Here is a 57,671-nt window from a genome sequence, read left to right as displayed (position 1 = left end):
CTCACGTACACGTTACCGAATTTGCCATTCGGATCGCGCGTTTCGTCATAGATGGCGAGCAGTTCCAGATTTCCCGCCTGGTACATCGCCCTGACGCCACCCGTGCGTCCCTGTGCGCCTCCAAGCTGATTCGGACCAGTACCCGATATGCCGGAGCTTGACGGGGCCGAGTTCCAGCCGTTCGGATTTCCGGTCAGGCTGTACTGTCCCTTCAGCGTCAGTGCGCCGAGATTCGGTGACCTGTACTCGAGTGCATTGCCCGCTTGCGACCAGTTTCGGCCTCGTACAAGCGTCGAGATTGCGAATTGCTGAAAGAGCTGGGGGTCGATGGCATAACTGTCTTGCATGATTTCGCCGGCACCGATGTTTCCCATCTTGAACGTGCCGAAATTGTCATGGGCCAGACCGATCCACGCGTGGCGCCCGAAGAAACTGCCATTCTGAAAGTTGCCATTCAGCGTGTTGAGACCACTCTCCAGCCTGAAGATGGCCTTGGTTCCGCCGCCAAGATCTTCAGTGCCTTTGACGCCCCACCATGATTCCCCAAAGCCGCCGCTTTGCAGTCCGATCAGTCTCCCGTCTCCTCTGCCGCTCCAGTACGTCATCCCATTGTCAATTCGGCCGTACAGCGTGACGCTGCTTTGCCCGTGTGCCCCTGCCGTCAGTACGAAAAACGAAAGGCAGGCGAACCCCTTCTTCATATGATTTCCTTTAACCGATATGTCCTGACAGTTCATCGTCGTACGCAGTGGCTTTCGATGCGGGGGTGGCATTAATGTGCGTTGCGGCCACGCCCGGATCCACCGAGCGTGTAAATCGCCGCGGCCGCGACAATCACCGTTCCTTCAATCACACCTTGGTAATTCGCGCCGAGGTTCAGGATATTGAAGCCATTAGCCAACGTGACAAGCAGCAACGCACCGGCCAGCGTCTTGACCACACTGCCCGCACCGCCGAAAAGCGACGTGCCGCCCAGGATCGCGGAGGCGATGACGGCGAGTTCTTGCCCCTGCAGCGCCGTCGGATTGATTGCACCAAGCCGGCTGCCGAACAGCACGCCTCCAACGCCCGCGATCCCGCTGCAGAGGACAAATGCGACCATCTTGTAGCGCCCAACGTTAATGCCCGACAAACGCGATGCCTCTGGGTTGCCACCGACGGCGTAGACTCGTCTGCCGGTAATCGTGAACGTCAGCACAAACCAGACCAGCGCCGTAAAGAACACCATATAAATCACTGGTTTCTGAACCGAGAGTTGTGCGCCGCCGACCCAGGAAACTGCGACAAGACTCAGGCCGCCCAGCATCGCGCCGACCAGCAATGCTCCACTTCGTTGCGCCCGCCGCGCACGGAAGGCAAGAAGCGCTCCGCCTACGACCAGCGCCGCGCCCATGATCAAGAGCGGCAATCCAATATGCACACGCCCCGATTCGAGCGCATGCATGGCCGCGAGCGCCTCAGGATCCGACACGGACAGCGATCGCCCATCGGTCACGATCTGCACGACGCCGCGTATCGCAGTCAACGTGCCCAGCGTAACAATGAACGCATTGATACCGAGCCACTGCACGATCGCCCCATTGAGCAGACCGACAAGCATTGCGACGCTGACGCCCAGTATCGCTGCGGGCCAGAATCCCACCGAGTCAGCCATGCAGATCGTCACGGCAGCCGACAGTGCCGCCACCGAAGCAACCGACAGATCGAAGTTTCCGGTGATCAGGATGACGGTCATGGCCACCGCCATCATTGCTACCAAGGAAGACTGGTAAAGGACGTTTGTAATATTGCCGAGCGTGAGATAGTTCGCGCGTCCCGTGTAGGCCGTGACTGCGGATAGGATCAGCACGAGCAGAATCAACGCGTAATAGACGCCCATCTCGCGCAGGCTCAGGTACCGATGCCAGTTCGTCTGCGATCGGTGTCCACCCGGCATCTCGGCGTCTGACGGTCGACCGTTCGCACCACCATATGACTGAGCCGAATGATTTTTGGAAGCCGAAGAATTCATGATTACTCGCTCTTTGTTGGTTGTGCCCCAAGCGGCTGCACCAGGGTGGATGTCACACTCTTGCCACTGGCAAGCAATATCAATTCATGTTCGGAAGTTGCTTCTGCTGCGCGCTCGGCAATACAGCGGCCGTCGCGCATGACCAGGATTCGCTGGCTGACTGCCAGCAACTCCTCGAACTCGGATGAAACGATAATCACGGCACTACCCGCTGCCGCCAGTTCACGCACGAGCAGGAGGATGTCGGTCCTCGCGCCGATGTCGATGCCGGCCGTTGGTTCATCCAGCAGAAAGACCTTCACGTCACTGAATAGCCATTTGGCGATCGTCACCTTCTGAGCATTTCCGCCGCTTAGTTCAGTCACGCTGGAGTTCGGCGAAGGCGCCTTTATCTTGAGGCGCCGGATAGCCTCTTCGCCACGCTCGCGCTCGCGCTCGCGCAGCGGAACCCAGCGTCTCCATGAGACGCCCTCGAGCGCCGGTAATGTGGTATTCCGCCAGATCTCGAACCCTGGCACCAAGCCCTGTGCCATGCGGTCTTCCGGGACAAGTGCCATTCCCGCGTTGACCGCTGCCATCGCGGACCGTCCGATCGCTTTGCCGTTCACCCTGACGTCGCCGATTGCATCTGCGTCAGCCCCGAAGATGGCATGCAGCAGTTCGCTGCGGCCTGATCCGAGCAGGCCTGCAATGCCGACCACGTCGCCGGCCGTTACCTTCAGGGAGACAGGCTCGAGCTTGCCGGGCGATGCGAGATTGCAGACATCGAGCAAAACAGGTGCATCGACCCCCTGGTGCTTCTGCGGGGTGCGCTCCAGTGCAACGAGTTGTCGCCCGGCGATGGCCTCCGCAATGCGCGCTTCATCAAGGTGGCTGGTGTCGGCACGGCTTACCACCTCACCGTCACGCAGGATGGTGACGCAGTCCGTCAACGCCATGACTTCATCGAGAAAATGCGAGACGAACAAAATTGCCTTGTTCTCGGCGCGCGACAGGCGCCGCACGATCCGATACACGACTTCGCGCTCTTCTGTCGCAAGCGACGCGGTAGGCTCGTCCATCACGATCAGCTCGGCGCCCGTGCCAAGCGCCTGGAAAATTGCCACCATCTGCCGCTGCCCGATGGACAGGTCGCTGACGACGCAACCCGGGTCGAGCCAATACCCGGTGCGTTCGCAAATGTCCATGAACCGCGTACGCAACGACGCGTCGCGCCGCCAGCATCCGCCATCGCCCAGAAACACATTCTCGAGTACGGACAGCGTCGGGATTAGCGGAATATGTTGATGGATGGTTGCAACACCCATCGTATTTGCTTCCTTCGGGCTCGACCACTGGACGGACGAGCCGCGCCATACCATCCTGCCACCGGAAGCCGGAAGCGCGCCTGACAGGATTTTGATTAACGTCGATTTTCCTGCGCCATTCGCACCGAGCAGTCCATAGACCTTACCCCGGGCAATCTCGAGGTCGATGCCGCGCAGCGCGATAAGCCCATTGGGAAATGTCTTCGTGACGCGCTCGAGCCGCATCAACGGAACCTCTTCCGCCATTTGCATCGTGTCTCCGTGGTTTTTATATTTAAGCGATGAGCCCGGATTCCTTCGAAGATTTCCGGCAGCACGCGTTAGCGAGAACTGTAGTCCGCGTATTTGCAGGCGTCAATGCAATGGAATTGGATCCGGTGGCCGGAACTGGCGTTAGAGGAACCGCCGCGAGGCAAAGCGATGGCCGCCGAATTGCGTGAACGACGCTTTTTTTTCAGCATTGGCTGACGCTCGCGCATGCGCAAAGCACTATGTTGACGACCAGCCAAGCCCCGTCCGACAAGGCGAGCGCTAGAGGACTCTCAATGTAAGCATGCCTCCGGCGACAGCCGGACTTATATTTCTGCCGGCGACTCTCTCGCGATGCCAGGACCGGCCAGGATTGACTAAGGCTTAATGCGTCTATAAGGCGTGCTAATCAATTTCTTGATTGAAATTCATCGCTGGCATTCGGCCCGGCCGCGTTGCCGCCTACCCCGTTGCACCAAGATGCGCCCGGCGCGCGAAAGTGTGCACAGTTGGGAGGCCGATTAGGTTAGACGCCCTGACTTAAGGCAAGGATATGGTTCGTTGGCCGGTGCCGGCTGGGCCATGCTGGCCCGATGCATTTGCTGAGTCAATTATCTTGCTGCCCGTGAAGTAATGATGGGTCTTCCGCACTTTGTGTGACGAGGGCGCACCGGCGTGGAGGATGTTGTAGCGTGGAACGGCCGTCGTCTTCACCGCCCACCACCAACTCTTCTTCTTGTTGACGAACGTGGGCGAGCCCGCCAGCCTCGTGCCGGCCGCACGAGCTCACCCGCCTGCGATGGCGATCGGACTAGCGGGTCCCGCAGGACAAGACAGGCCGGTCGTTCGGTAAAGTTGCTACCTAACGCCTTTCCTCAACAGCGGGCTCAGGTCGAGTTTCAGGAGTTGCGTCAGGAGCTGGTCGTCCGTCGTTGACGATAGACGGTCACGCCGTCCTCTTCGCGCGCGGCCAGCGCATTGCGCGCGCCGCAGATCGGGCAGCGGAACAGTGGGCCCTGGCCCTCGTTGGCGACGACCACTTCGGTGGACTCCCAGCGGGTTCCGCAGGATTGGTTCTGGCAGGTGTAGTAGATGGGCTTTTTCATTTGCGCGGATCGTAGCACGAGATAACGAGCTTGCCGGGATTCAGAGCCAAGGCCGATCAAGTACATCCAGCACGGGCGTCGACGTGCCGATTTCGCAGCGCGTCCCCACGGATTGATAGCGGGGAACCTATTGTGCTTATCGATGCTTCAACCCTACTCTTGCTGCCAACTTGGTGGCGATCTGGCCAGCGTGGCCGGCAGGACGAGGCAGCCGGTCGTTTAGTTTGGCTTCAATACCCGCAGCCGCAGAAGCTCGATGTTCGCGCGGCCATACATCTGGCGCTTGAGGAACTTGAGCGGGTTGACGTGACTCTCGGTCTGGCCCTTACTCCATGGCAGCATGAAGGCCGCCCGCACAGCCGGTAGCCCACAACGGAGTCGATCTTGCACAGCGCCTGCACGAAGCGCTCGTGGTCCGCTCCTCGACGGCGAGCCTCCTCCATCCGACAAGCCATCCGAACAGGCGCCGGGCCGACGGGCACGGCATCGTGCGTGGGGAGCGGCTCGTGTCGAAGTCAATTTCCTCAAACCTACTCCGGCATTGCATCAGAGCTGTGCTCTTACCAAATCCGGCTGGCGCGCGAACTACGACTAGCTTCGCGGCTTGCGTGTTACAAACCAAATCGCAGATTACGGCGCGCCGAATCTGAGAGGGCAATGACGTCGGCGGATTCAGCTTCGCCGTTAATCGGTTCCCGAGTGACTGGCTCTGTTTGGTCTTATGGCCAGCAGAACTTGCCGTGTCAGGCTCCGAGTGAGAAATCGGTGTGGGGCGGGCTGCGCCGCGCAGTTGGTTCATGCCTGTATGGAGTGGAGCATTGAAGACACCGATTCGCTAGATGTTGTCTATCGTGGCGATGCAAGCCGCCGCTCGCCTTTCTCATCGCCAAACACCGCAAGCACTCCTTCCTGGGGCTGCCTGTGTAACTGCCGGCCAGTACGACCGTAACGCTTCGGCTGGTACTGGGCAGCGCCGCCTTCGGCGTCGGCTGGGGTCTGGCCGGCTTCTGCCCTGGTCCCGCGCTGGTTGCTCTGGGCGCTGGCTATCCGAAGGCCATTGGCCTTGTGGCGGCGATGGTGGCTGGCGTGGCCGTCTTCGAACTCATCGAGCGGACGAAATCGAGCATGGCCACCCCGCCCCCGCCACACCTATTCGCACAAATCTCGATAGCGAATCGATCAGGTTCATCGCCACCGGCACCAGGTAGAGCAGTAGGCCGACTTCAGCGCTGTGGTACTGCTGGCTCGTCACGCTGCGGCGTGCCTTCATAAGTCCACAGGAACTGGCGCGGGATGGGCCCCTTGTTGCGCCCCCCCTGGTTCGTCTGCTCCCACGCATGCGCGAGGATGCCGACCGAGCGCGACAGGCAGAACAGCCCGCGCGCCAGCGGTGCGGGGAACCCGAGTTCGGCGTAGATGACGGCTGTGGCGCCGTCGATATTCATCGGGATTGGCTTGCTGCGGCCTGCGGCCAGCGCTTGTTCGATGGCCCGCGCGATGGCCGCGTAGCGTCCCTCGACCACGCCGTTGGCCACGGCCTGGTCTACCAGCGCCAACAGGCGCGGCGCGCGGGGGTCGACCGGGTGGAAGCGGTGGCCGAAGCCCGACACGAACTTGCCATGATGGTCGCGATAGTGCTGCAACGCCGCGGCGACCGCATCTTCCGTGGTGTCGCCGGCATCAACGCGGGCCGCGACGTCTTCATACAGCGCCACCGCCTGCTCGCCGGCGCCGCCATGCACATCGCCCAGCACGTTGACGGCGGAGGCTATCGCATTGTTCAGCCCCACGCCACAGGTCGCCGCCATGCGTGCAATGGCGATGCTGGGCGCCTGTGGACCGTGGTCGACCGCGGCCATCAGCGCCGCGTCGAGCAGTTCGCCCTGGCCTGGGCCGGGCAACTCGCCGCGCAGCATCAGCCAGATCATCTGCGCAAATGAGACGCGGCCGATCAGTTGCTCGATGGGATAGCCGCGGTAGCGGATCTCGCCCGGGCGCATGTCGATGATTTCGGTGCGCCACCAGTCCTGCGACAGGCGCTGATCGGGCCGCTCGTATCGTTGCTCATATCGCGCGCTCCTCGCTGAGTTGGTTGATATCTGCGTCGCTGTAGCCCAGGTCGCCCAGGATCTCGCGCGTATGCTGGCCCAGTTCGGGCGGCGGCGTGTCGACGGCCGGGGCCTGGCGGTTGAGCTTGAAGCCGGTGCGCACCACGCGGATATCGCGGCCGACGCCGGGCGCATTGGCGAAGTCACCGATCATGCCGCGGTCGCGCACTTGCGGATGCGCCAGCGTGTCCGGCACGCTCAGGACCGGGCCCGCCGGCACGCCGGCGTCGTTCAGCAGCGGCCACCAGTCCGTCGCCGGCTTGCTGGTCAGTTCGGCTTCCAGCGCCGCGGTCAGTGCGGCGCGGTTGGCGAGCCGCGCCTGGCGCTGGGCAAAGCGTTCATCGGTGGCCAGCTCGGGCTTGCCCACCACGCGGCACACGGCCTCGAACTGCTCCTGCTTGTTGGCGGCGATATTGAGCAGCCCGTCGCCGGTGCGGAAGGTGCCCGACGGGCTCGCGGTCATGTTCTCGTTACCCATCGGTACCGGGTCCTTGCCCGCGATCAGGTGGTTGGACACGACCCAGCCCATGGTGGCGAGCGTGGCCTCCAGCATCGACACATCGATGAAATAGCCCTCGGTGCGCTGGTGGTCCGCCAGCGACGCCGCCACTGCAAAGGCCGCGGTCAGCCCGCCGATGGTGTCCGACACCGGATAGCCGACTCGGTACGGCGCGGTCTGCGGATCGCCGGTGATGCTCATCACGCCCGACATGCCCTGGATGATCTGGTCATAGGCCGGCAGCTCCGCGAGCGGTCCGTCCTGGCCGAAGCCGGAGATCGCGCAGTAGATCAGGCGCTGGTTGTCCTGCTTCAGTGTTTCGTAGCCCAGGCCGAGCCGGTCCATCACCCCAGGCCGGAAGTTCTCGACCAGCACGTCGGCGCTGCGCACCAGCTTGCGGAACACTTCCTTGCCGCGGACATGCTTGAGGTTGATGGTGATCGACTGCTTGCCGGAGTTCTGCGCCAGGAACGACACCCCCATCAGGCGCTGGTTCAGCTCGGCATCGGCACCGAGCTGGCGCGCCAGGTCGCCGGTGCCGGGGGCCTCCACCTTGATCACCTCGGCGCCCATATGGGCAAGCTGGTGGCAGCAGAAGGGTCCGGCCAGCACATTGGTGAGGTCGAGCACGCGGAGATCGCGCAAGGGTTTTTGCATAACTTGTCTCCAATGTAGTGGAGCTAGGGGTAGTCGTACCTTTTGTGCGAAATTTGGCGGGCCGGTCTCGGCGACTAACCATGCTCGCATTCACCGCGACGGATAGAGGTGAGCCGAGATGTTGGAATTCTTCGCATCCCTGCCCAAAAGAGAGCGCGTATGTCACGCGCTTGGTTGCCGCTTGCGGCCATCATGCATCTTGAGATATGCCGCTCTGGGACCAAGCCTAACTCAATGGCCGCGCCAAAACATATCAACAACTCACGCCCAGTGAATGAGGTCATCCACGCATCGAGCATGAATTCAAGGCGTTCAGCATATTCGTGTCTATGGCCAGCACACTGCGCAAGCGTGCGCTTGTCCGCTTCGCGAGCAAGTGCACGCACTTCCCACATCAGATCGCTCAATCGAGACAGCGGCGTGTCAGACCGCTTAACGACCCGCATCGTTTTGCCACTGCTCAATGTCATGACGGCCGACGAGTATCAGTTTCAATGAGAAGTTTGTTGAGAACGCCTCCAAGCAGTCCACCCGATCTCAACCATTCCGCTTCCACGGAAGTATCGATCCGGCAAACAAGCTTGAGGCGCTTCACATCAGTGCCATCTAGGGCACGAATCGTGAGCTCGAGTTCTCCTCCCAGGCGTAGCGCCTCGGGCAGGCCGACCATATCCAGTGTCTCGCCTCCTGTAAGCAAGCTAGCTAGGTCCTCTTGCGTCTCTAGGGGCAGTACTCCGAACGCTACAAGGTTGGCGCGGTGGATGCGCTCGAAGCTCCTTGCAATCACCGCACGAACGCCAAGCAGGCGCGTCACCTTCGCGGCCCAGTCGCGAGCGGATCCGCCTCCGTAGCGCTCGCCCGCTATCACGATCGTCGGAACCTCGCGATCGGCGTAGACCGCCGCAGCCTCATGAATCGGCAAGACGTCCCCATAGGGGAGAATTCGTGTGAAGCCCCCTTCGATCTCGGAAAGCAGGCGGTTACGGATGCGTGGGTTGGCAAAGCCCCCTCGCAACATGACTTCATGGTTTAGCCGCCTGGCGCTGAATGTTCCGTGTTTGGTCGCTGGAACGTCATGTTGCTGGAGCCATCTACCGGCAGCTGAATCGGCTGAGATCCGTGAAACCGGGGAAATATGATCCGTGGTCACCGCATCGCCAAGAATGAGTAGCGGCCGGGCTCCCACGATGTCTGATGTGAGCAATGGCCGTCTGACAGTTGTTTCGAGGAACGGCGGGTGGCGGATGTACCCCGCGCGAGCTTCCCACGGGTATTTGTCCCCAACCGGGCTGGGGAGCGCGTCCCATTCCGCCGTTCCCAATTGCCAAGCTCGCCGATTCGCAGCGAAGTGCGATTCGAGCCGGACCCCCTCCAATGCTGCTCGCACTTCCTGAGGGTCAGGCCAGATATCGGCCAGTCGGATGGGCTGGCCATTGGGCGATGAGCCCAGCGGGACAGATGACAGATCGACGGCGAGATTGCCGGCCAACGCATAGGCGACCACGAGCGCCGGCGATGCCAGATAGGCGGACCGGACAGCCGGATGGATTCTTCCCTCGAAGTTGCGATTGCCGGAAAGAACGGCGGCAACCGACAGCTTCTCGTTCTTCACGTAGGCTTCCACGCCGGGAAGCAGAGGCCCAGAGTTTCCCATGCAGGTGGCACAGCCGTGACCGACAACGTGAAAACCCAGCGTGTCGAGAGGTTGCTGCAGTCCGGCAGCGCAGAGGAGTTCGGACGCGACGCGGGAGCCCGGGGCAAAGGAGGTCTTGACCCATCTGGGCACATGCATGCCCCGCGCGACCGCGTTCCTTGCCAAGAGTCCCGCCGTGACGAGGGCCTCGGGATTGGACGTATTCGTGCACGAGGTAATGGCCGCAAGCACAATGGCGCCATGCGTGAGCCCTTCCCCCATCCCCGCGTGCTCGATCGTGGCCGGCACCTCGGTCAGGGTGCGGCGCTGTTGAGGCAGAGAAGGGCCAGCGACCGTTGGTTCAACCGAGCTGAGATCGAAGTCGATGACCGCGGTGAAGCATGGCTCGGGATCTGAGGCCACTCGGTACGTGCCCTGAGCTCGAAGGAAGCTTTCCACTCGCGCCAAGTGTTCCTGAGGCCTGCCGGTCCAGCGAAGGTAGGCTAGGGTTTGCGCGTCAGGCGGGAAGTAGGCCATGGTCGCGCCATACTCGGGCGCCATGTTGGCGACGGTAGCTCGATCGGGCACAGACAGTGTGCCGAGCGCAGGCCCACAGAATTCCACCACCCGTTGCACAAGATCGTGTTCCCGCAGTGTGGAGGTTAGCGTGAGGGCCAAATCACTTGCTTGGACACCTGGCCTAAGGCTGCCGTACAGACGCACCCCAATGACATCTGGAATGCGCATGACGGTGGGCTCACCGAGCAAGGCTGCTGTCGCATCGATACCGCCAACGCCCCAGCCGAAGATCGAAAGGCCGTTGACCATGGTGGTGTGGCTGTCCGTGCCGAGTACCGAATCGAATCCTAAGAGTTCGGCGTCATCTGTCGTGTTCATGCTGACGAGGTCGGCAAGCACTTCGAGGTTGAGCTGATGACAGATGCCGATGCCAGGAGGCGCGATGCGAAGGTTGGTGAACCGCTGGGCGGCCCATTTGAGAAATTCATATCGTTTGCCGTGCCGCTCGAACTCAAGCTGAAGGTTCGTGGAAAGGGCGGAATGCGTGCCGGATGCATCCACCTCCACGGCGTGGTCGACGATCAGATCGGCTGGAAGCTTCAATGTGATGCCGGTGCCGCGCTGCGCTCGCAGTTCCTCATCGAGCGCAGCCAGGTCGGCGAGAACTGGAAGACCGGCCGCGTCCTGCATCAGGACACGGCCGGGCATGAAGCCCACGCTCTTGGTGCTCGACCCGGAGAGGGTCCACTCCCCGAGCGCCTCGATATCTTCCTTGCGCACAACATAGCCGTCTTCCTGGCGAAGCAGATGTTCGGCCAGCACCCGCAAGCTGTAAGGCAGCCTTGTAAGCGCGCCCGCGCCGTTCTTCTCCGCCTCCACGATGGACATGCAGAAGTAGCCCGGCATGCCCGGAAGCGCTGTCCGACATCTGAAGCTGTTGCGAGATAAGCGCATGAATTGTCTCGTTCTGTTGGTACGTCTGGCCGTGTGCAGGCCCGGCACCCGCTGATTGCGTATTTCGCGGGCAAGCGCGGGCCCGACACCAATGAAAACGCTGGCGTCCCGGTATGCCTACGTCTGGGTAGAAAAAGTTACGCGTGAACTCCGACGTCCAGCCCGAGGAAGCGCTCCAGTATGGTGGGATCGTCGTCCAACGCCGCCGTTGGCCCTTCGAACACCACGTGGCCCTCCTCCAAGATGTAGTGTCGCGACGCCAGCGCCCGGCAAACGGCGAAGGTTTGTTCCACCAGCACGATTGATACGCCGGAGCGACCAACACTTGCAATCAACTCGACCAGCTCGTCCACGATGACCGGCGCCAGCCCCTCGGTCGGCTCGTCCAGAAGCAAGACCTTCGGGCCCTGCATCAGCGCTCGCGCGATCGACAGCATCTGCTGCTCGCCGCCGGACAGCGCGCCGCCGAGGTTCTTCCGCCGCTCCTTGAGCCGAGGGAAGCTCGCATATGCGCTCTCCAAAGTCCATGGGGAGTGCTTGCGCCTGGCGATCTTCAGATTCTCCTCAACCGACAGCAACGTGAAGATGCCTCTGTCCGCCGGCACGAGCGAGACACCAAGGCGCGAGATTTCATCCGACTCAAGATCGCTGATGTCGACACCGTCGAGATGGACCGAGCCCGCGGTCTTCTGCAGCACGCCGACGATGGTATTCAGCGTGGAGGTCTTTCCCATGCCGTTTCGGCCCATAAGGCTGACAACCTCTCCGCGACCGACATGCAGTGAGACATCCTCCAACGCGATGCTTTTGCCATATGAGGCTTGAACGCCGCGGAGTGCGAGTAGTGGCTGAGTCATACCGAACTCCCGAGATAAACACGCTTCACGTTGGCGTCCTGTCGGATTTCATCAGGGGAGCCTTCCGCGATGACGTTTCCCTGGAACATGACCGTAATGCGGTCGCTGATGCCCATGACGACGTGCATGTTGTGCTCGACCAGGAGAATGGTGTAGCTAGCCTTCAACTGCAGCAGCAGCTCGGAGACACGGGGGACATCCGCAAGCCCGAGCCCTGCCATCGGCTCATCAAGAAGTAGGAGCTTAGGCTTGGCCACGAGGCACATTCCAATCTCCACCAGCCGCTGTGTGCCGTGTGAGAGGGCGCCCACCGGCATGGTGGCGTAGCGAGCGAGATTCAGCTCGACGAGCACCTTGTCGGCAATCTCGTGTTTGCTGGCTTCCTTGTTCCATGTGCTCCAGAAATGGAGAGACCGGCCAGCCTCGTATCCCATTGCGGCAAGGCGCAGATTGTCCAAAACCGTGCTTTCGGGGAACAGGCTCGTCACTTGGAAGCTACGCGCCATGCCAAGCTTCACCCGCCCATGGGCGGGAGAGTGCGTAATGTTCTTGCCCTCGAACTCGATTGTCCCGCGCGTGGCAGGCAATCGTCCGCTCACGATGTTGAAGAAAGATGTCTTTCCCGCGCCGTTTGGGCCGATCAATGAGTGGAGCGTATTTGCTTTCAGGTCAAGGTCGACCTTGCCCACGGCGGTGAAGCTGCCGTAGTCGAGGCCCAGGCCTCGCGTGGTCAGGATGGCGGCTGTCATCACGCAGTCTCCTTACTACTCAGGTGCGTTCCGCTGGCCTTCCGTTTCTCACGTGACGTTCGCCATTGGGAAAAGACTCCACCGATGCCGCTCGGTGCGAAGAGGACGGTCACGATGAGCACGAAGCCGACAATCATTTGCCACCGCGGCCACAATTGGGAAAGCTGCTCCGCCATCAAGGTCATCAGCAAGGCCCCAAAGACGGCACCCAGAAGCGATCGTTTGCCGCCGAGGATGGCCATGATCAGAATCGTTTCCGACATCATCAGGTCGATGTTCGATAGGGGCGCTGAGCGCAACTGGATTGCATACAGCGCGCCCGCCAGCGCGGTCACGGAACCGGATATGACGAAGGCGAGGAGCTTGAGCCGCCGAACGTCGTAGCCTGCCATCTGGGCGCGCGTTTCGTTCTCGCGCACTGCGTCAAGTACCCGGCCAAACGGCGATCGCACGACCCGGCGCAAGAACGCCAACGCGAGGAAGAACATCACGGACACGACAAGATACTGGCTTTGCGATTCCGAGAGGACGCCATCCAGATCTACACTCAAGCGAGGAATGTCAAGAAGACCATTTTCGCCGCCCGTCACATCCGGAAACGATAGCGCCGCGAAGAACGCCATCTGCGCCATCGCCAGTGTGATCATGACGAAGTAGATGCCTTTGCGCCGGATGCTCAGCATGCCGATGATCAGGGCGGCCACCGCACCAGCGACAGCGCAGAGCACAAGCACGCCCAGGCCCAAGCCGGGATGGCTCCTGAGCAGTAGGCCAGCCGCATAAGAGCCGACGCCAAAAAACGTTCCCTGTGCGAAGCTGAGCAGGCCGGCATAGCCGAGCATTAGGTTGCAGGCCGCAGCAGCGATCCCGAAGATCATCACGACGACCGCGGTGGTGGCGGACCCCGACATCAATGGCAATGCGAGGGGCAAGGCCAGCAGCGTCAGGTAGAACGTCCCGGCTGACTTTGAAATGGTATTAAGCACGGCCGAAGAGTCCTTTTGGCATCAGAAGAAGAACGACAACCATGAGAAGGAAGATGGCAAGGCGTGCTCCCTCCGGCCAGATCGCGCTCATCATGCTTTGTGTTACACCAATGATCAGCCCGCCGACCAGCGGTCCACTGAAGCTGCCCATGCCGCCAATGACGACCACCACGAAGGCAATGACGATGGCTTCGACGCCCATGGACGGATCAGCGCCGCGGAGGGGCACGGCCAGCCCACCAGCTAGGCCAGCCAAACCGGTTCCCAGTCCGAAAGCGATCGCATACACCCGCGACACTTTCGTGCCCAGCAGCTTGAGCATCTGCGGACGTTCGTTCCCTGCGCGGACCCTGGCCCCGAACAGCGTTCGCTCGAACAGCCACCAGAGCGCCGCTCCGATTACCGCGCAAACGATGACGATGAAGACCCGATAGCTGGGGATGGGGTACGGTCCGATCATCAGGACGCTGCTCAGTGCCTCTGGTGGAGCCACGCGCTGGGACTCAGGCCCAAAGAAATAGACTACGGTTTCGGTGAGCACGAACGTGAGGCCGACGGTCACGAGGATCTGCGCCTCGTGGGACATTTTGTACGTTCGCCTGAGCAACCAGCGCTCGGCGACCAAGCCGACACTCGCGACGCAAACGAACGAGGCGATGAGGCCCAGTGCAAAACTCCCGGTTGCCTGGCTAGTAAAGAAGGCGGCGTAGGCGCCAACCAGAAACAAGGCGCCGTGTGCAAAGTTGACGAAGCCAAGGAGACCGAAAATGATGCTCAGCCCGACCGAGAGCAGGAAATAGATCATTCCCAGGCCGAGCCCGTTCAGGGCTTGGAAGACATAGATGTTCATGTCGACGACTCCGGCTGTGGCCTCAGGCCATCTTGCAATCCGACGCGGATTTGGGGCTGGCAGTCTTCGACGACGACAGAATATCCACGAAGTCGTCCGCATCCTTCATGGCGGACTTCTTCTTCCCTCGGGCAAGGAAGTAGTTCTTGATGACTTGGTGGTCGAAAGGACGCACCTGCTCCTCGCCGGTCAGGCCGGCATAGGTGTAGCCCTCCAGCGCCTTGATGATGGCCGCGGGGTCTTCGCTGCCCCCTTTCCTGATGGCATCGAACATCAGCGTGGCGATCTGGTAGTCGGCAGCCGAATAGAACCGAGGGTTCTCCTTGAACTCGCGCCGATACACGTCGAGGAACGTCTTATTACCTGGCGTATCGAGTCCGTGCCAGTACTGCAGGCCGAAATATATGTCCTCGGTGACATCGGCGCCGAGCGCCTGGAAAGTGTCCAGGCCGGAGAACCAGACAACTGCCACGGCCATGCGCTTCTTGATTCCGAAGCTGGCGGCCTGCCGGAGCAGGTCGAGCGTGTTTGCGCCGAAGTTCAGGATTACGAGAACATCGGCTCCGGAGCCCATCGCGTTGCCGAGATAGCCCGAGAATTCCTTTTCGGCAAGCGAGTGGTAGCTGTTTCCGACAAGTTCTACTTTCGCGTCCTGCATCACTGCCTTCGAGTTGCGCAGCAGCGCCTCTCCGAACACATACTGGCCGGTGATCGTGTACGCCTTCTTCCATTTCGGATTCTGTTGGAACAAGGGCCGCAGGACCGTGTTGACCGCGCCAAAGGTTGGTGTAGACCACCGAAACGTGGAACGGTTGCAGTCCTTGCCCGTGACCTCATCCGCTCCTACGTAGGTGATGTAGACGCCGTTCGCTTTATTCACCTCCTTCATGACGGCCAGCGCCTCCGACGAAAGGGCGGCCCCGCCGAAATGGCGCGCGCCGTCCTGGCTGATGGCCTGCTGGACCTTGCGCACGGCAATGGCTGGGTTCCCTTCGGTATCGATGCGCTTGTATTCAATAGCGCGGCCAAGCCGGCTCCCGTAGGCGGCGATGGCTGCGCGTACGCCAAGGTCGCTGTACTTGCCGCTTGCTGCGAAGTTGCCAGAAAAGGCATTGATGCTGTAGTACACCAGCGGCTTCGGCTGGGCGACGGCAAGGCGCGGGAGTGCAATCGATCCCGCGGTAGCGCCTGCTAGCGACAGAAACGTGCGTCTGTCCATGGTGAGTCTCCTGGAGTTCTTATATGTCGGTATGCTTGATCGGTTGCTTCAGCGGTCATTGCTGAGCGCAATGTGCTGGGCAGCTCGGCGACCGAAGACGAGGCCCCGGAGCACGGACGTCGAGCCCGTATAGACTTGGTGATAGATGCCCATGGTTTCCCCAGCCGCGTAAAGGCCTGCCATGACGCGGCCGTCCTGATCCAGAACCTGCGCGCTCACATTGACCTTCAGGCCGCCAAACGTGAAGCAGTTCGTGGAGATGATCGGATAGGCGTAATAAGGCGCTTGGTCGATCGGACGGCACCAGTGACTCTTGTTGATCTCGAGGCCTTCGGTGCCGCGGTGGTCCACGGTGAATGGCTCGAAGGCATCCGAGCGCTGCGGGCATGCTGCGTTGAAGGTGGCGACGGTTTGCGCGAGTGCATCTTCGGGAAGGCCAAGTTTCGCGGCGAGAGCATCGAGCGTCTGCGCGGAGACGGGGGGCTGATCGCTGCGGATGCTGGTCTTCCAGCGCGGAATGTCTTCGACCTTGGAGTCGAAGATGACGTACGAGATGCCGTCCGGCTGATCCGCGATGGTGCGCGCGATGTTGTCGTAGTGCGCGTCGACGGTTCCCGGCGCCTCGTTGACAAAGCGCTTGGCGAGCTTGTTGACCAGCATGCCGTATGGGTAGATAAACACGACGGCCTCTGCCTGCCGCGAGCGGGGATCAACGGGCTCCGCGTGATAGGAACCGAATTCCCCGGCAGGAGCGGCGCCGGCGTTGAGCGCCATCTGGATGCCCTCGCCACGGTTGTAATAGCCGCCGATGGCAACTGGCCGAATGTGCTTTGCGCGCGGACCGACGTACTTCGTCATCATCTCCGGATTACCCTGGAACCCGCCGCTCGCTAGGACCACGTGTTTTGCAAGCAACTGCGACCGGACGCCGTCGGGGTTCGTGATGACGACGCCGCAGGCCGCGCCGTTGTCGTTGCGAACGAGGTCGGTCGCAGTGGTGCGGTATCGAATTTCACCGCCAAGTGCCAACGCCTTGGCACGCAATGCCTCGATGATGGCGAGGCCGCCGCCCTTGGCTGCGATGCGAGTAGTGTTCTGTGTCAGCAGGTAGATCGGTTGAGGTTCGAACTTCAGGCCCAGTCCCTTGAGCCAGGAGATCGTGGGTGGAACCGAGTTGGCGAAAGCGGAGATGACTTCGGGATCCGGCAGGCTGTGCGACTTCACGAAGGACGGCCAGTCGGCGTAGGAGTCGGTGAGAGCATCGAGCACATTGGGGTCGATGTTCCATCCGGCATTGTTCGCAAAGTGCTCCTCGAAATCGGCGGAGATTTCCGAGTCGTTCTTCATGCGCATGTACGCTTCGGTCCACCGCGAATTTCCGCCAAAGTGGCTCTCATCCGAGCGCTCCAGGTTGATGACCTTGAGGCCCGCTTCCAGCGCGGTAACGGCTGCGGAAAGCCCGGCAACACCACATCCCACGATGACGACGTCCGCGTCAAATTTATCGTTCACAGTAGCTCCTCCTGATTGTATTGGTTGGTGCGCCACTAGCCCAGAACGAAGGCGTTTGCCTTGGCCGGCTTGGTTGTGATCCAGACACTCTTGGTCTGGAGATATTCCTTGATGGCGTCCACGCCGCCCTCGCGGCCGATCCCGCTGCGCTTGTAGCCGCCGAACGGTGTGGTGAAGCTGGTCGCGCGGTAATTGTTCACCCACACAGTCCCTGCCTTCAGGCGGTCGGACATGTAGAACGCGCGATGCAGGTCGGAAGTCCATACCCCGGCTGCGAGACCAAACATGGTGTCGTTGGCGATGCGAAGGGCGTCGTCTTCCGTGTCGAACGGGATGACGGCAAGCACCGGCCCAAAGACTTCTTCCTGGGCGATACGCATGTCGTTCGTCACGCCCGTGAAGATCGTCGGGGCGATGAACTGGCCTTGTCCGTAGGCATCGCCGGTCAGTGCGTGGCCGCCGAGAACGCAGCGTGCTCCGCCGCGCTTCGCAATCTCGATGTAGGAAAGGATCTTCCGGAACTGGGCCTCAGTTGCGATCGGGCCAACTTGTGTTTCTTGTTTGGAGGGGTCGCCGATGACCGCCTCGCTGGCAACCTTGATCAGCATCTCGACGAACTGGTCGTGCACATTGCGCTGGACCAGCAACCGGGAACCAGCCATGCAGGTCTGCCCGGCGGCACCGAAAATGCCCGCCACGGCACCTTTTACGGCTTGGTCAAGATCGGCGTCGTCGAAGACAATGTTTGCCGACTTTCCACCCAGTTCGAGCGTAACCTTCTTGAAGTCGCTTGCCGCAATCTCGTTGATGCGCTGCCCGGCAATGTCGCCACCTGTGAATGCGATCTTGGCAATGTCCTTATGGCGCACCAGCGGTTCACCCACATCTGCGCCGAAGCCCGTGATGACATTGACCACACCGGGGGGGAAGCCGGCTTCCTTGGTCAATGCAGCAAGTTCCAGCAGGGATGCCGAGGTGTATTCGGACGGCTTGATGACCATCGTATTGCCGGCGGCTAATGCCGGCGCCATCTTCCAGACTGTCAGCGCGAGTGGAGAATTCCAGGGCGTGATCGCCGCGACCACCCCCAGTGGCTCGTGCTTGATGTAGTTGAAAACGCCCGGCTTGTTGATGGGAACCACGGCGCCCTGCACCTTGTCGGCCAGACCGGCGTAGTAGTGGAACCACTGGGCAACGTTCTGAACCTGTCCGGAGACTTCGGCGATCAGTTTGCCATTGTCCCGCTGCTCCGTCTCGGCCAGGCGCGCGACATTCGTGCTGACTAATTCAGCGAGACGACGCAGAAGAGCGCCGCGCTGCGTCGCCGTGAGATCGCGCCAAGCGGGATCATCAAACGCAGCCTTGGCCGCCTGCACGGCCTTCTCAACGTCCTGGGCATTGCCCTTCGGCACTTCCGCCCAGGCCTTGCCCGAATACGGCTCGATAGACTCGAACCACTGTCCCGAAGTGGAGTCGACCCACTCGTTATTGATGAACATCTGATAGCGCTTCACCACGTCTCCTTGTTCGGCTGTTGCAGCAACTTTAGGATCGTTCTAAACTACAGTCAAGCGTTCTGGCAGATAGAACGCATCGATTGCCGCATGAATGCGGCTTATGATGCACATTGGAGCAAATCAAATGGCTCGAAAAAACCTTGACCCAAAGCAGGAGCCTGCCGGCGAGGAAGAAGTAGGAGTTGCAGCGGTGAATCGAGCGCTGTCCCTTCTCGACAAGTTCTCGAAGGAGCACCTGTCCTTCACATTGGCGCAGATGGCCGAGCGGACCGGCCTCTACAAAAGCACGATCCTTCGGCTGGCCGAGTCGCTAGAGGCGTACGGCTATCTGAGAAGAGGGGAAGGCAGCGTATTTACTCTTGGTCCCACGCCGTTCCGGCTCGCCACGCTGTACCAGCGCAATCTGCATCCTGCGGAGTTGGTGATGCCCGTGTTGCGAAGCCTCGTTGAGCTGACTGAAGAGAGCGCGACGTTCTACGTCATATCGGGGGACAAGCGCTTGTGCGCGTATCGCGCGAACTCGCCTCTCGCGATCACTGACAACGTGCAGGCCGGAGAAATGCGACCCCTCGAGCGCGGCGCCGGAGGTAAAGTGCTACTCGCTTTCGTGGGCCGGCAGGGTTCTGAGTTCGATACGATCCGCGAGGAGATGTTCTCGCTAAGCCGAGGCGAGCTCTACGAGGGCATCGTGTCACTAGCCTCACCGGTTTTCGGTTCTGGGGATAAGCTCGAAGGCGCCATTTCCATCTCCGGTCCGGCAACGCGCTTGAGCAAGGAAGCGATCGCTCGGATAAAGCCACACTTGTTCCGGGCGTCCCAGCATTTAACCGAACTCTTTGGCGGGGATGGGTCGCGGTACGAAGTGTTGCTCTGATCGCCGCTGCTCAGATGGCGGCGCTAATCATATAAGCTCATCTACCCGGCCCGGTTCGCCCCGCCACGAGTAGCGCTGAGGTTAGAGTCAAGGTGGGACATGGCACTTTGACCTGACGTAGAACAAAGGAAAGTCGGGTCTTCCGCAATTTGTGTGACGAACGGCGAATTCGCGTGTAGGACCTTGCCGTCGTCTTTCCCGCCCCACTACCACCATTCCTCTTATTGACTAACGTGGGCGAGCCCGCCAGCGAGCGACATCGTATTGGGTGGACCGCGAAGACGTAAGGCGCACCCGCGTGGCAAGCCCCGAAGGGGACGCGGCTGCTAAAATCGCTCCACGCGATAACCACTAGAGACGATGGGCTTCGAACAACTGGCGGCACTTAAAGCACAACTGGCAGAGCAGGCAAAGGCCGAAAAGGCTGCCAAGGCTCCGAAGCGGGCCAGGCCGCCCCGCGCCCGGGAAGCCACGCCAGCCAATCCGGCAAAGCCGGTCGATCCGGTTGTCCACGCGATCGCCAGGCTGCAACGGCGTTTTCCGCTAGCCTTTCCGAAGCACCCGGCACCCAAGGTGCCGCTCAAGATCGGCATCTTCGAGGATCTCCTCCCGCATGCCCATAAGCTTGCCCTCACGGAGGCCGAATTGCGCGAGGCGATCAAGACCTGGTGCCGCGGCGCCCGCTACTGGGCCTGCCTCATCGAAGGCGCATCGCGGATGGATCTGGCCGGCCAGCAGGCGGGGCAGGTTCGCCCGGAGGATGCAAAACGGGCGCAGCAACTGCAAGCGAGGCGTTCGCCGGGGGCACCATCCCAATCGGCGAAGGCGTCGCACCCCATTGACGCGGCTCGATAGGTTGAAGTTATGGCATGGACAGCCGGCTCAGCGAAGGCACACAGCAATCCATCTCCGCGCCACGGCGCCTGGGAGCGCGCTTCTCGCACGCGGCATTTTGTCTGACCTCGGCTGAGTCAGACCCGGCTGGCTTCGCGCATCGGCGACTCCCAACTTTGACGCCGATGCTGACCACAAACGCCAGCATGGCAGCCCCGCTAAGGACTAATCCCACGCTGCCAGCTCGCCGGTCTTGGACGCATGGGCCGCAGCCTCCTCGAGCCAAGGTGCATGCGCCTTGGGCACGACCAGCATCGTCAAACCCAGTCCGTCCAGCACCCGCAGGGCATGCCCGAGATTGACGCCCTTGCCGTTTTCGAGCTTGGACAGCATGCCGACAGAGACACCGCAATGCCTCGCCGCCTGGTCTATGGGCATCCCTTCCCCTGCCCGGGTGGCGCGAATGCGGTCGCCCAGTTGGTGAGTGGTGCGAATCGTCGCGCGCGACGGTGGCGTCGGATCAGGTAGTGGTCGCGGCATAAAGGACCGTCCCGTGGAGAAGGCAAGCCAGCGTGGAGGCGGCGGGCCAGATTATTTCATGATCGTGAAATTATAATCCGAAACGGAACTGGCTGCCTTCTATGCAGCGGGGAACTCCTTCGTGCCAGCCGGCAATTGATGGTTGCCGGGGAAGCTTGGCGATTAATTGCACTTTAAGTTCGACGTAACGGCTTGGCCTGGTGTTGAAGAACGTCATTCGTGCGAGCCGCGCTCATTTGCGAACGTAGCCTTTTTCGCGCTCATCATTCATGCGACTTTAGCTTTTCAATGCGAAACAACGTTCCTGTGGGGCGTTGCGCACGCTCTGCGTGAAGAGAAGTAATCGTGTTCCGCTTATGAAGTAATACAGTTCCGTTTCAAGAATGTGGTGACTGGGCCGCTGGAAAGGCCTTCACTGCAGCAGTTCAGGCAGCAACGCGACAACTTGCCTTTCGGCCCTCATCGCAACAACGAGTTGGCGGCTATGTCGTTCGACCCGCCCTACCCTTTCCGCCAGCTTCGTGAGGATCTCTCGCGAATGCTCATGCTGTTCGACAACGTCAAAGCCGCTGAGCCTGGGCGGCGACAATCATTTTGTCCGGCCGTGTTACCTCACGAAGGAATGTTACCTGACGAATTGTTGTCGTTTCGCTTTCTTTCTTCTCTTCTTTCGTGGTTTGCCGGGCGCGGAGCGCCCGGCCCCCGGCGACTTTTAACTTTTCCGTAACTCACACTTCGGCTGACGCGTCAGCGGACTTTCGCAGGTCACCCAGAATTAGTTCTTTCACGCGCTCTGCTCGCCACGCCTTGACCCGGCGCTGCAGCGTTCGTAGTTGTGCCTTACTCGCGTACGCTTCTGGAAACATCGAGGCCAACCGATCCATCAATACGTTGGCCGGCACTGAGGGCTCTGCAATCAGCCATCCTTCGATTAGCGGCCACGCGTCGGCGAACGGATCCACCCGACTTCGCCACCAGTGCTTTGCCTTCGGATGCTTCCGGTGTGTTGGACGTGCCTCACCTTCCTTCCATGCCGAAGAAAGGCCGGCGAGGAAGACCGCAACGTCTGACTCACCGGCTGGCGCTGCTTCAGCACACACACCGTGAGCTGCGAACTCGCTCAATGTTTGCTGAGCCATTCGCATCTCCTGCAGCAGCCGCACAGGATCGAGGCCTTTGAACTGTGCCTTCAGCTTCTCCTTGATAGCGGGGGCGACGCTGTCGTGTGCCAGAAGCCGATCGCACGGCGTCGCCGGCGCTAAATAGACCTTGTGTACGCGCGCGCCGTCACGCGTCTTGGACTTCAGCTTGAACGAAGGCTGGAAGAAGTTAATGTATAGCCGCGATGAAGCGTACAGCTGCACCAGCGCGTTCGTGGCATCGACACCGCTCAGCCGGCCATAGCCGGCAAGCCTCCGCACGACGGCGCCGTTCTTCTGCTCCACCCAGGCCTGGTCGTTCTTCTTGTAGGCCCTCGAGCGCGTCTGCACAAGGCCACGGCCCTTGCAGTAGTCGAGGACGCTCTGGTTCATGAACGCACTGTCATTATCCGAGTCAACTCCAAGCATCGCGAATGGCAGATCGGCAGCCGCCTTCTCAAATCCTTCAATCACCAGCATCTGGTTACGTACTCGCATGGCCACACATTCTGTCCAGCCGCTGGCGATATCAGTCAGCGTGAGGGTGTGGACAAATTCACCGTCTATCTTCGATCCGCCGCAGTGTTCGACCATGTCGATCTCGAAGAAGCCAGGTGGTGGATCGCGCCAGTCGGCGAAGGTACGCACTGGAATGCTGCGCCGGATGCCCGAGCCCACTCCCGTACGCCGTTTGCGCTGCCCATCGATGTGCGCACGCGCATTGGCTAGCATGCGATCGATGGTCGCCGCGCTGATCTGCAGGAGTTTGGCCTTGACGACTGGATTCAGGTCGAGATGGCCGTGCCGCTCCATGGCATCAACCAGCTTCGGTATCAGCGCTTGTAGTCGCTTGCCGCAGACCCGGTCGGCAGCTTCCCACAACACTGTCAGTGCCTGGCGTACCGCTTCGTCATATAGCCGGTTGCGCTCGCTCGTCCCCTTTGCCGCGCCGGGCTTTTGCCGTAACAACCGGACGGCGTGTTTGCGGTGATACCCGGTCAAAGCCACGAACTCGTCGAGGATCCTGACCCGGTCACCGAACGTCGCGCTGCCATACCGCAATTGCAATGCTGCGACCAACTCCTTGCGTGTCGTCATGCTGATTTGCCTCGTCACCTCGTGCCGCTCCCGCCGGACAATCCGACGGGTAGCAAACTACGTGAGGCAACAGGTCAGCGCGAGTTGCAATTCTGATGAGTCAATGCGGCCGGCCAAAATGGTTGTCGCTGGACCGGCCGTCCTGCTTGACGCTATCTATGAGCCAACGCACCACTCCGGTAAGCGGATGCAGAGGCTTGCACCACAGAGCGCTGGGATGCCGACAGCCGTTCCAGTGCATCGCGGCGAGCAGCCACGCCGCCGCGTTGACCTGAGTGGCTGCCACCTTGATGGCGGGCCTGTTCGGATCGAAACATCGAACGGCGAGACGAAGCAGCCGCTGTTGGCGACGCGGCACCTTTGCCCACGCCCGGCGCAGCAATAATCTTGTCAAATGCTCGCTGTCGTGCAGCAACACACTCGAGTCGCCCCCGGCCATCGCCTCGCAGGTCCAGTCGCTCGAGGCGCGGGTCCGATAGCGCCCGCTGTTGGTCATAAACGCTCGGCTGCCCAGGATCTGGCGCCATTGACGGATGAGCTTATCGCGCTTGCTCGTTGGCGGTGGAACTGCCTCGCGTTCGCGCGGCATCTGCACGTACGCGGGGTTGGGCTCAGACTGCTCCAACACAAGGATCGGCAAGACCATGGTCTATACCTCCAGCCTTACTCTCTGTCACGCGGCGACGTACCCGGACTCTCGCACTGCTCTGGGCCTCCGCTTGCCATTGGGCGGCCCAGCGCCTTGAAATGGTAGGTCTGCTTGGCGGACTAACACTTGCCCCTGCGCATCGCTTCCGGATTTCGAGGCAGAGCTCGCGAAGCGGATGCGCGAGATGAGGCTGTCGTGGCAGCCAATCGGTAAGCACGTCACTCACGATTTTCTCGATCGTCGCTGCTAGACGCCGATCCCCTGCCTTGGGACCCGGGTCGTGACGTATCAACGCGCTCGCCACCGGATTCACGAGAAAGAGTCGGCGCAAGCGATAAATCGTCGACCTATGGACTCCCAGCAAGTCGCCAGCCTTCTTGGCTTGCTGACGCGAGAGCGGACCCGTCCCCAGCGGATGTAAGACCCTCACAATCGCCCGCTCGCGCTCCGTTGCAATCGTCTCTGGCATGTTCAGAACCGTAATCTTACGCACCTGAGACGATTTGCTGAGCGGAGGTTGGACTCTGCCACTGCTCGCCGCCCCCGCGTTCCGATGGGCGGCCCAGCGTCGCGAAATAGTAGATCTGCTTGGCGGACAAACACTTGCCCCCGCGCATCTCTTCCGGATCTCGACGCAGAGCCCAAGAAGCGGATGTGCGAGATGAGGCTGGCGTGGCAGCCAATCGGTAAGCACTTCATTCACGATATTCTCAATCGTCGCTGCTATACGCAGATCTCCCACCTTGGGACCCGAGCTATGAGGTATCAACGCGCTCGCTACAGGATCCGCGAGGAAGCGCCGCCGCAAGCGATATACAGAAGAACAATGGAGCCCAAGCATTTCCCCAGCCTTCGTAGCTCGCTCACGCGAGAGGGGACCAATCCCGGCGATTGTCAACGTAGTTGTCACGTCACCTCACGCAACCTGCTTTAGTTCTGCTGGCTCAATCCGTTCCGGATTGAGCCAGACTTCGTCTGCCAAACTCCAGTTCCGTGTCGGCCCGGACCAACGCTTGGGCGTTCTGGCCTTAGCCTCAGCATAGACTGCTTCACGGTGCGCCAGCACCGCCGCGGCTACGCCACCGTGGCGCTGCGCCGGTGTCACGAATTTCAGCCCACTATGCTTGTGCTCGTGGTTGTACCAACGCACAAATCGCTGCGTCCATGCACGCGCCTCGTCCACGCTGCCGAATGCTTGGCGCGGGTAGTCCGGCCGATACTTGCAGGTCCGGAACAGCGACTCGGCGTAGGGGTTGTCATTGCTCACGCGCGGCCGGCTGAACGAAGCGACCACCCCCAGGTTTTCCAGGGTGGCGAGCATCGTCGCGCCCTTCATTGGACTGCCGTTATCCGAGTGCAGAACCAGAGGACGTCCAGCCAGACCTTCGGCCAAACTGGCTCGCCGCATGAGCAACGCCGCCAACTCCGCCGACTCCGCCCGATGCACTTCATGACCGACGATCTTGCGGCTGAACACGTCCAGCATCATGTACCAGTAGTAATACTGGCCCTTGATTGCTGCCGGCATCCAGGTAATGTCCCAGCTCCACACCTGATTGGGTCCGGTGGCGCAATGGCTGGTCACCACCCGCGCCGAGGGCTTGCGCGCACGACCGCGGTGATGCTGCTGCGACGCGCTACGCAAGACACGATAGAAGCTCGACTCCGAGGCCACGTACTGGCCGCGGTCCGCCAGCGTCGGTACGATCTGGCTGGGCGGCAAACTGGCAAACTCCACGCTGTTGGCCACCGCAAGAATCTGCTGGCGTTCCGCCTTGCTTAGCTTGTTGGCTGGCGCTGGCCGCACAGTGGTGGTGCGAGCATCTGCGACCACCTCGTCGCCTTCTCGAACCCAGCGCTGGAAGGTGCGCAAGCTCAGACCCAACTCGTCGCAAGCCTGTGCCAGTCGGCAGCCAGAGCGTTCTGCCTCACGAATCAACGATATACACAATCGGCGATCTGGGACGTTGATCAGTCGTCCTCTTTTTCTCCCCAAATCGCCTGGGCTTTTTTTCTCAGGATGAGCAATGCGGCCGCCTCCGCCAGCGCCTTCTCCTTTCGCTGTAATTCCTTCTCAAGCTGCTGGATGCGCTTCTTGTCACCCTTGGACTGAAGTCGTTGTTCTCGCGCCTGTTCACCGGCGTTGGCATTGGCCGAGCGACAGGCCTCCCGCCAGGCAGCGATCTGCTCCGCGTAAAGACCCTTGCGGCGGCAATACTCCGCCAATTCCGCTTCATTGAGCGGCGCGGTTTCCAGTACCACCGCAAACTTGTCCTCCGAGGACCACGCCTCGGGGTTCTTTCCATCTCCCGGCACCGGGACTCCTTGCGCTTTCATCTGTCGACGCCAAGCATACAACGTCTGCTCCGCAACTCCCGTCTCCCTTGCCAACGCCGACACCAACGCGTTCTCGGGGGGCATCATGCGACGCAACAGCGCTTCCTTTCTCTCTGCTGAATAGGCTCTCATTCACTCTGACTCTACCGCCCCCAGACTGGGTCAATCGAAATCAGGTGACACGACAACAATTCTGACGCCGGGGGATCCCCAGCGGACGTAAGATCCTCACAATCGCCCGTTCTCGATCCGTGACAATTCTCACCGCCATGTTCAAGTCCGCTGGCTTCCGCGCCCGAGGCGATCTATTGAGCGGAGCAACCGGCTTGGCGGAATCAGTAGACGGGCGCGGTATCCACACTTTCGCTGGAGCGGGCTCCTCCGCGACCGCGAGCTTCCTCCATCCTATAAGCCATCCGAACACGCGCCGGGCCGACGGGCACGGCATCGTGCGCACGGATGCCTGGAAAAGAGGCTTCTTGCCCTGCGGAAAAAGGAGGCGAATCACGCAATTCCGAACGGCGGCGCGACTGCCCGTGTATCCTCGCTGCTTGACTTCCCGCCAGATCAGTTCAGGAAAGCGACAGCCCTGTGCGATTCGTTCCTCGATATCGCTGAGATAAGGATCTAAAGGCGTCGGACCCCGCGCCCTGGGTGCGCGCTCGGGGAATGCCCCCGCAGTGATGAAGTTGCGCACGGTTCGATGGTCGATTGAGAGCTCTTGCCCGATTCCTTTCATCGTGCCGCCCTGGGCGTGTAGCGCCATCACCCGCTCGTACAGCTCCAGCCACGAGGCGCGTCGCTGATCGGTCAGACGCTGCCATGACCACAGTGAGTTGCGGCTCAGCTCCCGCTGCCGGCCCAGGGTCACGCCACGGACCTCGACTTGCTGCGCGGCTTGGCGCAGTTGCGGTCCGAGTGGCACAGCAGTCTCTCGACGTTGTCGCACAAGTTGCACAGTAGATGCCAGCGATCCGAGACCTGCGTGGCTGCCGGCAGCGCAATGTCGACGGCCTCGGAGTAGGCCCCGGCCCGGTCCCTGGCGACGATCTCGATCGATGGGTGCGCACGCATCCACGCGGCCACCGCAGTTGCTTCCCTGCCGGCGAACACTGCGATCGGCTCACGTCGCTCCAGGTCGACGATGATCGTTCCATACTGGTGACCTCGCGCGATCGCCCAGTCATCGATGCCGACGACCCGCGGTCGTGGTCTGCGCTTGCGCTCAGGAGCTCTGCGCAACTCCCGCAGCACGGTGTCGGCACTGGTACGCAAGCCCAGGACGTTAGCTAGCCGGGCAGCCGCCTCACCACCGAGGGCATGGCCCAGCGCGTGCAACGCCCGAGCCTGCGATTGCGTACGACGTTGATGCCGACCGGCTAAGGCGTGGATGTTCTTGGCAAACGTACGACGCGGGCAGCCGGCATTTGCACACTTGAAGCGACGCACCTCAATGGCGAGAACGACCCGCTGGTCGAGCATCGGACGTTCTTCCAGCCTGCGCACATAGCTGCCGTGGCGTCGGTTACTCCAACGATGGCAGGCAGGACACGGTGCCGCGCGAACCGTACTGCAGGCTTCGACAGTAACGGTCTCCCCTCGCGCGTTACTGGAGACGACGCGCTTACCTACACGGGCGAGAATACGATCGATCCCACCGAGAACTTGGCTCATGGTAACGATCAACGTAGGCCAGATCGGCCAGAAATCAAGCCCCCAACGCGGCCGTCACACAAAGTGCGGGAGACCCAGAATTACTTTGTTCTACGACATTGCAAGCAAGGTCGGCAGGCGCGACGGCATGATGCCATCGGACAGCGCGATGCCAGTTGTCCGCGAAGCCATTAGCTGCCGCCTTCACGCTGTCGCGGGCTTGCTACAAGGCGGCGAACCCGCGCGCCGGCTGACCCGGCGAATCTCGTTTCGCAGCGAGGCGAGTCGTGTAAGCGCGGTGTCAGTCCGCTCGACATCATCATTCCCAATCACGTTCCACCTCTGGCGCTTGCCGATGCAACAGGGCGCGTGGCCTACGGCGCTCTTCAGGCGCTCTTTGAGGCAGCCGACGCCGAGCGGCCTGCCAGTTCGAGCGCCGTCTTCACGCTTTCCAGCGCGCCACCGCCATCACAAGGAATGAGCGAGCCAGAGATGTATCCCGCGTAGGGCGAGCCCAGGAAAAGCGCGAGGTTCGCAATGTCGTCCACAGCGCCGAACCGATGCATGGGCACATGCGCCTGTGCGGCTGCACGGTCCTGCTCTGTCGGTGCCATCAATCGGCGGAAGCCCTCTGTGTCCTCGATCGGCCCCGGCGAAATCGAGTTGATGCGGATGCCGTCACCGCCCCACTCCAGCGCGAGCACGCGCGTCAGTTGATCAACCCCCGCCTTGGCTGCGCTGGCGTGCGCCTGATAGCGCATGGGCACGAAGGACTGCGGCGCTGTGATGTTAATCACCGATGCACCGGGCTTGCGCAGGTGGTCATAGGCTTGTCGCAGCACGTGGAAGGTACCGACCAGGTCGATATCGACGACTACCCGAAAGCCATTCGACGACATGTCCTTCGCTTCGCACAGAAAGTTGCCAGCGGCACCGGAAACCAGCACATCGACTGGGCCGAAGCGTTCGACGGATTCGGCGAATGCCTGCCCCACCGCATCGAAGTCACGCACGTCGGCGCAGACGCCATGCACCGGGCCACCGAACTTGGCGAGCACTTCGCTGGCGGCCTCAACGTTCTCGCGCTTGCGGCTGGCTACCGTCACGCTGGCACCCTGCCGTGCGAAAGCCTGGGCAATGCCAAAGTTGATGCCCGTGGTGCCGCCAAACACGAAGGCGTGACGGCCCTTGAAATCGAGATTGATCTGCATGATCGCTCCTTGCTGAAATTCATCCGCCGCGACCGGTACCGGCTAGCGCGGCATGTGTAGTCATGAAAACCGCGGTACTCGCTTGGAAAGAAAGGCGGCGATCCCTTCGCGAGCCTCGGCGCTGGCCGCAGACTCGACCATCAGGCGATGCTCCAGGTCGAGTTGTGCTTCCAGCGACCGCTCGTGCGCCCCGTCCACCAGTTGCTTGATGCGCCCGAGCGCGCCTGTGGCGCCGCGCGCCAGTGCCTCGGCAAGCGCGGTCGTTCGCGCGGCGAGCTCGGCATCCGGCACCACCTCACTCACAATGCCCATGGCCAGGCATTGCTGGGCCGAGAGCGAGTCGTTGGTGAAGAAAATCTGCTTGGCCCGCATTGGCCCGACGCGACGGGTGAGGAACCATGAAGAGCATGCATCCGGTGTGAGTCCGATGGCTGAGTAGCCGCCGCGCAGCTTCATCGATTCAGCAGCAAGCGCGATGTCCGCGCACAGCGCCAAGCCGATGCCGCCGCCGACCACCGGCCCATTCACGGCGCTGATGACAGGCACCGGCAGCGTGGCCAGCTTGTGTAAAGCGGCGTGCAGCGGACCAAGCAACTCGTCGAGAACGGCTGGAAAATCAGCACCGCCTTTGGCAAAGAAATCGATGCTGCCGCCCGCGCAGAACATCCGCCCTGTGGCCCGCAACACAACAACGCGCGCGGATGGCTCGGCGGCCACCGCATCAATGCACTGGATCAACGCGCGTGTCGAATCGGGGTCAATGGCATTGGCGTGCTCAGGGCGGTTCAACACGATGGTTGCAACGTCACCGTGCTTCTCGAGCAGGGCAGGTTGGGGCATGGCAGTACTTCCCGGTAGTTAGAGTTCCAGTGGCAGGCTGCGACACGGTTTCCCGGTGATCCGGAACAGAGCATTGGCAACCGAGGGGGCGACCGGCGGCACCGCGACTTCGCCAATGCCGGTCGGAGGGTCAGCGCTTTCGACGATATGGGTCTCAACCGGCGGCATGTCGCTCATGCGCAGGAGCGGATAGTCGTTGAAGTTCGCTTTCCTCACCCGGCCGTGCTCAAAAGTGATCTTTCCGTACAGCGCCGCGCTGAGTCCGAAAGCGATGCCGCTGTCCACCTGCTGCCGCACGATCTGCGGATTGACTACCGTGCCGCAATCAACGGCGCACACAATCCGGTTCAGCTTCAAACGGCCGTTATTGAGCGACACATCCGTGATCAGCGCGGCAATCGAGCCGAACGACGCATGCAATGCCACGCCCAACGCACGCTTGCCATCCGTCGGCGGGATCCGGCCTGGCGCGCCAAGGCCGGCCGCGCGAGTCACCGTATCCAGCACGCACAGATTGCGCGGATGCCGGTACAACAGTGAGCGGCGCAGATCGATCGGGTCGCGCCCTGCTGCAACTGCAACCTCATCAAGAAAGCACTCGAGGAAGAAGGCGTTATACGAGTGACCAACGCTGCGCCAAAAGCCGACCGGCACAGGCAGGTCGACGTTGACGTGCGCGATATGCTGATGCGGGATGGCATAGGGCATGTCGAACAAGCCCTCGGTCGTATAGCGGTCAATCCCCACGCCAGGCGTGCCGAGGATGCGCCGAAGTTCCTGGTCAAGAATCGACTGCCCGACACTGCGGGAAGCGATCGCGTCCACATCGCGGCCCGTCACGCGAGCGCGCAGCCGCGCAGCCGCGGCGGGTCGGTAGAAATCGTGCCGGATATCGTCCTCGCGCGACCAGATCACCTGGACTGGACGCTCGCCGGTGTGCTTTGCGATGCGGACTGCCTGCGCCACGAAATCGGATTCCAGCCGCCGCCCGAAACCGCCACCGAGCAACGGTACATCGATATCGACTTGATCGCCATCGACGCCCGCTGCGCGCGCCGCTGCCATACGGGCAAGCGTTGCGGTTTGCGTCGGCGCCCACAGGTGAACGCGGCCTCCTCGCACCTGGGCCGTGCAGTTCACCGGCTCCATCGGTGCATGGGCGAGATATGGAACCCGGTACTCGACATCGAGCACGATGCCAGTGCCAGGCGACGGCAGCGCCGCGAGGCCGTCACCCTGCTTGCGATAGGTGAAGCCGTCACGCTCGCCGCGCAGTTCCGCCGAAAGCTTGTGATCGATGTCGGCGCTGCTCAAAGTCGAATACGGCCCATCGATCCACGTCACCTGGAGACGCTCCAGCGCCTCTCGTGCCTGCCAATAGTGCTCCGCGATCACGGCGACGCCGGCACAGCCGCCGCACTCGCCATCAAAAGGCACCACGCCAAGCACACCAGGCATGGCACGTGCCGGCGCATCGTTGATTGTGCCGACGCTGCCTCCAAGCACGGGACACAGCGCCACTGCCGCGTAGCACAAGCCGGCTGGACGCACGTCCAATGCAAAAGTGGCCGAGCCGTCTGCCTTAGCTTGCGCGTCGATCCGCGGAGCCGGACGGCCAATCAGCCGATAGGACGATGCCGGCTTTAGGCGCACTTCTGAAGGTGCTCCGATTGCGGCGGCATTGGCTGCCACGGCGCCAATCGGCACGCGTTCCTGGGCCGGTCCGATCACCATGCCCTCGTGGATCGAAACGCTTGCCGCCTGAGCCCGCCATTGCCTTGCCGCCGCCTCGATCAGCGCAGCGCGCGCGCTGGCTGCCGCCTCACGCAAGGGCAGCCATGCATCAGCAACACTGCTGCTGCCGCCAGTAACAATCAGCCCCAGCTCGCGCCCGGTCTTGGACAGCAGCCAGTGCACCGCACGTGCCCACGGCTTCTGCCAATCGTCCGGGTGGATCGGCAAGGAGCTGTCGGCGATCCCGGCAATGTTGCCGTAGATCCGCTCAGAGGTCACCGCTTGCACGCGCACATTGGCAAGCGGCACATCCAGTTCTTCGGCCACCAGCATTGCGAACGCGGTATGGATGCCCTGCCCCATCTCGACACGCGGCACCGCAATCACCACGGCCCCGTCCGGCGCGATCTTGATCCATCCGTTCAGCGCAATCTCACCGTCGACACCTGGGAACATCGACGCATGGCCGATGCGGCTACGCGGCGGCAGCACACCCCACCCAACGATCAATGCCCCCGTGACGCCAAGGGCCCCGAGCAGAAAGCGGCGGCGCTTATGGCTCGTCGTCTTGCCACGCTTCGCCCCGCTGCGCGCGTCTTCTGTGCTCATACCGGCAGTTCCTTCGCGCACTTGGCAGAGCATGCGCCAACGCGGCGGATCGCCTCTCGCACACGGCCGTACGTACCGCAACGGCACAGATTCGTGATCGCGGCATCAATGTCGGCATCATTGGGGGTTGGGTTGATTGCGAGCAAGGCCGCAGCAGCCATCAGCATGCCCGATTGGCAATACCCGCACTGCGACACCTGTAGTTCGATCCAGGCGTCTTGCAACGGGTGCGGATTGCCGGAAGCCAACCCCTCAATGGTTTGTACCTGCCTTCCGGTAGCCGCAATGGCAGGCAGTACACAGGAGCGCACTGCCGCACCATCGAGATGCACGGTGCACGCACCACACTGGCCTGCACCGCAGCCGAACTTGGTGCCCGTCAGGTTCAGGTGGTCGCGCAATACCCACAGCAAAGGCGTGCTGGCCTCACAGTCGATTGTGTGCGCGGTGCCGTTGACGTCGAGTCTGAGCATGCTGTGTCCTGTGGTCGCGTAGGCTGCTCCGCTGATTTGACATCGATACTCGCAACCGGCCCAGGTCATGTCGTTGTGACTGCCTGGGCCAACGCAAGCACGCGCGATCAGATGCGATGCGAATACTGAACCGTGCAGAAGTTGATAGAGGTATCGATGTTGGTTCCAGTCGAGTTCCCGGTGCCTTGAACCTTGTTGGGCAGGCTGTAGCCAATCGCAAAGCTGATGTCCTGCACTTTGTCGAGGTGGTAAGTGAAGCCCGCCGAGATCTCTCGGTTCTGTGTGACCGGACCCAGAACGTTGTTCAGCGTGTTCTGGGAGTTCGACCAGTTGCTCGCCACCTGGAAGCCGGTCCGCACGGTCCATTGCGAGTTCAGGTCGTACGCCACCCCAAAGCGCCCGGCATGGACGTTGCGGTAGCCGAATGTATTCGGATCACCGAACGCGCGCGCGTTCGCCCAATTGACACGCAGGTAATCGGCCGCCAGCGTGAGCTGGGGAATCGGTTTCCATTTGATGCCGACACCATATTCTTCCGGCAAGTCGATATGGCCATTGCTACCAGCCAAAACGTCTTGGTTGTACCCGGAGAATCGGCTCAACAAGACCTTGGACGAGTAGCTTGCGCCAACGGAAACCGTCGTCGGCAAGACATCCCACAGAACACCAACCTTGACGCCGACACCGAACGCCGAGCGCAGACCGTGGTTGGGTAGCGCAACGATGCCCGTGGAAAGATCCGGTGCGATCGGCTGTCCATTAGGTGCCACCAGGCCCTTCGTGTAAAGACCCGCCAACACCATGTCGAGCGACGCGCCGACTGCCAGCGTGTCGGTCAGCTTGCGCGTCACTGTCGGCGTAAAGTGCTCGGCCATGAACAGGGCCTTGGCATGGCTCAGGCCGTTGATCGGCAGTATCGGTTGGTCGTACAGCGCACCTGCGCCCTGCCCGTAGATCGAAATGCCGACGGTGGTGCGATCGTCAATCTGACGGTTGTACCCGCCTGCCAGATTGGGAAAGAACTTGAGACCGGACAGCTTGTTCTGCGACGACAGGAAGGTGTTCTTCTCATCCGAGATGATGAGCATCATGCCGATGTCATAGCGGTTTCCCACCTTCGACATACCCGCCGGGTTATCGGCAGCGGCAACCGTGTCCGCAGGATTCGCGATCGATGCGCCCGCCATCCCTGCGTTCTCCGGCGAGAACGAGTTGGCTTGGGCGCCCACCGCCGCCTGTGCCGGGCGAACGGCAACGAGTGCACAAGCCGCCAGGATCGCCGATGCCACAGCACTATTTGGTGTTTTCACGATGTCTCCTCCGCGTGTTCTTCCACGCTTTTCGGTTTGCTATTGATGCGGCACAGCCCGGTGCCAGGTCAACACCACGCTTACAACCCATGGCTTGTCAGGCCCTTCAAGGCAGTATTCAGGTGTATCTAGGCCGCCTCCAACTTGCCGCCGAGTGCGCGCGCGAGTGCCGTGGCGTTCTTGGCCGTCATGCCGTAGATGGAGACTGCGGATTGGCCCCGCTGCTGGTGGGGAACACCGATCCGTCCAGGACCGAGAGGTTGGCGAGTTCGTGATGCCGCCCATCGCTACGCACCACGGATTGCTTTGGGTCCTCGCCCATGGCGCAGCCGCCCATCAGATGGGCCGTGAACAGCGCAGCGCGAAATTTCTGCATGGGCAACGCTTCAATGCTGGCCTTTGCCTGTTCCCAGGACGCGTACCATTTGCCGTCCAGGTGTGCCGGCAGCACGCGGGTCGCACCGGCGGCAAACTGTGCCTCGGTGGTGCGCAGCAAGCCTTGGCGCACGCCGTGCCACAGGAGTCGGTCAGCGTGTAGTCCAGCAGCGGGGCGCCATCGTTAGCGACTCGACCCTCACCGCCTTGGCCCTCCGCATGGACTCCATCGCGCAGGATGACCCCCATGCACTGCATGTTCGGCAGCTGCGCGATGTCTTGCGCCAGCACCGAACCGTGCAGCCGAACCGCGGCCGAGAAGAGCGCCGGAAAGATCGGCGCCACTTCGATCTTGAAGCCAGGACTATCGGCCGGCGCTCTCCATACGCCGGTCGTCAGCCAGCGTGTCGGCCCAAAGCTGAGCAGATCAAACAGCTTGCGCAGTTCCCTCTGCGCTGGCGCGCCGGCACGCACCAGCAGCCCATCGAGCAGGTGCAAAACGGCAGTTCCGGTTTGCGCGTCCAGCGGCAAGCCGGCCAGCATCACTGGCATGACGACCGACAGCAACTCAAGGTCGGTATCGCACAGAAAGCGATAGCCATGAGCTGGCGTGTGCTCGCTTCGCCCACAGCCGCTGAGTGCCATACCTGCGCCGGCCGTACCGAGCAGCACGGAGCCTGCAACGCCCGCCTTCAGAAAGGAGCGGCGGGTGAAATTGAAATCAACTTCATCGATAGCCATGGCTCTCTACTCAAGCGAAATGTCGTTTTGGAATGAGATTCCCTGCGATAGGCACGACAGCTCCTGCGCGGCTTCCATCGGGAAAAAGAATGAGCGTGAAATGCGGCTTTTAGCTCATGTGCGCCGCTGCAAAATGGCGACCGACACCGCAGTGCCCAATCCGCCGTTGTGCTGCAATGCCAGCCGGGCGCCCTCGACCTGCCGCTGGCCTGCGGTGCCGCGCAGTTGCATCGTCAGCTCCGTGATCTGGGCCAGCCCCGTCGCACCGAGAGGGTGCCCTTTGGAAAGCAAACCGCCCGACGGACACACCACCACTTGGCCGCCGTAGGTGTTGCGGCCTTCAATAACAAACCGCTCAAGGTCTTCTTCGTCGCAAAAACCCACGCATGCATAGGTGAGCAGCTCGTTGCTGACAAAGCAGTCGTGCACTTCTGCCACGTCGATGTCCAGGGGTTCCACACCGGCCATGGCGTAGGCGCGGTCGGCCGTGCGCCGTGCGGCACCGCGGCTCAGCGCATCCGGCACGTTGGGCGGGTCGAGATCAGACGCAATATCACTGCCGATCTCATGCGCTAGGATCACCACGTCCAAGCGCAATCCATGCCGACGCGCGAACTTGTCACTGCATACGATCACGGCAGCAGCGCCGCAGCTCGGCGGGCAAGCGTAGAGCTTGCGCAGACGTCCCCAGACGGTGGGTGCCGAGAGGACTTCCTCAACCGTCAGCGGATCGCGGAAGATCGCATAGGGGTTGTGCTTGGCGTGTGCGCGGGCCTTGACGGCAATGCGTGCGAACACCTCGTCCGGAATCTGCAACTCACGCGCTGTCCATTCGAGTTGCGAGCCGAACATCATCAGTGCGGGCGGCAGCGCGCGTTCCGCTTGCCCAAAGCCCATTGCCGCTGCAACGCTCTCGCGGTGGCGCTCTAACGGGTCGGCATAGGCCGGGAAAACCCTGTCCAGCGCGCCCGGCTGCATCTCCTCGAAACCAACTGCGAGCGCACATTCGGCCGCGCCCGCCAGCACAGCCTGCCGCGCCAGGTACAGCGCCGAAGATCCGGAAGCACAGTTGTTGTTGACATTGGTAATCGGGATGCCGGTCATGCCAACGCGGTAGAGTGCGCGCTCGCCCGAGCAAGAGTCGCCATAGACGAAGCTCGCAAAAGCCTGCTCCACCAGGCCATATTCGATCCCGGCGTCGGCCAGCGCCGCGCGCACAGCCTGCTCCGCCATCAGGTCATACGATTCGCTCTGCCCGGGGCGCTTGAACGGCACCATCCCGACGCCGGCGATCACGACATTGCTGCTCATGGTTTCCTTATCTCCGGAATCAGATGCTGCGGTTCTGGGCAGCCCAATAGGGTGTGCGCAGATCTTTCTTCAGGACCTTCCCATTGGGGCTGCGCGGCAGGGATTCGACAAAGTCGATCGACTTTGGCGCCTTCACGCTGCCGAGCCTTTCCTTGCACAACGCGATCAGCTCGTCGCCGCTCACCTGCATCCCGGGGTTCAGTTCGACCACGGCCTTGACAGCCTCGCCCCAGGTCGCATCCGGCACGCCGATCACCGCGCAGTCCTGCACCGCAGGGTGGCCCCAGATCACCTGCTCGACTTCGCTGGGATAGACGTTGAAGCCGCCCGTGATCACCATGTCTTTCTTGCGATCGGTGATGCGCAGGTAGCCGTTGCCGTCGATATGACCGACATCCCCGGTGTGCAGCCAGCCGTCGATGATGGCTTCCGCCGTCTTCTCGGGCGCGCTGTAGTATCCCTTCATCACCAGATCGCCACGCACGCAGATCTCGCCGGTCTCACCCGTTGCGAGCGGCTCATTGCGCTCGTTCATGATCGCTACGTGCACCAGCGGGCTCGGCCGTCCGCACGAGAGCAGCCGCGCATCGTCGGCAATTTCGCCATCGATGAAATTCTCTTCGGGTCGCTTGATGGCGATTGAGCCAGGCGCTTCGGTTTGTCCATAGGCTTCCATCATCACGGGCCCGAATACCGCAATGGCGCGGCGCAGCTTCTCTGCCGACATGGGCGCCGCACCGCAGATGAAGTATTTCAGCGATGTGTAGTCGCGCTGTTCGATGCCAGGCGTGTCGAGCAGCCGGTAGATCACCGTGGGCGGCAGGAAGAACTCAGTGACGCGATGCTTCTCGATGACATCAACCAGAGCTGCGGGATCCGGCTTGGTCAGCACCACCACCGTGCCGCCGCGCGCGGTGCACGGCAGCGAAAGCACGCCCGCTGTATGCGTCATCGGCGCCGCAGCGAGGTTCACGATCTTCTCGTCTGCGCGGTAGCTGCAGGCGATCATGAACTGCGCACAGAAGGCCTGGAAGCTTCGATGGGTGTTCATCACCCCTTTGGGCAACCCCGTCGTGCCGCCGGTCGGCATTACGGCAATCGTGTCGTGCGGCTCGTATGTGATGTGCGGCTTGGTCGCCGGTTGGCCAGCAACCCAATCGGGCAGCCCGTGCGCACCCGGCACGGGCTCTTCGATGCAGACATAGAGCTTGACCTTAGCCAGCTTTGGCCGCATTGCCTCGACCGTGGGCGCGAACGCCTTCTGGAAGAACAGCACCTCGCAATCGAAGCCGTCCAGCAGTTGCTGGTTATCTTCCAGAGAGCCACGCGGGTTGACCGGCATCCATGCCATGCCTGCACGCCACAGGCCCAGCGTACAGGTCCATGCCGTGGGATGGTTCCCCGCCAGTACCGCGCCAATCTTGCCGCGTCCCATGCCTGCGGCCAGCAATGCGTTTGCGATGCGGCATGAAAGCTGACCCACCTGGTCGAAGGTGAAGACTTCGTCGTCCATGACGTACGCTGCTGCAGTCGGGTCGATCTGCCAGCCCCGGTCGAAAAAGTCGATGATCGCCATATGTTCTCTCCTGAGGCCCGATTACGTCTGTCGACGTATCAGGTCCTGTTATGCATTTCATTCTGTACTCGCCTCCCCACCACCGCACCACCCGAAAAGAGTGGACCCGGGGGGCGCCGGCAGACGTCACGGTGACGGGAATCCAGGCAAAGCGCGTCCGCAAGCCGAGCCGATCACGCAACACCCCTGTCGTGACCCACGCGAAAAGCCACCAGCCACCTATTTGCTAGCCGATTTCAGGCTCGGTGCGGCAACCACAACAATGGAGCCCGTCGGCGCGAACTTGGTCGACCCGATCAGCCGACGATGAGCTCATGCGCACGTAGATCGCGGGTGTGCTGCGCGTTGCGGAAGCTCCCACTGGTGTAGGCGGCTGCCTTCGTTGGGAATGAATGGCGGGCAATCTGCCATGTGGGCCGTGGCATCCGGATCGCTGGGCACGGATTTGTGCCCTGACCCTGGATGCCGGGCCGATGCGCGCTGGCGCGCCGGATCGCGTTCAGGCGCTATCGCCGACCGGTTTGAAATAGCGGATGTCCAAGATATTTCCCACGCGCTCTTCGGCCAACACTGCGCGCACGCGCATTCCGGGCTTCACGGCCGCGGGATCGATCTCGCCGAGGTAGTGCGCCAGCGCGGTGTCGGCCCCATCGAGGCGGATCAGCCCCAGGACATAGGGGCGGGCCACCGGTTGCAGCATCCCGGGCTCGCGCACAATGGTGTAGGACACCAGTGTTCCGGTGTCGCTGACGTCGACCCAGTCGTGCAGTTCGGCAAAGCACTCGGGGCAGGAAAGCCGCGGCGGCACGTAGGTGCGCGCACAGGCGGCGCAATGGGTCGCGGTGATCTTGCCGTGGTCGCGCAGTGCGGCGAAGAAGCGGCCGTTGGTCTCGCCGACGTCGTAGTTGATGTCGGCATACAGCACCGGCTGGCGCAGGATGGCCGGGTCCGCGTCTTCCAGGTAAGCGGGATACATGATCCTAGTCTCCTTGTGTTGTGGCCGGGTCCTGCACCGGCTCCCAGTAGAGGATGTCAGTCATCAACCCCTTGCGCTCGGCCTCGGGCCGGAACACGGCACGGACACGCATGCCGTTGTGCACCTTGCCCAGGTCGGTTTCGCCGATGTAGTGCCACAGGAAGCCGGCGGTGCGGCCGGGCGAATCGACCATCAGCACGCCGACGGGGTAGGCGCTCGACTGCACCGACAGGTCGTTGGTATCGATGAACGGCATGTTGAATGACATGAAGCCGGCCACGGTGGCCTCGAGCCCCATTTCCACCCATTGTGGGTCGTCGAAGTTCTCGCCATGGCACACGCTGCATACGGCCTGCGGCGGCAGCATGGTGAAGCCGCAATGGCGGCAGACCATGCCCATGAGGCGGCCGTGGTCGCGCATTTCGCGCGAGAACCTGCCGTTGAACAGGCCCAGCGGGTATTCCATGAAGCAGGGCGTGCGCAGGCGCGTCGGCGGCACGGGAAGGGTTTCGGGTTGCTCGGTGCTCATTGCCACTCCTCCTTACTTGTCCTTGGACAGCAGCATCAGCGGCGTCCAGCCGGTGCCGCCGAAGCCGGTCGCCAGGCCCAGCCTGACATCGCGCGGCACCTGGTGCTCACCGGCATCGCCGCGGATCTGCAGGGCCAGCTCGCCGTAACGCAGCAGGGTCGAGGGAACGCCGGGGTTGGTGCAGGTGACCCCACCGGAAGGGTTGATGGGCAGTTCGCCGTCGATATCGGTGGCGCCGGTGCCCATCAGCTTCCAGGCCTGGTTCGGTTCGCACAGGCCCATGGTTTCCATCCACACCAGTTCGGCCCAGGTGCAGGGCTCGTACATCTCGATCACGTCGAGCTCCTTGGCGGGATGGGTGATGCCATTGCGCTTGTAGAGCACCTCGCACGCCTTGGCCAGGCTCGGCAGCACGCAACGTTCCCTGGGCGCGATGAAGTCCTGCAGGGCAGCCCAGTGCTGGGCCGAGTGGATGGTGACCATGTCCTTCACCCACACCGGCTTTTTGGTGAGCATGTGCGCCACGTCCTCGCTGGCAAAGATCATCGCCGCCGAGCCTTCGGTGATCGGGCACATGTGGAGTTGGCGCATCGGTGCCGTCAGCATGGGTGACTTGAGCACGTCCTCCACGGTCAGGTGCTCGCGCAGATGCGCATAGGGGTTCTTCAAGGCGTTGTTGGCGGCCTTGACCCGGGCGATGGCAACGGCTTCTTCGGTGCAGCCGGAAAGCTTCACATAGGAGCTTGCCATCAGGGAGAAGGTACCCACGGCGCCCACGCTGCACCATTTCTCGGTGAGCGCGTGCAGGCCTGAGTTGATCGCCGCCTGCAGGAACGGCCCGCGCGGCAGCGTGCCCGGGGGCGGGCCCACGAACTTCGCCGTTGCCGAAACCAGCGCAACGTCACAGGCGCCGGCTGCGATGTGATGCACCGCCGACAGCGCCGCCGACCCGCCTACGGTGCCGCCGGTCTCGATCTTGACCACGGGCTTGCGGCAGTGCCCCACCCAGTCGGCCAGCTCCATCTCCGACTCCGCCGTGCCCGACACGTAGTCGATGTCGGCAAGCACGATCTCTTCGACCTGCTTCATCGTGATCTGCGCATCTTCCAGCGCCCGGCGCACCGCCTGGTTGGCCAGCTCCGCCTTGGTCAGCGGACTGCGCGCCATCATTTCCGTCTGGCCGAAGCCGACGATTGCCACTCTGCGATTCATACTGTTTCTCCGTTGCGGCGCCGCCTGGCGTCACCAGGCCAGCATCAAGGCGTGGTGCCCAGGACCATGACCTGCTGCAGTTGCCCGCACGGCCCCGAAGCCAGATGGGCAAGCCCGGTGCGGGCGCCGTCCACCTGGCGCGCGCCCGCCTCGCCGCGTAGCTGCAGCACAATCTCGGCAATGCGGCCCATGCCGATGGTGGTATGGGAGCAACCAGACAGCGCGCCGCCGGACAGGTTGACCGGCTGATGCCCGCCGCGGCTGCTCGTGCCCGACTCCAGCCAACGGCCGCCCTGCCCGGCTTCGCACAGGCCCAACCCCTCATAGGCCATCAGCTCCTGGTAGGAGAATTCATCTGTCACCTCGAGCAGATCGATCTCCTTGCGCGGATCGCTGATGCCGGCCATGCGATAGGCCTTGTTCGCCGCGATCTTCAGCACCTCCGAGTCCGCAAGGTCGCGGTCCCCCAGGTTGTAGCCGTCGCAGCAGTTGGCCTGGCCCTTGATCCACACCGGCTTGCTGGTCAGCTGCCGCGCCCTTTCCTCGCTGGCCAGCAGCATGACGATGGCGCTGTCGCCGAACGCACGCGTCTGCAGCGCCGTGATCGGATCTGACAGTGCCTTCGAGCCGAGCACGTCGGCGACGCTATAGTCCCCCGCGCGCAGCGCCCATGCGTTGTCCTTGGCATGGCGCAGGTTCTTCACCGACACCGCCGCGCATTGCCCGGGTGTGATGCCGTACTTCTCCATGTAGCGGTTGGCCTGCAGCCCGGCGGCCTGCACGTTGTCGAGGCCAAGCGGTCGGCAGAAGAACGGGTCGAAGACCTTGTTCTCGATCGCATTGGCCGCGCTGTTGCTGGTGGAGTCGTGGCACACGGCTACCACCAGCACCGTCTCAAACTCGCCGGAGGCAATCTGCCAGGCCGCTTCGAGCACGCCGACGGCGCCGTCCTGATCGATCTTTTCATCGGGACGCAGGTTGGCACCGGCAACGTCGACCACCAGCGATGCCGAGAACGGCCGCGCGATGCGCGAGTGCTCGTGACAGATCAGGCTGGCATCAATCCCGCCCTTCTCGTAGGCCGGCAGGAAGCGCAGCCCGGTCTCCTGCAGCACGGGACGGATGGCTTGGTAGGCCAGTTCCTCGGGCGAGTACGCGCGCTTCTCGCTGTAGTTGACTTGCGCCATGGAGACGATGGCGACACGGTTTGACATGCTCATCTTGGTGTCCTCGGGCGGTTGACTAGTGCACCTTGCGCTGCTGGTCCGTCCAGTATTTGTCGCGCACTTGCCTGCGCAACACCTTGCCGATCACCGTCATCGGGAGCTGGTCGACGATGGTCACTGTCTTCGGCGCCTTGTAGCCGATGCGCTCCTTGCAGAAGGCGATGAACTCGGCGGCATCGGCGCAGTGCCCTTCCTTGAGCACCACTTCGGCGTGCACGGACTCGCCCCATTCGGCATGGGGCACGCCCACCGCCGCCGACATCAGTACGGCGGGGTGCGCGTTGAGCGCCGCTTCCACCTCGATGGCGTAGACGTTGAAGCCGCCACTGATGATCATGTCCTTCTTGCGATCGACGATGTACACGTAGCGGTCTTCGTCGATGTAGCCCAGGTCGCCGGACTTCCAGAAGCCGTCCTGGAATTCGGCGGCGGTTGCCTCGGGATTCTTGTAGTAGCCCTTGATCACGCCCGGCCCGCGGATCCAGAGTTCGCCGGTCTCGCCGGCCGGCAGCTCGTGGCCTTCGTCGTCCATCACGACGATTTCGGTTTCCGGCAGCGCGATGCCGGTGGAACTCAGGGGGCGGTTGCTCTCGCCAGGGGCGCGCAGGTGCTCCGCCTTGCTCAGCACGGCCACCGGTGCCAGCGCTTCGCTGCTGCCGTAGGCCTGGATGAAGATATTGCCGAACTTCTCCTGCAGCAGCGCGAGCTTGGCCGGACTCATCGGCGCCGCGGCATAGAGGATCGTGCGCAGGCTCGACAGATCGAATTGCTCGTGCAGGCCGAATTCCAGGAAGCGGTAGAGGATGGTCGGCACGAGATGGCTGGACGTGATCCGCTCGTTCTGGATATTGGCGCAGAACTGCCTGAGGTCCGACGCATTCATGGTGACATGGCAGCCGCCCTTGAAGGCAAGGGTCGTCGCGTACGCCGCTGACCCGTGGCTCAGCGGCGTGATGCTCAGGTGGCGCGCGTCATAGCTGAACATGTCGTCCGGCATCGAGTAGAAGTAGCGGTGCAAGGCCAGCCAGTTGTTCAGGCTGTACATGCAGCACTTGCCCCTGCCAGTGGTGCCGCCGGTGAAGCGCAGGAGCAGCGGTTCGTCCGCGTCGATTTCGATATGCGGCTCCGTGTCCGACACGCCCTCCAGCAGTTCCCAGAAACAGGACACGCCATCGCGCGGCGTGGCGGGCGGATCCATGCACACGATGCGGATGCCGCGCTGGCGCAGCATGTCGTAGTACTTGTCCAGCAGCGCGGTTTCGAGGAATACCACCTTGGGCTCGACCCAGTCGATCTGCCAGAGGTGCTCGTCGAAGGTGTCCCGGAAGTTGCACCATGCCGCCTTCACGTCCGCCTTGGCCAGCGTGCAGAAGGTCAGCAGGCTCATGTTGTCGTTGTCGAGAATGGTCAGGTAGATGTCGCCCGACATAAGGTTGAGCCGCTCCTTGATCATGCGGGCTATCCGGTTGGTAAGCCGGTGCAGTTCTAGGTGCGTATAGCGGCGGTTGCGCTCGACATTGACCAGGGCTTCGCGCTGCCCGAACCGCGAGGCGGCATCGAGCGACCATCTCGAGAAATCGATCTTCATCCTTGTCTCCTTTATGTGCTGTGCTTGCCTGGGTCAGCCCAGGTCATCAGATGCCACGGAACGCCGGCGGGCGCTTTTCGCTGTAGGCAGCGAGACCCTCGCGAAAGTCATGGGAGCGCGTGTGCTGCTGGCAGGCCAACAGCTCGTCGCGCAGTGCTGCCTCCTGCGAGAGGTCGACCGACCGGCCTGCCACCTCCTTCATGCGGCGCAGCACAAGGCTGCTCTTGGCCGCCATCCGCTCGGCCATGGCCGCCACGGCCGGAAGCAGTTCCTCATCGGCGACCACCTCGTTGAGCAGCCCCCAGGCCTGCATCCGGGCGGCGTCGGCAAGGTCGCCGGTAAACAGCAGCTGCTTGGCGCGGCTGAGGCCGACTCGGCGCGGCAGCACCGCCGCGCCGCCGCCGCCAGGAAACACGCCGAAGTTGGCATGGCCGTCGCCGATCCTGGCGCCCGCCGCGCCGATCAGGATGTCGCAGCACATTGCCAGCTCCAGGCCGCCCGCGACGGTCAGCCCGTTGATCGCCGCGATGACCGGTTTGGGCATGTTGCGCAGCAGCGAAAGCGTGGCAAGGGTGCGGTCGGCGAAATTGGGCTCGCCCGGAGCCACTTCAAGGCCGGCGAGCAGCGCCTTGAGATCGGCGCCGGCGCAGAACGCCCGCCCGGCCCCGGTCAGCACCAGTACGGCCTGGCCGGCATCGGCCTGCACTGCGGTGAGCGCATCCTGAAGCTCTTCAAGCATGCGCAGGTTCACCGCATTGAGTTCGGCCGGGCGATTCAGCGTGATCCACGCGACCGGGCCTCGCCGTTCGTAGATAATGGTTTCGTAATGCACTGTACTGTCTCCTTGCAGGCTGGCAAGCTGGCGGCAATGCTGCGCGCCCGGGCGGCCCGGCCAGTGGCGGGCTCCGGCGCTCGCAGCCCGTCCGCTGGGCATGGCTCAATGATGGGTCGCGCGCCGGGTGGGCGCACCACACTTATCGGGTGCTGGCCGGGTGTTTTACCGGGTGGCAGGCATGGCGTCTGAGCCGCGCGCATGAGGCCCGCCCGGCGGCGGCCGCTTAGACGTGCCAGAGCACTTCCGATAAGATGCCGTTCGCATATCAGCAGGAGACCCTCGCTTGGCCCCTGATCGCCTTCTTATTCCCACCAAGTTCGCGCCACCGCGCATCAGCCCGCAGTCCACGCTGCGGACCAAACTGCTGGCGCGACTGCGGGATGCGCGCGACAGCGGGCTGACGCTGGTGTGCGGCAGCGCCGGCTTCGGCAAGACGACCTTGCTGGCCCAGTGGCGCCAGCAGCTGCTGAAGGACGGCGAACTGGTCTGCTGGCTGTCCCTGTCGCCGGACGAACGGCTGCTGCCCCAGTTCCGCGCCTACCTGACCGGCGCACTGCAGCAGGCAGGGCTGCCCGTCGATGATGGGACCGCTTTTGCCTCGGAGGTGCGGGCCGACCTGCCAGTTGCGGGACTGGTCGCCACCATCGTTGACGCGGTGTGCCAGCAGGGCCAGGACGTGTTCCTGTTCATCGACGACTACCATCACGTTGATGACAGCGACACGCACGCGCTGATCCAGGGCCTCGTGGACCACGGGCCCGAGACCCTGCACCTGATCCTGGCCTCGCGAACCCACCCGCCGCTTGCCGTCCACCGCCAGCGCCTGACCGGCGAGCTGGCGGAGATCGCCTTCCCCGACCTGCCCTTCGATTTCGCGGAGACACAGGACTTCCTGGCCAAGCACCTCGGCGAAGTGGTGCCTGACGATGCGCGCCTGATCCACGACATCACCGACGGCTGGCCGGTCTGCCTGCAGATGATCTGCATCCGGCTCAAGCGCAGCCCGGCCAACCGGGCCGTGCTGTCCCAGTTGCTGCATCGCCGCACCGATCTGCAGCGCTATCTCTCGGAAGACGTGGTGCGCCATCTGGCGCCCGACGTGGCCGATTTCATCGAGAAGCTCTCGTTCTGCCGCCGCTTCAATGCCGAACTGGCGCGGCGCGTCACGGGCAATGCACAGGCTCCGGTGCTGCTTGAGCAGATCGAGCGCGACAACCTCTTCCTGCTGCCGGTCGAGTTGGACAGCCCCCAGCCGTGGTACCGCCTGCATCCCCTGTTCGCCAGCTTCCTCCAGGACCGGCTGCAGCAGCGCGATCCGGCATTGGTACAAGAGATCCATGCAAGGGCCAGCCAGTGGTTCGAGCAACAGGGCCTGCTGATTGAAGCGCTGCGGCACGCCTATCACGCGAACGACACCGAGGCGGCCGTGCACCTGGTCGAGCGGGCTGACCTGCCGATCCGCAGCATGAGTTTCATCAGCACGCTGCAACACTGGACGGATGAACTTCCGGCCGAGGTGCTGCTGGGCCATCCCCGGCTGCTGCTCCTCGGTTGCTGGGCGCTGGTGGCCGCGGGCCGCTGGCGCGACGCGCAGGGCTGGCTCGAGCGGCTGGAGCGGCCGCACGGCACACTGGCGCCTGAGCACGCCTTGCACGCGCTCTACCTGCGAGCCAGCATCGCGCTGCAGCGCGACGACACCGAGGCCGCATTGGCCCTGGTAGCGCCATCAGACTTCGAGAGCCTAAGCGACCGCTTCCTGCGCCAGGCACATCTGGCAGTGCTCAGTTTTTCCTATTGCGCGGCCGGGCGCTACGAGGACGCGCGGGCGCTCCATGGGCACATCGCGCGGCTGCCACGCTCCGAGCTTCAGGACGAGATGGCCCTGGTGGCCGAATCCACCCTGCTGCTCAGCCACCTGCTGGCGGGCAACAATCGCGAGGCCATCCGCACCGGCAGCGCCCTGGTGGCGCGCGCGGAGGCGGCGCATGGCCGGCGTTCGGTGTCTGCCGTCAATAGCGCGGCATTCCTCGCCAACGCCTATTACGAGGCCGACTTGCTGGCCGAGGCCAACGAGGTGCTGGCCAACCGCCTGGATTTGCTGCGCCTCTCCTCGCCTGAGCCGATGACACTGGCCATCATCGTGCGCAGCCGCCTGATGGCGGCACAGGCCTCCCCAGAAGAAGGACTGCGCGCGCTGGACGAGGAGGAAGCCCGCTGCCGCGAACTGGGGCTGGACCGGCCATTGGCCTACGTCCTTGCCGGCAAAGCCCGCTTGCAGCTCCAGCTGAACCGCCAGGACGAAGCCCGGCAGCTGCAGGCCGCACTCGACCAGCTGGCCGTGCGTCACCGGAATGCCGCCGGTTTTCTCGCCGAGATCGAGGCGATCGCAGCCCTGGCCGGCGCCCGGCTGGCGCTGGCGAGCATGGACTGGACGAATGCCATGGCGCGGGCCGAAACGCTGCGCGGCTATGGCGTTACGTTCGGGCGCCAGAAATGCGTGGTGCAGGCCGACCTCCTGTCGGGCACCGCTCTCGCCGAAATGGGCGAAACCACCGAAGCCATGCATCGCCTGAACGCTGCGGTCGAGTCAGCGCAGAGGCTGGGGCTGGTTCGCACGCTGCTCGACGAAGGCGAGCGTGTGCGGCAGGCCCTGCTGCAACTGCAGCTCACGCTTGGCCCGGGCTGCGCCGGCGACTATCTGGCCGAGGTCCTGCGCCGCAGCATCGGGGCGCATGTGCCGCTTCAGCAGTCCGACGATGCGGGTGCGCAGGCCAACGGCCCGGCGCTCAAGCCACGTGAGGTCGAAATCCTGCGGCTGGCCGCGCAGTCGATGTCGAACAAGCGCATCGCCCTGACCCTCAACCTCACGCTGGACACGGTGAAGTGGAACATGAAGAACGTGTTCGAGAAACTGGGGGTGCCAAGCCGTTATGACGCGGTAATCGCCGCGCGCAAGCGCGGCCTGATCGACTGACGGCGCGATCGCTCCGGCGCCCGCCGAACACCCGGAAAGTGTGGTGACATCACGGTAGGGGGCGTCCCAGAATCGCCTGCCATTCACGGGCGCATCACGGACGATGCAGCACAGGAGACATCATGGCCCAGGAACAAACGGAATTCCCCCCTTCGGCAAGGCTGCCTGGCGACGAGGAGCGGCTGATGCTCCAGGAGAGCCTGCGCCGCCTGCTGGCGCGGCACTGGCCTGCCGAGCGGGCCGTGGAGCATGCGGCGGACCAGCAGGCACTGGCCTCGATCTGGCGAGTGCTGGCCGAGCAAGGCCTGACCAGTCTGGGCAGCAACCCGCAAGAAGGCGGCTTGCGCGAGATCGCTGTGGCGCTGGAAGAACTCGGCCGCGTCGCCTGCCCGGCACCGCTGATCGGCGCCGCACTCGCCAATCTCGCCCTGTCGACGCATCTGCCCGAGGAACCTGCACCAGGCGAGGCAGCAGCGCTGCTGGGCGCACTGCATCGCGGCGATGCCAGCGTGAGCTTCGCCTTCGGCAGCTTTGACGGTGACGCGCAAGCAGGCTGTGTGCGGTTCGCCAAGGGCACGCTGCACGGGCGAACTGCCTTTGTCGAGGCAGCGAGCCATGCCACCCACCTGCTCGTGCTGGCAGAGCCGGGGCCGGTACTGGCCATCGTGCCGTGCGGTGCGGCCGGCCTGACCGTGACGGAAACCTCGGGACTGGCGGTGCCGCCCTTGGCGACGGTGAGTTTCGATCGCGTGGCCGCGGCGGCGTTGCAGCTCCCGCCCGGGCTGGCCGAGGACCTGCGCCGGATCGGCGGGCTTGCGCTGCTGGCGCGCGCGCTCGGCGCCGCCCGGCAAGGGTTCGACATGGCTGTGGCTTACGCCAAGGAACGTCAGCAGTTCGGGCAGCCAATCGGTCGCTTCCAGGCGATACAGCACAAGCTGGCCAACTGCCTGATGGCGCTGGAGGCCGCACGGCTGATGCTCCAGAACGCAGCCAGCACGCATGACCTCGGCTCGGAGAACTGGCGGATCCTCGGCGCGGCTGCGCGCGCCTTCGCCGGGCCCGCGGTGCGTCAGGTATCGCTCGAAACGCATCACACTCTCGGCGCCATCGGTTACTCAGAGGAACATGAGGCACCGCGGCACTTCCGGCGCACGCATGCGGATCTGGCGCGCCACGGCGGCGTACGGCAGGCGCGCGAGGAGCTCGCCCGGGCGCTGCTCGACCAGGGCGCGACCCTTCCCGAGTACGATCTCGGCCCGGCCGGCAATGCATTCCGCGATGAGGTACGGGCCTGGCTAAAGGAGAACTGGTCCAGCGCTTCTCGCAAGCGAGAACATGACCATGCCTATGAGGAATGGGGCTACGACACGCAGTTCACCAGGCTGTTGGGCCGCAAGGGCTGGAACACCATGAGCTGGCCCAGGGAGTATGGTGGCCAGGGACGCACGCCCTACGAGCAGCTTGCCTTCATGGAAGAGATCCAGCAAGCCGGCGCGCCCATGGGCGGCCGCGGCGACATCCAGGCGCATGCGCTGATGGCTTTCGGCACGGATGAGCAAAAGGCCGAGTTCCTGCCCAGGCTCGCGCGCGGTGAGATCACCTTCTGCCTCGGCTACAGCGAACCTGGGTCGGGCTCTGACCTCGCATCCATGCAGACTACCGCCATGCGCGACGGGGACGAGTGGGTCATCAACGGCCAGAAGATCTGGACCACAGCCGCCGAAAAGGCGGACTACATGTGGCTGGCCGCGCGCACCGACCGGAACGCGGCACGGCCGCACGCCGGCATCAGCATCTTCATCGTCCCGATGAACAGCCCTGGCCTCACGGTCATACCGTCGATGGCGATGTACGGACACACGTTCTGCCAGGAGTTCCTGGACAATGTCCGCGTGCCTGCCAGCGCGCTGGTCGGAAAGGTCAATGACGGCTGGACGATCGTGACATCGGCGCTTGCAACCGAGCGCATGATGATGGGAAGCTTCATCGCCAATGCCCGCTCGGAATTCGAACGACTGGTTCGCTGCGTCTGTAGCAAGACGGTGTTCGACGGCGCGCTGGCCGATGACGGTGCGGTCCGCGATCGCATCGGCGCGCTGGCGGCGGAGGTGGAAGCCGGACGGCAGTTGTTTATGAACAGCATCGCCCTGGCCGAGCAAGGCAGGGTCCCCGTTCATGAAGCGGCCATGAGCAAAGCCTACATGGGCGAGTTGATGGAGCGTCTGGGCCAGACGGCCCTCGACATCCTCGGCACCGGGGCAACCTTGTCCGAGGACGCCGAAGGCGCGGTCGCCCGGGGCAAGTTCGAACAGTTGCTGCGTTATGCGATTTTGACCGTCATCGGTGGTGGCACGGCCGAGATCCAGCGCAACCTGATTGCCCAGCGTGGGCTGGGATTGCCTCGTTGAGGAATGCCATGGTTGCCACCCTGAAGCGCCAAGAAGATCACAAGAGGCGCCCGCCTCATGCCGCGCACATCACAAGGCAGACCACCGCAACGGCGGTGCCGGCGCAGCGTCCACCCCGCCAGCTGCGCAGTGAAGAGACACTTGCCAAGATGATCCTGGCCGGACGCGACCTGATCGAGCAGCACGGAAATTTTGATCTCGTCCTGATCAGCGATGTCATCCGCATTGCAGGGACCTCTATCGGCGCGTTCTACGGCCGCTTCAAGGACAAGGACGCCTTCATTGCATCTGTATTGGACGCCGCCTTTGCGGAAATGCGGGCCGGGGCGAACATAGGTCTCCCGAACGACGCGGCCTCCGTGGAGCAAGGTACGGCATCGGAATTCGCCGCTCGCATCGTCCGGTACTACGTCGACATGTGTCGCCGGAACCATGGCATGTTCAAAGCCGTGCTGCGCCACTTTGCCGCGCGCAACCCGGACTTAAACCCGATGCGCTGTCTGGACCGCCACATCCAGAGCTTGGTCGCGCCAGCCCTCGCGAAGAAGATGCAGGCCCAAGCCAAGGCCGGTTCTGAGTCAGAAGTCCGCATCGGCATGCAGATGGTCGTGGGCACGCTCTATCTCAGCCTGCTGATCGACCCGGGGCCGTTGCGCGTTGACGGGGATCTGATTGAAACCAAGCTGACGGCGATGATGCATAGGTTCTTGCTCTTGACCTAATTTGCACTTGGCCAGTTTCGTTGAGCTTCCCTCTTTTTTTCGCCTTCCAGCCGCAGGTTATCCGGCCCTTGAGCCAGAAAGCGCAGTGCGTCGAGGTTGGGGTCATCGTACTTTTTCAGTAAAATCTGGCGGTCCAGCCCTGAAAACGCTTTCGAATCAGGCACTTGAAAAATCAGCGATCACGCGGGGCTGGATAACCCGTGAGGCGTTGCTGCAAGCGGCATTCCGGCTCGTTGGCGCCAGATTTCGCAAAAAGTACGATGACCCCAAGAAACAGAGACCGCGCCAAACCGGGGGCTGACTAAGCGGCAAGGCGGTGGTCTTCTTCTCCGGCGATGGAGGGATACCAGCGTTCAACGTAAGACCGGAGCTGGTTATTGAGCACGGCGGTCCGGATTTGCAGCAGGTTGTGCGCGTGCCGAGGCCGCCAGGCCATCTGCTGCCGTTTGACGAATCGCTTGCTGACCACCTGGTTGACGGCCGACTCGACAAAACCTGATGCAATGGGCTCCCCATGCCGATAGCGGTCACCGTAGTTCACGATGAAGTGCCGGTTGTTGTCGAGGTAGACAATGAACTCCTCGAGCTTACCGAGGAGTTTGGCCTCTTCGGGGCTGCCCTCAGCGTCCAGATCCCAGCCGAGGCTTTCCAGTCGGCGCAACGCCGGATGGGGGCAGCCGTGCCACAGGTGCCACTTGGCGCCATGCAGCGCCTTGATCAAGGCTGCGTTGCTGGGACCGTCACAGTGTGCCGGCCGACCCTTGATCATCTGCTCGAGGTTCTGTACCCGCATGGCGATGTGGAACCAATCGAGAACGTACTCACCGCGGTCACCAAAGCCGAGTTGGGCAAACCGTACGGTATCCCCGCCGTCCGACAGGAAGGTAACCGGCTTACTAGGTTGCACACCTTCTCGTAGCAGGAAGTTCCACATACGATCGGCCGGTCGGCGCTCCAACTTGTGCACGTAGGCAAAACTATGCCCGCCATCCTGATCCCGCAGGGACTTCCCGACGATCACTTCAAACCAGCCGTCCTGCCGGCGCCGGTGGCCGGCCAGCCGAAGGTAGCCGCCGTCAATGCCGACGGCGCGGACCGGACTGGGCTCCGGGATCTCGGGCGAGCGGCCGCTCGCCGCCACCTCCGCCTGCTGCCGGGCGTCGGTGGCCTGTTCCGCTTCCAGCCTGCGACCGAGCGTGGTGACCTGGCGCCGGATCGAGCTGGCTGCCAGCACATGATCGAGCGGCAACACCTCTTGCAGGACGTTGACGGTCAGACCATACGACATCAACGCTGCAAACTTGACCTCGAGATACTGCAGCGTTTTGGCGCATATTGAATCGTGACTGGCACCGTTTGCAGGTCAAGGGTACTCTGCCCTTCCCTATACTGGACGCCCGGATTCAGCAGAGAATGGCCCGGACTGGGCGCGTTGATGAGTAGCCAATGACACGCAACCAAACCTTTTCCTTGAGCATCGGCTGGCAGACCCTACTGAAGGACTTTGGCGTTCAAGCCAGTCATGTGCTGCGTAGGGCTGGGCTGCCAGAAGACCTGCTTTCCCGTGAAGGGCATGGGCTCACCACTGACGAGTATTTCCGTTTCTGGCGTGCGCTGGAAATGGAGGCCGGCGACGTGATGTTCCCCTTGCGCATCGCCGAGACCGTCTCGGCTGAGTCCTTCGATCCGCCCCTGTTCGCTGCCCTGTGCAGTGCTACCCTGATGCAGGCGGTCCAGCGCCTGGCCAAGTACAAGCAACTCGTGGCGCCCATGAGCCTGGAGGTCGAGGTAGGCAAACTGGGCGAACTGACAGTGTCGCCGCGCTGGCTGTCCGTGCAGACCGACGTCCCTTACTCATTGCAAGTAGCCGAACTCGCGTTCTTCTTGCGACTCGCCCGGCTTGCGACCCGCGAGACCGTCAAGGCGCTTCGCGTGGTACTCCCCGAACTCCCGCCCAGCGCCTACGCTCGCCGTTACGAGGCCTTCTTTGGCACGCCCGTCCAACATGGGGCGAGTCCAAGCATCACCTTTGCCGCTGCAGACGCCTTGCGACCGTTCCTTACAGTCAACAAAGGCATGTGGCGCGTGTTCGAGCCCGCCCTGCGCCAGAGGCTCAGCGAACTGGATGCCATGGCGGCGACGGCGGAACGCGTGCGCGCGGTTTTGCTGGAGCTGCTGCCCAGCAATTCGGCCACCATTGAACGGGCCGCCGAGCGCTTGGGCATGAGCAAACGCACGCTGCAGCGTCGCCTCGAAGATGAGGGGGAAAATTTTCGCGCGTTGGTCAGCAGTACGCGGGAGAGTCTGGCGCGTCACTATCTGCAGAACACATCCATGTCCGGCGGCGAGATCGCCTTCCTGCTCGGCTTCGAAGAACCCAATTCCTTCTATCGCGCATTCCACGATTGGACAGGTCAGACACCTGACAGTATCCGTCATGCCATGCGTCTGAACTGATGGATACTGTCATCTCCATGCTTGCTGATCAACGAAGGGTGCTGCTCTCGGGTGCGACCGGGCTTGTCGGTGGCCTCATGCTTGAGGTCTTGCTTGCCGATAGCACGGTTTCAGAGGTGCATGCGCTGAGCCGCCGGGCCTTGAACATCAGACACCCTAAGCTCCAGGTCCACATCGTCGACTTCCGCCGATTGCCCGCGCTGCCCCCGGCCGACGAGGTCTATTTGGCGCTCGGCACGACCATCAAGGTGGCAGGCAGCCAGGCGGCGTTTCGCGCCGTCGATCTGGACGCCAATCTGGCGCTGGCCAGGGGCGCAGTCGCTGCGGGAGTCCAACGCGTGGGTCTGGTCAGCGCGGTGGGCGCCAACGCGCAATCCTCCATGTTCTACAACCGCGTCAAAGGAGAGCTGGAGGATGCGCTGAAGGCGATGCGTCTCAACGCGCTGGTGATGGCCCAGCCCTCTTTGCTGCTGGACAACCGGGATGGCTTGCAGCAGCCTCCGCGGATCGGCGAGAAGCTCGCGATTCCGATAGCGAAATTGCTCGCACCCATCCTTCCCGGGGTCTACCGGCCGGTGCGCGCACGTGCGGTGGCGCAGGCGCTGGTGAACACCGTGCCAACGGCCAAGGGGGTAGTCGTGCTGGCTTCCGATATGCTCGACAGAATCGGAGGCAAGCTGGTGACCGAGACGTCCTACCGATGAAGCGCATGCGGCGTCGCTTGTTTCCCCTACTATTTTCAGCCAGCCTTCTGGCAGCATGCGCGGGCACGCCCGACCGATCCGTGGGCTTCGGCGGCGCGTGGCTGGTGGATGGCGCGTTGCAGACGCAGGCGGCGACCCCTGTCTCCGACAGGAGCGCAATGCCGCCCCGGATTGCTATCGCGCTGGGGGGCGGAGGCCTGCGCGGCTATGCGCACATCGGGGTGCTGCAGGCGCTGAAGGACGCCGGCATTCATCCCGATCTGGTCGTCGGAACTTCGATCGGGTCGATCATCGGCGCCGCATACGCCTCGGGTGCGTCCCCAGACCAGCTCTGGCAACAGGCCAGCTCCATGCGTGTGAGATCCTTGGTCGATGTCACGCTCAGTGGACCGGGATTCGTGAAAGGCGAGGCCCTGGCGCACTGGGGGAATATCCTGGTCGGGCAACAGACGATCGAACATTTTCCAGTGCAGTTCGCCGCGGTGTCGACGGACATCGAACGCTCACTGCCCTACGTAATCACCCGCGGGGATGCCGGCGAGGCGCTGCGGGCGTCGGCGGCGATCCCGGGCGTATTTTTGCCGGTGCAGTCCACCGGCCACGTTTTCGTCGACGGCGGCGTCACCTCGTTGGTGCCCGTCTACGCAGCCCGCGCACTGGGCGCCGATGTGGTCATCGCCGTGGACATCTACTGTCATGGTCCTCGATACCCGTCGAATTCTGCGGTGTCGATGTTGCTGCGAGTGTCCCAGATGCAGAGCTGTCAGCTGTCCCTACCGGAAGCGGCATCGGCCGATGTGTTGATCGCGCCGGCGATTACGCCTGCCGGTATCGATGACGCCGAGGGCCGGGAGACGGCCAGGCGGCTCGGATACGAGGCCGTGGCCGCTGCGCTGCCGGCGCTGCGGGCTACCATGCGGCGCCATGGCGCCGCGGACTAGGCCGCCAGGCAGACTCCTTTTCGGTGCGCCTCGATGTTCAAACCTGCTGGTGCGATTTCGTACCATCGCATGGCTGAAGACACGACGGCGAGGCGCCTCCCGAGAAGCGCGGATCAGGCGAACTCGATGTGCTTGCGCAGCGGCAACTCCCGAATGCGCTGGCCCGTAGCCGCAAAGATGGCGTTGGCGAGTGCCGGCGCGGCGGGCGGGACCGTCGGCTCGCCTATGCCATGGATTTTCGACCCGTTAGTCAACGCGCGGACCTCGATCTTCGGTACCTGGTAGAGCTTCAGGCTCTCGTAGGCTGTGAAGTTCGACTGCCTTGGCCGGTGACCCTGGTAGGTCAACTCGCCATGGATGGCGTGGCCAAGACCCCAGATGATGCCGCCTGTGGCTTGGGCTTCGAAGTTGCGGGGATCCAGCACTTTGCCGACTTCCATCGCCACAAACACCTTGTCAATTCTGATGCCTTTGCTTGTCTTCGTGACCTCGATGACCTGCGCCACCGGCACCCCGAATGCCATGCAAAAGGCGACGCCGCGGCCCCTGTTCGCTTCGGTTTTCGGCCCGTTCCATCCCGACATCTGCCCCACCGCTTCGAGCACTTTGCGTGACAGGTCGTGGTGACAAAGCCGAATGCGCTCTTCGAGGGGATCGGCGCCCGCAGCGTGGATTAGCTCATCTAGAAATCCATCATGAAAGAAGGCGCTGCCAGAGGCGCCCACGGACCGCCATGAACTCACGGGGACCGTTTCCGGCGCGCGGTAGCCTGACACACGGTAATGCGGGATTGCAAACGGCTGGTCCCAGGCGCCAGCGATTATGCTCTGGTCGGGCCCGGGTGGCGCCCCCATGAGGCGCCCCAGCCACGACGCAGCGACCGAGGATGACGCGATCGACAGATCGTAGACCTCAACGTGACCGTCCTTGATGGCACCGAGCCCCCGAGCAATCCCCGCCGGCCGCGGGTAGTCGTGCGACATGTCCTCTTCACGTGACCAAGTCAGCTTGACCGGTGTGCCCTTCACGGCCATGGCCAGTTCGACCGCCTGCAAGACGTGTGTGTCCTCCAGCCGATGGCCAAAGCTGCCGCCCATCGGCAACCCATGGACGAGCACCTTCTCCTTGGCCAGGCCGGTCAGCTTCGCGGCGTGCTCCTGCACGAAGCCGGGAATCTGCGTGCCGGTCCAGATTTCGCAGCGATCGTCCATGACGCGCACGACGGCATTCATGGGCTCCATCGGCGCATGCGCGAGATAGGGCACCCGGTACTCGGCCTCGATAACGTGGCCAGTGCGCAAGGCTTTGTCAACGTCTCCATCATTGCGCGGGCGCGAGTCGCGTCGCTTATCGGTAAAGCTGTCCGCCAGGCTTTTCCAGAGTTCAGCCTGGTCGCCGGGATAGTTGGCAGCTGCCCACTCGATGTCTATCGCATTGACGGCCTGGAACGCGCGCCAGGTGTTGTCAGCGATGACGCCAACGCCGGAGCGGATCGGCACGATCTTCTTGATGCCACGCATCTTCTCTGCCTTGGTGGCGTCGAAGCGCTTGACCGGCGCGCCGATGCCGGGGTTTGCGCGTACGCTCGCGTAGACCATGCCTTCAACAGCGAAGTCGATTCCGTACACCTCTGTGCCCGTGCACTTGCGCATCATGTCGACCCGAGGCACGGCTTTGCCCAGATAGCGCCACTGCGACTCGGACCGAAGCGGGATTCCGCGCACGGGCTCGAGCGTGGCCGCAGCCGCGGCCAGCTGCGTGTAGGCGATGCGCTTGCCATCAGGCAGGATCACGTGCCCATCTTCGGTCTTGAGCTGGTCGCGAGGCACGCCACTTTGGCGTGCCGCCGCTTCCTTCAGCGTTTCGCGCGCCACGGCGCCGGCCGTACGGAGCTTGACGAAGGCATCTCTCACGGTTGACGAACCGCCCGTCACCTGCATCCCCAGCAACTTGGCCGGTGCCTCCATGGAGGCGCGCATGCGCTCAGCCAGCCAGCTATCGTCGTACGATGGCTTCGGCGCGGCTTCTTCCAACACTGCGCCGTTGTAGTAGGCCGCATCTGGGAGGCCCGGGCTCAGGCGTACCTTCAAGGGGTCGACGTCGAGCTCTTCAGCCAGCAGATAGGCCTGCACAGAGTAGGCGCCTTGTCCTTTGTCACCGCGCGGCGTGATCAGCGTGATGCCATTGGCGTCAATTTTCACATAAGGTGTAATGGCGGCCTCGCCGCTGGACAGTTCATGGAGCAGCGGATTGGGCAGCTCGCGCTTGAACTTGTAGATGCCGAATGCCACGCCGCCGGCAAGTGCTGCCGAGCCAATCAAGAACGTGCGACGTGTAATGGTGGCTACGCGTCCCATGATCACACTCCCTTCAGCAACTTGGCGGCGGTCTTGGTCGCCTCGCGGATACGTGGGTAGGTGCCGCAGCGGCACAGATTGGCCGACATGGCGTCATCAATCTGTTTGTCCGTGGGCGCAGGCGTTGCGGCGAGGAACGCCGCCGCCGTCATCATCTGGCCTGCCTGGCAATAGCCGCACTGTGCGACTTGATGCTCAATCCAGGCCCGCTGCACCGCATGAAGCGCATCTGGCTGGCCCAGGCCCTCGATCGTCACAACCGGTCCCGACACCGCCCCGACAGGCATCGAGCACGATCGGACTGGCGTGCCATTCATGTGTACCGTGCAGGCGCCGCAGTAGCCGACTCCGCAACCGTACTTGGGCCCGGTAATGCGCAATTCGTCCCGCAATGCCCAAAGGAGGGGCATCTCGGGTTCCACGTCGAACGCGTAGTCGCGGCCATTGACGTTCAGGTTCATCTTTGCATCCTTAGAGTTTGGAGGGCGATGTTTCTCGATCGGGTCGGGAGAGGCCGTGTGGCCGCAGCCCAGGAGAAGGAACTGTGCAGTCGCAAAGAACATTCCTTGGCGACGCCTCCCGCTGGCGCTGTGGGGCTTTGACATCATCGTCAAACACATTTAAAGCTCAGCCGCAATGAACTGGAGTCTCCGACCCGAAGCCGACTTGAGCAGTCGACGGTAAATACTTCCGGGCAATATCAGT

45 protein-coding genes and 4 pseudogenes (1 of these 49 cut by a window edge) are annotated in these 57,671 nt (G+C 62.7%); 10 read left to right on the top strand and 39 right to left on the bottom strand.

Annotation, left to right across the window (positions count from 1 at the left end):
• The 5 genes from CNE_RS32685 to CNE_RS42780 form a co-directional block, all read right to left on the bottom strand.
• Positions 1 to 701: the 5' portion of a porin gene (locus CNE_RS32685; RefSeq protein ID WP_013959026.1), read on the bottom strand. Its footprint begins 481 nt before the window's first position; the window shows 701 of its 1,182 coding nt (coding positions 1-701); it begins with the start codon at positions 699 to 701; its stop codon lies off the left edge, out of view.
• A 71-nt stretch (positions 702 to 772) separates the two neighbouring features.
• Positions 773 to 2,011, bottom strand: coding sequence for an ABC transporter permease (locus CNE_RS32680; protein ID WP_013959025.1), 1,239 nt, complete (start codon positions 2,009 to 2,011; stop codon positions 773 to 775).
• A gap of 2 nt (positions 2,012 to 2,013) precedes the next feature.
• A complete protein-coding gene (locus CNE_RS32675) occupies positions 2,014 to 3,564 on the bottom strand; it encodes a sugar ABC transporter ATP-binding protein (RefSeq protein WP_041229224.1) in 1,551 nt (516 codons plus the stop codon).
• Between the two features lie 914 nt (positions 3,565 to 4,478).
• A complete protein-coding gene (locus CNE_RS32670; protein WP_041229024.1) occupies positions 4,479 to 4,673 on the bottom strand; it encodes a hypothetical protein in 195 nt (64 codons plus the stop codon).
• Between the two features lie 219 nt (positions 4,674 to 4,892).
• Positions 4,893 to 5,015, bottom strand: a complete 123-nt coding sequence (locus CNE_RS42780; protein ID WP_148271752.1) for a transposase — start codon at positions 5,013 to 5,015, stop codon at positions 4,893 to 4,895.
• A 528-nt stretch (positions 5,016 to 5,543) separates the two neighbouring features.
• On the opposite strand from CNE_RS42780, the pseudogene CNE_RS39900 reads away from it, so the two are divergent.
• Positions 5,544 to 5,798, top strand: a pseudogene (locus CNE_RS39900) (DUF6691 family protein); the annotation flags it as partial.
• 98 nt (positions 5,799 to 5,896) lie between these two features.
• On the opposite strand, the gene CNE_RS32660 reads toward CNE_RS39900, so the two are convergent.
• The 10 genes from CNE_RS32660 to CNE_RS32615 form a co-directional block, all read right to left on the bottom strand.
• Positions 5,897 to 6,709 (bottom strand): citryl-CoA lyase, encoded by an 813-nt coding sequence (locus CNE_RS32660; RefSeq protein WP_404997165.1) that lies wholly within the window; start codon positions 6,707 to 6,709, stop codon positions 5,897 to 5,899.
• Positions 6,710 to 6,737: 28 nt separating this feature from the next.
• Positions 6,738 to 7,937: a CaiB/BaiF CoA transferase family protein gene (locus CNE_RS32655; protein ID WP_013959019.1), complete on the bottom strand. Its 1,200-nt coding sequence runs from the start codon at positions 7,935 to 7,937 to the stop codon at positions 6,738 to 6,740.
• Between the two features lie 466 nt (positions 7,938 to 8,403).
• The gene (gene acnA / locus CNE_RS32650; protein WP_013959018.1) at positions 8,404 to 11,043 is read right to left on the bottom strand and encodes an aconitate hydratase AcnA; all 2,640 of its coding nucleotides are present in this window, start codon (positions 11,041 to 11,043) and stop codon (positions 8,404 to 8,406) included.
• A 137-nt stretch (positions 11,044 to 11,180) separates the two neighbouring features.
• On the bottom strand, positions 11,181 to 11,900 hold the full coding sequence (locus tag CNE_RS32645) for an ABC transporter ATP-binding protein (RefSeq protein WP_013959017.1): 720 nt from the start codon (positions 11,898 to 11,900) through the stop codon (positions 11,181 to 11,183).
• The gene (locus CNE_RS32640; protein ID WP_013959016.1) at positions 11,897 to 12,649 is read right to left on the bottom strand and encodes an ABC transporter ATP-binding protein; all 753 of its coding nucleotides are present in this window, start codon (positions 12,647 to 12,649) and stop codon (positions 11,897 to 11,899) included. The genes CNE_RS32645 and CNE_RS32640 overlap by 4 nt, the downstream gene beginning before the upstream one ends.
• Positions 12,649 to 13,635, bottom strand: a complete 987-nt coding sequence (locus CNE_RS32635; protein WP_013959015.1) for a branched-chain amino acid ABC transporter permease — start codon at positions 13,633 to 13,635, stop codon at positions 12,649 to 12,651. Before CNE_RS32635 ends, CNE_RS32640 begins: the two co-directional genes overlap by 1 nt.
• Positions 13,628 to 14,485: a branched-chain amino acid ABC transporter permease gene (locus CNE_RS32630; RefSeq protein ID WP_013959014.1), complete on the bottom strand. Its 858-nt coding sequence runs from the start codon at positions 14,483 to 14,485 to the stop codon at positions 13,628 to 13,630. The genes CNE_RS32635 and CNE_RS32630 overlap by 8 nt, the downstream gene beginning before the upstream one ends.
• 22 nt (positions 14,486 to 14,507) lie before the next feature.
• Complete coding sequence (locus CNE_RS32625; RefSeq protein WP_013959013.1) at positions 14,508 to 15,704, bottom strand: ABC transporter substrate-binding protein; 1,197 nt, start codon at positions 15,702 to 15,704, stop codon at positions 14,508 to 14,510.
• Between the two features lie 48 nt (positions 15,705 to 15,752).
• A complete protein-coding gene (locus tag CNE_RS32620; protein WP_013959012.1) occupies positions 15,753 to 17,216 on the bottom strand; it encodes an FAD-dependent oxidoreductase in 1,464 nt (487 codons plus the stop codon).
• A 35-nt stretch (positions 17,217 to 17,251) separates the two neighbouring features.
• On the bottom strand, positions 17,252 to 18,730 hold the full coding sequence (locus CNE_RS32615) for an aldehyde dehydrogenase (protein ID WP_041229022.1): 1,479 nt from the start codon (positions 18,728 to 18,730) through the stop codon (positions 17,252 to 17,254).
• A 127-nt stretch (positions 18,731 to 18,857) separates the two neighbouring features.
• Here CNE_RS32615 and CNE_RS32610 point away from each other — a divergent pair, with 127 nt between their 5' ends.
• Both CNE_RS32610 and CNE_RS32605 read left to right on the top strand, forming a co-directional pair.
• Entirely contained in the window at positions 18,858 to 19,607 is a 750-nt protein-coding gene (locus CNE_RS32610; RefSeq protein WP_013959010.1) for an IclR family transcriptional regulator, read from the top strand.
• Positions 19,608 to 19,967: 360 nt separating this feature from the next.
• Entirely contained in the window at positions 19,968 to 20,462 is a 495-nt protein-coding gene (locus CNE_RS32605) for a ProQ/FinO family protein (RefSeq protein WP_013959009.1), read from the top strand.
• Between the two features lie 204 nt (positions 20,463 to 20,666).
• Here the strand turns inward: CNE_RS32605 and CNE_RS32600 are convergent, their stop codons facing one another.
• From CNE_RS32600 to CNE_RS38765, 12 genes and pseudogenes are all read right to left on the bottom strand, one after another.
• A complete protein-coding gene (locus tag CNE_RS32600; protein WP_238553203.1) occupies positions 20,667 to 20,879 on the bottom strand; it encodes a helix-turn-helix domain-containing protein in 213 nt (70 codons plus the stop codon).
• A gap of 830 nt (positions 20,880 to 21,709) precedes the next feature.
• A complete protein-coding gene (locus CNE_RS32595) occupies positions 21,710 to 23,218 on the bottom strand; it encodes an ISNCY family transposase (protein WP_013959007.1) in 1,509 nt (502 codons plus the stop codon).
• 100 nt (positions 23,219 to 23,318) lie between these two features.
• Entirely contained in the window at positions 23,319 to 23,864 is a 546-nt protein-coding gene (locus tag CNE_RS32590) for a hypothetical protein (RefSeq protein ID WP_013959006.1), read from the bottom strand.
• A gap of 919 nt (positions 23,865 to 24,783) precedes the next feature.
• A protein-coding gene (locus CNE_RS32585) for an IS3 family transposase (protein ID WP_238553202.1) occupies positions 24,784 to 26,336 on the bottom strand; the annotation gives its coding sequence in 2 pieces (ribosomal slippage) (positions 24,784 to 25,874 and positions 25,874 to 26,336; 1,554 coding nt in all).
• A 247-nt stretch (positions 26,337 to 26,583) separates the two neighbouring features.
• A pseudogene (locus tag CNE_RS43345) lies at positions 26,584 to 27,878 on the bottom strand (ISL3 family transposase); the annotation flags it as partial.
• 96 nt (positions 27,879 to 27,974) lie between these two features.
• Positions 27,975 to 28,080, bottom strand: a pseudogene (locus tag CNE_RS42415) (LysR family transcriptional regulator); the annotation flags it as partial.
• A 163-nt stretch (positions 28,081 to 28,243) separates the two neighbouring features.
• Positions 28,244 to 29,068, bottom strand: a complete 825-nt coding sequence (locus tag CNE_RS32570) for an SDR family oxidoreductase (protein WP_013959002.1) — start codon at positions 29,066 to 29,068, stop codon at positions 28,244 to 28,246.
• Between the two features lie 60 nt (positions 29,069 to 29,128).
• A complete protein-coding gene (locus CNE_RS32565; protein ID WP_013959001.1) occupies positions 29,129 to 29,908 on the bottom strand; it encodes an enoyl-CoA hydratase/isomerase family protein in 780 nt (259 codons plus the stop codon).
• 18 nt (positions 29,909 to 29,926) lie between these two features.
• Complete coding sequence (locus CNE_RS32560; RefSeq protein WP_013959000.1) at positions 29,927 to 32,251, bottom strand: xanthine dehydrogenase family protein molybdopterin-binding subunit; 2,325 nt, start codon at positions 32,249 to 32,251, stop codon at positions 29,927 to 29,929.
• Positions 32,248 to 32,724: a (2Fe-2S)-binding protein gene (locus CNE_RS32555; RefSeq protein ID WP_013958999.1), complete on the bottom strand. Its 477-nt coding sequence runs from the start codon at positions 32,722 to 32,724 to the stop codon at positions 32,248 to 32,250. The genes CNE_RS32560 and CNE_RS32555 overlap by 4 nt, the downstream gene beginning before the upstream one ends.
• A gap of 107 nt (positions 32,725 to 32,831) precedes the next feature.
• The gene (locus tag CNE_RS32550) at positions 32,832 to 34,034 is read right to left on the bottom strand and encodes an OmpP1/FadL family transporter (RefSeq protein WP_013958998.1); all 1,203 of its coding nucleotides are present in this window, start codon (positions 34,032 to 34,034) and stop codon (positions 32,832 to 32,834) included.
• Between the two features lie 187 nt (positions 34,035 to 34,221).
• Positions 34,222 to 34,530: a GMC family oxidoreductase gene (locus CNE_RS38765; RefSeq protein WP_148271750.1), complete on the bottom strand. Its 309-nt coding sequence runs from the start codon at positions 34,528 to 34,530 to the stop codon at positions 34,222 to 34,224.
• A 98-nt stretch (positions 34,531 to 34,628) separates the two neighbouring features.
• Here CNE_RS38765 and CNE_RS38760 point away from each other — a divergent pair, with 98 nt between their 5' ends.
• Positions 34,629 to 35,186: a hypothetical protein gene (locus CNE_RS38760; protein ID WP_049800709.1), complete on the top strand. Its 558-nt coding sequence runs from the start codon at positions 34,629 to 34,631 to the stop codon at positions 35,184 to 35,186.
• A gap of 78 nt (positions 35,187 to 35,264) precedes the next feature.
• Here the strand turns inward: CNE_RS38760 and CNE_RS32540 are convergent, their stop codons facing one another.
• The 8 genes from CNE_RS32540 to CNE_RS32505 all read right to left on the bottom strand — a co-directional run bounded on the left by CNE_RS32540 (position 35,265) and on the right by CNE_RS32505 (position 44,400).
• Entirely contained in the window at positions 35,265 to 36,461 is a 1,197-nt protein-coding gene (locus CNE_RS32540) for a lipid-transfer protein (RefSeq protein WP_013958995.1), read from the bottom strand.
• 19 nt (positions 36,462 to 36,480) lie between these two features.
• Positions 36,481 to 38,037 (bottom strand): class I adenylate-forming enzyme family protein, encoded by a 1,557-nt coding sequence (locus CNE_RS32535; protein WP_013958994.1) that lies wholly within the window; start codon positions 38,035 to 38,037, stop codon positions 36,481 to 36,483.
• 499 nt (positions 38,038 to 38,536) lie between these two features.
• A complete protein-coding gene (locus CNE_RS32530) occupies positions 38,537 to 39,013 on the bottom strand; it encodes a Zn-ribbon domain-containing OB-fold protein (RefSeq protein WP_013958993.1) in 477 nt (158 codons plus the stop codon).
• A gap of 4 nt (positions 39,014 to 39,017) precedes the next feature.
• On the bottom strand, positions 39,018 to 39,542 hold the full coding sequence (locus CNE_RS32525) for a Zn-ribbon domain-containing OB-fold protein (RefSeq protein ID WP_013958992.1): 525 nt from the start codon (positions 39,540 to 39,542) through the stop codon (positions 39,018 to 39,020).
• A 12-nt stretch (positions 39,543 to 39,554) separates the two neighbouring features.
• Positions 39,555 to 40,754, bottom strand: coding sequence for a thiolase C-terminal domain-containing protein (locus tag CNE_RS32520; protein ID WP_013958991.1), 1,200 nt, complete (start codon positions 40,752 to 40,754; stop codon positions 39,555 to 39,557).
• A gap of 44 nt (positions 40,755 to 40,798) precedes the next feature.
• Positions 40,799 to 41,974, bottom strand: a complete 1,176-nt coding sequence (locus tag CNE_RS32515) for a thiolase family protein (RefSeq protein WP_013958990.1) — start codon at positions 41,972 to 41,974, stop codon at positions 40,799 to 40,801.
• Positions 41,975 to 41,996: 22 nt separating this feature from the next.
• A complete protein-coding gene (locus CNE_RS32510; RefSeq protein WP_013958989.1) occupies positions 41,997 to 43,568 on the bottom strand; it encodes a class I adenylate-forming enzyme family protein in 1,572 nt (523 codons plus the stop codon).
• 46 nt (positions 43,569 to 43,614) lie between these two features.
• Complete coding sequence (locus CNE_RS32505) at positions 43,615 to 44,400, bottom strand: enoyl-CoA hydratase/isomerase family protein (protein ID WP_013958988.1); 786 nt, start codon at positions 44,398 to 44,400, stop codon at positions 43,615 to 43,617.
• A gap of 286 nt (positions 44,401 to 44,686) precedes the next feature.
• Between CNE_RS32505 and CNE_RS32500 the strand changes: the two genes are divergently transcribed.
• The 3 genes from CNE_RS32500 (at position 44,687) to CNE_RS32490 (ending at position 50,507) form a co-directional block, all read left to right on the top strand.
• Entirely contained in the window at positions 44,687 to 47,377 is a 2,691-nt protein-coding gene (locus CNE_RS32500; protein WP_013958987.1) for a helix-turn-helix transcriptional regulator, read from the top strand.
• A gap of 122 nt (positions 47,378 to 47,499) precedes the next feature.
• Positions 47,500 to 49,785: an acyl-CoA dehydrogenase gene (locus tag CNE_RS32495; protein ID WP_013958986.1), complete on the top strand. Its 2,286-nt coding sequence runs from the start codon at positions 47,500 to 47,502 to the stop codon at positions 49,783 to 49,785.
• 8 nt (positions 49,786 to 49,793) lie between these two features.
• Positions 49,794 to 50,507 carry a TetR/AcrR family transcriptional regulator gene (locus CNE_RS32490; protein WP_013958985.1) on the top strand — a complete coding sequence of 238 codons (714 nt, stop codon included), beginning with the start codon at positions 49,794 to 49,796 and terminating at the stop codon, positions 50,505 to 50,507.
• Here the strand turns inward: CNE_RS32490 and CNE_RS41600 are convergent.
• Both CNE_RS41600 and CNE_RS32485 read right to left on the bottom strand, forming a co-directional pair.
• On the bottom strand, positions 50,504 to 50,671 hold the full coding sequence (locus CNE_RS41600; RefSeq protein ID WP_013958984.1) for a hypothetical protein: 168 nt from the start codon (positions 50,669 to 50,671) through the stop codon (positions 50,504 to 50,506). The two genes, CNE_RS32490 and CNE_RS41600, sit on opposite strands and share 4 nt — an antisense overlap.
• A 137-nt stretch (positions 50,672 to 50,808) precedes the next feature.
• A pseudogene (locus CNE_RS32485) lies at positions 50,809 to 51,828 on the bottom strand (ISKra4 family transposase); the annotation flags it as partial.
• Positions 51,829 to 51,953: 125 nt separating this feature from the next.
• On the opposite strand from CNE_RS32485, the gene CNE_RS32480 reads away from it, so the two are divergent.
• The 3 genes from CNE_RS32480 to CNE_RS32470 are packed head-to-tail and all read left to right on the top strand — an operon-like array spanning position 51,954 to position 54,609.
• On the top strand, positions 51,954 to 52,964 hold the full coding sequence (locus tag CNE_RS32480) for an AraC family transcriptional regulator (RefSeq protein ID WP_013958982.1): 1,011 nt from the start codon (positions 51,954 to 51,956) through the stop codon (positions 52,962 to 52,964).
• On the top strand, positions 52,964 to 53,668 hold the full coding sequence (locus CNE_RS32475) for an NAD(P)H-binding protein (protein ID WP_013958981.1): 705 nt from the start codon (positions 52,964 to 52,966) through the stop codon (positions 53,666 to 53,668). Before CNE_RS32480 ends, CNE_RS32475 begins: the two co-directional genes overlap by 1 nt.
• A complete protein-coding gene (locus CNE_RS32470; RefSeq protein WP_013958980.1) occupies positions 53,665 to 54,609 on the top strand; it encodes a patatin-like phospholipase family protein in 945 nt (314 codons plus the stop codon). Before CNE_RS32475 ends, CNE_RS32470 begins: the two co-directional genes overlap by 4 nt.
• Positions 54,610 to 54,722: 113 nt before the next feature.
• Here the strand turns inward: CNE_RS32470 and CNE_RS32465 are convergent, their stop codons facing one another.
• Entirely contained in the window at positions 54,723 to 56,966 is a 2,244-nt protein-coding gene (locus CNE_RS32465) for a xanthine dehydrogenase family protein molybdopterin-binding subunit (RefSeq protein WP_013958979.1), read from the bottom strand.
• Between the two features lie 2 nt (positions 56,967 to 56,968).
• Positions 56,969 to 57,427: a (2Fe-2S)-binding protein gene (locus CNE_RS32460; RefSeq protein WP_041229216.1), complete on the bottom strand. Its 459-nt coding sequence runs from the start codon at positions 57,425 to 57,427 to the stop codon at positions 56,969 to 56,971.
• Between the last annotated feature and the right edge of the window lie 244 nt (positions 57,428 to 57,671).

Source organism: Cupriavidus necator N-1 (assembly GCF_000219215.1).
GTDB classification, from domain to species: domain Bacteria; phylum Pseudomonadota; class Gammaproteobacteria; order Burkholderiales; family Burkholderiaceae; genus Cupriavidus; species Cupriavidus necator.
The sequence above is the reverse complement of the archived record's forward strand: the minus strand, read 5'-3'. Positions and strand labels throughout refer to the sequence as shown.

Excerpts from the sequence above, each read along its gene's own strand:
- CNE_RS32680 (WP_013959025.1), bottom strand. The coding sequence starts at position 2,011 with ATGAATTCTTCGGCTTCCAAAAATCATTCGGCTCAGTCATATGGTGGT.
- CNE_RS32675 (WP_041229224.1), bottom strand. The coding sequence starts at position 3,564 with ATGGCGGAAGAGGTTCCGTTGATGCGGCTCGAGCGCGTCACGAAGACA.
- CNE_RS32670 (WP_041229024.1), bottom strand. The coding sequence starts at position 4,673 with ATGAAAAAGCCCATCTACTACACCTGCCAGAACCAATCCTGCGGAACC.
- CNE_RS42780 (WP_148271752.1), bottom strand. The coding sequence starts at position 5,015 with ATGCTGCCATGGAGTAAGGGCCAGACCGAGAGTCACGTCAACCCGCTC.
- CNE_RS32655 (WP_013959019.1), bottom strand. The coding sequence starts at position 7,937 with ATGCAAAAACCCTTGCGCGATCTCCGCGTGCTCGACCTCACCAATGTG.
- acnA (WP_013959018.1), bottom strand. The coding sequence starts at position 11,043 with ATGCGCTTATCTCGCAACAGCTTCAGATGTCGGACAGCGCTTCCGGGC.
- CNE_RS32645 (WP_013959017.1), bottom strand. The coding sequence starts at position 11,900 with ATGACTCAGCCACTACTCGCACTCCGCGGCGTTCAAGCCTCATATGGC.
- CNE_RS32640 (WP_013959016.1), bottom strand. The coding sequence starts at position 12,649 with ATGACAGCCGCCATCCTGACCACGCGAGGCCTGGGCCTCGACTACGGC.
- CNE_RS32630 (WP_013959014.1), bottom strand. The coding sequence starts at position 14,485 with ATGAACATCTATGTCTTCCAAGCCCTGAACGGGCTCGGCCTGGGAATG.
- CNE_RS32625 (WP_013959013.1), bottom strand. The coding sequence starts at position 15,704 with ATGGACAGACGCACGTTTCTGTCGCTAGCAGGCGCTACCGCGGGATCG.
- CNE_RS32610 (WP_013959010.1), top strand. The coding sequence starts at position 18,858 with ATGGCTCGAAAAAACCTTGACCCAAAGCAGGAGCCTGCCGGCGAGGAA.
- CNE_RS32605 (WP_013959009.1), top strand. The coding sequence starts at position 19,968 with ATGGGCTTCGAACAACTGGCGGCACTTAAAGCACAACTGGCAGAGCAG.
- CNE_RS32600 (WP_238553203.1), bottom strand. The coding sequence starts at position 20,879 with ATGCCCATAGACCAGGCGGCGAGGCATTGCGGTGTCTCTGTCGGCATG.
- CNE_RS32595 (WP_013959007.1), bottom strand. The coding sequence starts at position 23,218 with ATGACGACACGCAAGGAGTTGGTCGCAGCATTGCAATTGCGGTATGGC.
- CNE_RS32590 (WP_013959006.1), bottom strand. The coding sequence starts at position 23,864 with ATGGTCTTGCCGATCCTTGTGTTGGAGCAGTCTGAGCCCAACCCCGCG.
- CNE_RS32570 (WP_013959002.1), bottom strand. The coding sequence starts at position 29,068 with ATGCAGATCAATCTCGATTTCAAGGGCCGTCACGCCTTCGTGTTTGGC.
- CNE_RS32565 (WP_013959001.1), bottom strand. The coding sequence starts at position 29,908 with ATGCCCCAACCTGCCCTGCTCGAGAAGCACGGTGACGTTGCAACCATC.
- CNE_RS32560 (WP_013959000.1), bottom strand. The coding sequence starts at position 32,251 with ATGAGCACAGAAGACGCGCGCAGCGGGGCGAAGCGTGGCAAGACGACG.
- CNE_RS32555 (WP_013958999.1), bottom strand. The coding sequence starts at position 32,724 with ATGCTCAGACTCGACGTCAACGGCACCGCGCACACAATCGACTGTGAG.
- CNE_RS38760 (WP_049800709.1), top strand. The coding sequence starts at position 34,629 with ATGGACTCCATCGCGCAGGATGACCCCCATGCACTGCATGTTCGGCAG.
- CNE_RS32540 (WP_013958995.1), bottom strand. The coding sequence starts at position 36,461 with ATGAGCAGCAATGTCGTGATCGCCGGCGTCGGGATGGTGCCGTTCAAG.
- CNE_RS32535 (WP_013958994.1), bottom strand. The coding sequence starts at position 38,037 with ATGGCGATCATCGACTTTTTCGACCGGGGCTGGCAGATCGACCCGACT.
- CNE_RS32530 (WP_013958993.1), bottom strand. The coding sequence starts at position 39,013 with ATGTATCCCGCTTACCTGGAAGACGCGGACCCGGCCATCCTGCGCCAG.
- CNE_RS32525 (WP_013958992.1), bottom strand. The coding sequence starts at position 39,542 with ATGAGCACCGAGCAACCCGAAACCCTTCCCGTGCCGCCGACGCGCCTG.
- CNE_RS32520 (WP_013958991.1), bottom strand. The coding sequence starts at position 40,754 with ATGAATCGCAGAGTGGCAATCGTCGGCTTCGGCCAGACGGAAATGATG.
- CNE_RS32515 (WP_013958990.1), bottom strand. The coding sequence starts at position 41,974 with ATGAGCATGTCAAACCGTGTCGCCATCGTCTCCATGGCGCAAGTCAAC.
- CNE_RS32510 (WP_013958989.1), bottom strand. The coding sequence starts at position 43,568 with ATGAAGATCGATTTCTCGAGATGGTCGCTCGATGCCGCCTCGCGGTTC.
- CNE_RS32495 (WP_013958986.1), top strand. The coding sequence starts at position 47,500 with ATGGCCCAGGAACAAACGGAATTCCCCCCTTCGGCAAGGCTGCCTGGC.
- CNE_RS32490 (WP_013958985.1), top strand. The coding sequence starts at position 49,794 with ATGGTTGCCACCCTGAAGCGCCAAGAAGATCACAAGAGGCGCCCGCCT.
- CNE_RS32480 (WP_013958982.1), top strand. The coding sequence starts at position 51,954 with ATGACACGCAACCAAACCTTTTCCTTGAGCATCGGCTGGCAGACCCTA.
- CNE_RS32475 (WP_013958981.1), top strand. The coding sequence starts at position 52,964 with ATGGATACTGTCATCTCCATGCTTGCTGATCAACGAAGGGTGCTGCTC.
- CNE_RS32470 (WP_013958980.1), top strand. The coding sequence starts at position 53,665 with ATGAAGCGCATGCGGCGTCGCTTGTTTCCCCTACTATTTTCAGCCAGC.
- CNE_RS32465 (WP_013958979.1), bottom strand. The coding sequence starts at position 56,966 with ATGGGACGCGTAGCCACCATTACACGTCGCACGTTCTTGATTGGCTCG.
- CNE_RS32460 (WP_041229216.1), bottom strand. The coding sequence starts at position 57,427 with ATGAACCTGAACGTCAATGGCCGCGACTACGCGTTCGACGTGGAACCC.